The 48313-nt window shown below is 72.0% G+C and carries 44 protein-coding genes and 1 pseudogene; 26 read left to right on the forward strand and 19 right to left on the reverse strand.

Features of this window, described 5'->3' with window-relative positions:
• Positions 1-336 (reverse strand): hypothetical protein (locus IE278_RS38205; protein WP_246571432.1); only part of this gene is annotated, 336 nt, incomplete at its 3' end.
• Positions 337-457: 121 nt separating this feature from the next.
• Entirely contained in the window at positions 458-970 is a 513-nt protein-coding gene (locus tag IE278_RS38210) for a DinB family protein (protein ID WP_189779607.1), read from the reverse strand.
• 85 nt (positions 971-1055) lie between these two features.
• Between IE278_RS38210 and IE278_RS42680 the strand changes: the two are divergent.
• Together IE278_RS42680 and IE278_RS38215 are read left to right on the forward strand one after the other, a co-directional pair.
• Positions 1056-1175 (forward strand): annotated as a pseudogene (locus IE278_RS42680) (GNAT family N-acetyltransferase); the annotation flags it as partial.
• A gap of 95 nt (positions 1176-1270) precedes the next feature.
• Positions 1271-2185, forward strand: coding sequence for a Gfo/Idh/MocA family protein (locus tag IE278_RS38215; RefSeq protein ID WP_189779643.1), 915 nt, complete (start codon positions 1271-1273; stop codon positions 2183-2185).
• Here IE278_RS38215 and lnt read toward each other — a convergent pair.
• From lnt to IE278_RS38230, 3 genes are all read right to left on the reverse strand, one after another.
• The gene (gene lnt / locus IE278_RS38220) at positions 2100-3734 is read right to left on the reverse strand and encodes an apolipoprotein N-acyltransferase (protein WP_189779608.1); all 1635 of its coding nucleotides are present in this window, start codon (positions 3732-3734) and stop codon (positions 2100-2102) included. The genes IE278_RS38215 and lnt overlap by 86 nt on opposite strands.
• Positions 3735-3868: 134 nt before the next feature.
• The gene (locus IE278_RS38225) at positions 3869-4354 is read right to left on the reverse strand and encodes a nuclear transport factor 2 family protein (RefSeq protein WP_189779609.1); all 486 of its coding nucleotides are present in this window, start codon (positions 4352-4354) and stop codon (positions 3869-3871) included.
• 52 nt (positions 4355-4406) lie between these two features.
• Positions 4407-5018, reverse strand: a complete 612-nt coding sequence (locus tag IE278_RS38230) for a TetR/AcrR family transcriptional regulator (RefSeq protein ID WP_189779610.1) — start codon at positions 5016-5018, stop codon at positions 4407-4409.
• A gap of 121 nt (positions 5019-5139) precedes the next feature.
• Here IE278_RS38230 and IE278_RS38235 point away from each other — a divergent pair, with 121 nt between their 5' ends.
• Positions 5140-5658 carry a nuclear transport factor 2 family protein gene (locus tag IE278_RS38235; RefSeq protein WP_189779611.1) on the forward strand — a complete coding sequence of 173 codons (519 nt, stop codon included), beginning with the start codon at positions 5140-5142 and terminating at the stop codon, positions 5656-5658.
• Entirely contained in the window at positions 5655-6557 is a 903-nt protein-coding gene (locus tag IE278_RS38240; RefSeq protein WP_246571435.1) for an NAD(P)H-binding protein, read from the forward strand. Before IE278_RS38235 ends, IE278_RS38240 begins: the two co-directional genes overlap by 4 nt.
• Before the next feature lie 350 nt (positions 6558-6907).
• Here the strand turns inward: IE278_RS38240 and IE278_RS38245 are convergent, their stop codons facing one another.
• Complete coding sequence (locus IE278_RS38245) at positions 6908-7087, reverse strand: hypothetical protein (RefSeq protein ID WP_189779612.1); 180 nt, start codon at positions 7085-7087, stop codon at positions 6908-6910.
• 124 nt (positions 7088-7211) lie between these two features.
• Positions 7212-7487 (reverse strand): winged helix-turn-helix transcriptional regulator, encoded by a 276-nt coding sequence (locus tag IE278_RS38250; RefSeq protein WP_189779645.1) that lies wholly within the window; start codon positions 7485-7487, stop codon positions 7212-7214.
• A 167-nt stretch (positions 7488-7654) separates the two neighbouring features.
• Between IE278_RS38250 and IE278_RS38255 the strand changes: the two genes are divergently transcribed.
• Positions 7655-8215, forward strand: coding sequence for a carboxymuconolactone decarboxylase family protein (locus IE278_RS38255; protein WP_189779613.1), 561 nt, complete (start codon positions 7655-7657; stop codon positions 8213-8215).
• Between the two features lie 365 nt (positions 8216-8580).
• Here the strand turns inward: IE278_RS38255 and IE278_RS38260 are convergent, their stop codons facing one another.
• Entirely contained in the window at positions 8581-9456 is an 876-nt protein-coding gene (locus IE278_RS38260) for an undecaprenyl-diphosphate phosphatase (RefSeq protein ID WP_189779614.1), read from the reverse strand.
• Positions 9457-9761: 305 nt separating this feature from the next.
• Between IE278_RS38260 and IE278_RS38265 the strand changes: the two genes are divergently transcribed.
• From IE278_RS38265 to IE278_RS38275, 3 genes are read left to right on the forward strand one after another with little or no spacing between them, the layout of a single operon-like run.
• Positions 9762-11039, forward strand: coding sequence for a Gfo/Idh/MocA family protein (locus IE278_RS38265; protein ID WP_189779615.1), 1278 nt, complete (start codon positions 9762-9764; stop codon positions 11037-11039).
• Positions 11036-12064 (forward strand): DUF6807 domain-containing protein, encoded by a 1029-nt coding sequence (locus IE278_RS38270; RefSeq protein ID WP_189779616.1) that lies wholly within the window; start codon positions 11036-11038, stop codon positions 12062-12064. The genes IE278_RS38265 and IE278_RS38270 overlap by 4 nt, the downstream gene beginning before the upstream one ends.
• Positions 12061-12819 (forward strand): cupin domain-containing protein, encoded by a 759-nt coding sequence (locus IE278_RS38275; RefSeq protein ID WP_373312211.1) that lies wholly within the window; start codon positions 12061-12063, stop codon positions 12817-12819. The genes IE278_RS38270 and IE278_RS38275 overlap by 4 nt, the downstream gene beginning before the upstream one ends.
• A gap of 134 nt (positions 12820-12953) precedes the next feature.
• Here IE278_RS38275 and IE278_RS38280 read toward each other — a convergent pair whose 3' ends face one another.
• Positions 12954-13454, reverse strand: a complete 501-nt coding sequence (locus IE278_RS38280; RefSeq protein ID WP_189779617.1) for a winged helix-turn-helix transcriptional regulator — start codon at positions 13452-13454, stop codon at positions 12954-12956.
• Positions 13455-13575: 121 nt separating this feature from the next.
• Between IE278_RS38280 and IE278_RS38285 the strand changes: the two genes are divergently transcribed.
• A complete protein-coding gene (locus IE278_RS38285; RefSeq protein ID WP_189779618.1) occupies positions 13576-14745 on the forward strand; it encodes a thiolase family protein in 1170 nt (389 codons plus the stop codon).
• Positions 14746-14898: 153 nt separating this feature from the next.
• Here the strand turns inward: IE278_RS38285 and IE278_RS38290 are convergent, their stop codons facing one another.
• A complete protein-coding gene (locus IE278_RS38290) occupies positions 14899-15672 on the reverse strand; it encodes a TVP38/TMEM64 family protein (RefSeq protein ID WP_189779619.1) in 774 nt (257 codons plus the stop codon).
• A 49-nt stretch (positions 15673-15721) separates the two neighbouring features.
• Here IE278_RS38290 and IE278_RS38295 point away from each other — a divergent pair, with 49 nt between their 5' ends.
• The 3 genes from IE278_RS38295 (at position 15722) to IE278_RS38305 (ending at position 18906) form a co-directional block, all read left to right on the forward strand.
• Positions 15722-16456 (forward strand): DNA alkylation repair protein, encoded by a 735-nt coding sequence (locus IE278_RS38295; protein WP_189779620.1) that lies wholly within the window; start codon positions 15722-15724, stop codon positions 16454-16456.
• 343 nt (positions 16457-16799) lie between these two features.
• Positions 16800-17969, forward strand: a complete 1170-nt coding sequence (gene tuf, locus IE278_RS38300) for an elongation factor Tu (RefSeq protein WP_189779621.1) — start codon at positions 16800-16802, stop codon at positions 17967-17969.
• Between the two features lie 91 nt (positions 17970-18060).
• Entirely contained in the window at positions 18061-18906 is an 846-nt protein-coding gene (locus IE278_RS38305) for a spermidine synthase (RefSeq protein ID WP_189779622.1), read from the forward strand.
• A 15-nt stretch (positions 18907-18921) separates the two neighbouring features.
• On the opposite strand, the gene IE278_RS38310 is transcribed toward IE278_RS38305, so the two are convergent.
• Both IE278_RS38310 and IE278_RS38315 read right to left on the reverse strand, forming a co-directional pair.
• On the reverse strand, positions 18922-20214 hold the full coding sequence (locus IE278_RS38310; RefSeq protein WP_246571439.1) for an MFS transporter: 1293 nt from the start codon (positions 20212-20214) through the stop codon (positions 18922-18924).
• 253 nt (positions 20215-20467) lie between these two features.
• Positions 20468-21505, reverse strand: a complete 1038-nt coding sequence (locus tag IE278_RS38315; protein ID WP_189779624.1) for a DUF8017 domain-containing protein — start codon at positions 21503-21505, stop codon at positions 20468-20470.
• A gap of 165 nt (positions 21506-21670) precedes the next feature.
• Between IE278_RS38315 and IE278_RS38320 the strand changes: the two genes are divergently transcribed.
• Together IE278_RS38320 and IE278_RS38325 are read left to right on the forward strand one after the other, a co-directional pair.
• Entirely contained in the window at positions 21671-22108 is a 438-nt protein-coding gene (locus IE278_RS38320; RefSeq protein WP_189779647.1) for a DUF4442 domain-containing protein, read from the forward strand.
• Between the two features lie 212 nt (positions 22109-22320).
• Positions 22321-23505 (forward strand): phytanoyl-CoA dioxygenase family protein, encoded by a 1185-nt coding sequence (locus tag IE278_RS38325; protein WP_189779625.1) that lies wholly within the window; start codon positions 22321-22323, stop codon positions 23503-23505.
• Positions 23506-23754: 249 nt separating this feature from the next.
• On the opposite strand, the gene IE278_RS38330 is transcribed toward IE278_RS38325, so the two are convergent.
• Genes IE278_RS38330 through IE278_RS38345 form a run of 4 tightly spaced genes read right to left on the reverse strand, consistent with a single transcriptional unit; the run spans position 23755 to position 27814 of the window.
• Positions 23755-24768, reverse strand: a complete 1014-nt coding sequence (locus IE278_RS38330; RefSeq protein ID WP_189779626.1) for a Gfo/Idh/MocA family protein — start codon at positions 24766-24768, stop codon at positions 23755-23757.
• Positions 24768-25715 (reverse strand): ATP-binding cassette domain-containing protein, encoded by a 948-nt coding sequence (locus IE278_RS38335; protein ID WP_189779627.1) that lies wholly within the window; start codon positions 25713-25715, stop codon positions 24768-24770. Before IE278_RS38335 ends, IE278_RS38330 begins: the two co-directional genes overlap by 1 nt.
• 3 nt (positions 25716-25718) lie before the next feature.
• Complete coding sequence (locus IE278_RS38340; RefSeq protein WP_189779628.1) at positions 25719-26792, reverse strand: ABC transporter permease; 1074 nt, start codon at positions 26790-26792, stop codon at positions 25719-25721.
• A 5-nt stretch (positions 26793-26797) separates the two neighbouring features.
• Entirely contained in the window at positions 26798-27814 is a 1017-nt protein-coding gene (locus tag IE278_RS38345) for a sugar ABC transporter substrate-binding protein (RefSeq protein ID WP_189779629.1), read from the reverse strand.
• 245 nt (positions 27815-28059) lie between these two features.
• Between IE278_RS38345 and iolC the strand changes: the two genes are divergently transcribed.
• From iolC to IE278_RS38390, 9 genes are all read left to right on the forward strand, one after another.
• Entirely contained in the window at positions 28060-29010 is a 951-nt protein-coding gene (gene iolC, locus IE278_RS38350; protein ID WP_189779630.1) for a 5-dehydro-2-deoxygluconokinase, read from the forward strand.
• A gap of 44 nt (positions 29011-29054) precedes the next feature.
• Positions 29055-29933 (forward strand): Cgl0159 family (beta/alpha)8-fold protein, encoded by an 879-nt coding sequence (locus IE278_RS38355; protein ID WP_189779631.1) that lies wholly within the window; start codon positions 29055-29057, stop codon positions 29931-29933.
• A 43-nt stretch (positions 29934-29976) separates the two neighbouring features.
• The gene (gene iolB, locus IE278_RS38360; protein ID WP_189779632.1) at positions 29977-30852 is read left to right on the forward strand and encodes a 5-deoxy-glucuronate isomerase; all 876 of its coding nucleotides are present in this window, start codon (positions 29977-29979) and stop codon (positions 30850-30852) included.
• Positions 30853-30898: 46 nt separating this feature from the next.
• The gene (iolD, locus tag IE278_RS38365) at positions 30899-32797 is read left to right on the forward strand and encodes a 3D-(3,5/4)-trihydroxycyclohexane-1,2-dione acylhydrolase (decyclizing) (RefSeq protein ID WP_189779633.1); all 1899 of its coding nucleotides are present in this window, start codon (positions 30899-30901) and stop codon (positions 32795-32797) included.
• Positions 32798-32856: 59 nt separating this feature from the next.
• Positions 32857-34353 carry a CoA-acylating methylmalonate-semialdehyde dehydrogenase gene (locus IE278_RS38370; RefSeq protein ID WP_189779634.1) on the forward strand — a complete coding sequence of 499 codons (1497 nt, stop codon included), beginning with the start codon at positions 32857-32859 and terminating at the stop codon, positions 34351-34353.
• Positions 34354-34410: 57 nt separating this feature from the next.
• Positions 34411-35193 carry a GntR family transcriptional regulator gene (locus IE278_RS38375; RefSeq protein ID WP_281403208.1) on the forward strand — a complete coding sequence of 261 codons (783 nt, stop codon included), beginning with the start codon at positions 34411-34413 and terminating at the stop codon, positions 35191-35193.
• A 116-nt stretch (positions 35194-35309) separates the two neighbouring features.
• The gene (locus IE278_RS38380) at positions 35310-37790 is read left to right on the forward strand and encodes a SpoIIE family protein phosphatase (protein WP_189779635.1); all 2481 of its coding nucleotides are present in this window, start codon (positions 35310-35312) and stop codon (positions 37788-37790) included.
• Positions 37791-37937: 147 nt separating this feature from the next.
• Complete coding sequence (locus IE278_RS38385) at positions 37938-40415, forward strand: beta-glucosidase family protein (RefSeq protein ID WP_189779636.1); 2478 nt, start codon at positions 37938-37940, stop codon at positions 40413-40415.
• A gap of 112 nt (positions 40416-40527) precedes the next feature.
• On the forward strand, positions 40528-41184 hold the full coding sequence (locus tag IE278_RS38390) for a DedA family protein (RefSeq protein ID WP_189779637.1): 657 nt from the start codon (positions 40528-40530) through the stop codon (positions 41182-41184).
• 287 nt (positions 41185-41471) lie between these two features.
• Here IE278_RS38390 and IE278_RS38395 read toward each other — a convergent pair whose 3' ends face one another.
• Entirely contained in the window at positions 41472-42002 is a 531-nt protein-coding gene (locus tag IE278_RS38395) for a gamma carbonic anhydrase family protein (RefSeq protein ID WP_189779638.1), read from the reverse strand.
• Positions 42003-43050: 1048 nt separating this feature from the next.
• Between IE278_RS38395 and IE278_RS41905 the strand changes: the two genes are divergently transcribed.
• Positions 43051-44367: a diacylglycerol/lipid kinase family protein gene (locus IE278_RS41905; protein ID WP_213089779.1), complete on the forward strand. Its 1317-nt coding sequence runs from the start codon at positions 43051-43053 to the stop codon at positions 44365-44367.
• Positions 44368-44393: 26 nt separating this feature from the next.
• Here the strand turns inward: IE278_RS41905 and IE278_RS38405 are convergent, their stop codons facing one another.
• Complete coding sequence (locus tag IE278_RS38405) at positions 44394-44855, reverse strand: DUF7144 family membrane protein (RefSeq protein ID WP_189779640.1); 462 nt, start codon at positions 44853-44855, stop codon at positions 44394-44396.
• 194 nt (positions 44856-45049) lie between these two features.
• Here IE278_RS38405 and IE278_RS38410 point away from each other — a divergent pair, with 194 nt between their 5' ends.
• Both IE278_RS38410 and IE278_RS38415 read left to right on the forward strand, forming a co-directional pair.
• Positions 45050-45346 (forward strand): DUF8691 family protein, encoded by a 297-nt coding sequence (locus IE278_RS38410; RefSeq protein WP_189779641.1) that lies wholly within the window; start codon positions 45050-45052, stop codon positions 45344-45346.
• 111 nt (positions 45347-45457) lie between these two features.
• Complete coding sequence (locus IE278_RS38415; protein ID WP_213089778.1) at positions 45458-45940, forward strand: helix-turn-helix transcriptional regulator; 483 nt, start codon at positions 45458-45460, stop codon at positions 45938-45940.
• Positions 45941-46056: 116 nt separating this feature from the next.
• Here the strand turns inward: IE278_RS38415 and IE278_RS38420 are convergent.
• The coding region (locus tag IE278_RS38420) for a winged helix-turn-helix domain-containing protein (protein ID WP_189779642.1) at positions 46057-48313 on the reverse strand (2257 nt) is incomplete at its 5' end.

Genomic DNA, 48313 nt, shown 5'->3' on the forward strand with positions numbered 1-48313 from the left:
CTCCGGGCGCCGAGGCGGTTCGGCGGGGGCGTGCCGGGGGCGGTCCGCCGGGGCGGCGCCGGGACCGGCGGCGTTCGCGGGAGTGGTGCGGGCCGGTGCGGACGCGGGCACCGAAGGGCGGCGGGACGGCCCGATGAGTTCCAGGGCCTCGCGGGCCGGGGCCTGTACGACCCGTTCCTCGGCCCTGCCGTCCGGGCGCGGCTCCGACACCGGGGGCGGGACGGACGGCGGGGCGGGCGAAGGCGTTCGCTGGACGGTCACACAGCCGGAGACGGCTGAGACCGCCGAGACGGCCACGGTGACCAGGAGCGTTGCGGTGGTCGCGGTTCGATGCACCCGCGCAACTCTGCTGTCTCCGCCACGATTTGGGGAGCTGACGAGCGGAGGATGCCCCGCACGGGTGAAAGCCCACGTGGCGTTGCTGGCCGCCGGACGCCCCTCAGCCGCCGGTCGACCCTCAGTCGCCGGTCGCCCCGTCGACGCGCTCGCGGATCAGGTCGGCGTGGCCGTTGTGGCGCGCGTACTCCTCGATCATGTGGGTGTAGATCCACCGCAGGTTGAAGGGCTTGTCGGTGAACCTGCTCCTGCCCTCGGACAGGTCGTCCAGGCCGAGACGCGCCGCGTTGCGGCGGGCGACCTCGATCTCGCCCTGCCAGGTGGCGTACGCCTCCTCCCAGGTGTCCGCCTCGGTGAGATGGAACTCGCCGTCCCGGTCCTCGTCGCTGTAGTAGAGCGGCCCGGGGTCGTCGCCCACCAAGACCTTGCGGAACCAGCTGCGTTCCACGTCCGCCATGTGCCGGACGAGACCGAGAAGGGACAGTTCGGAGGGCGGTACCGCGGCCGTCCTGAGCTGGGCGTCGTCCAGGCCCTCGCACTTCCAGGCGAGGGTCTGGCGGTGGTAGTCCAGCCAGCCCTCCAGCATGGCGCGCTCGCCGGCGTCCGTCGCGGGTCCCTTGCGTTCGATCGTCATGACCGCATCATCGCGGACGACCCACGCCCCGGCCCACCCGATTTCGCACCCACCCGATTTCGCACCCACCCGATTTCGTGCCGTCGAGCACCCCCGCGTCCAGGCACTGTAAGAGGACTGGAGTTTCCGGAAGGCCGGGGAGCGCCGGCCCTTCCCGGACTCCCCGCTGCACGCCGTGCTGCTCGCCGAGCTGCCCCTGGTGTAAACGTCCTGGCCATGGGGCCGCCGCCGTCGCCGTATGCTTCCGACGACGTGGGCGTGAGCGTGCGCCGGACCCGTGTTCCCCTGGAGGAGATCCCCGTGAAGGTCGGCTGCATCGGACTCGGCGACATCGCGCTGAAGGCGTACCTGCCGGTGCTCGCCACCCGCCCGGGGCTCGAACTGCACCTGCACACGCGGACGCCCGCGACCCTCACCCGGGTCGGCGACAGCCTGCACGTGCCGGCCGGACGGCTCCACACGGACCTCGACGGACTGCTCGCGCAGGGCCTCGACGCGGCGTTCGTGCACGCCCCCACGCACGCCCACCCCGAGATCGTGGGCCGGCTGCTCGAAGCGGGCGTCCCGACGTACGTCGACAAGCCGATCGCGTACGATTTCGCCGACTCCGAGCGCCTGGTACGGCTCGCGGAGGAGCGGAACACCAGCCTGGCCGTCGGCTTCAACCGCCGTCACGCACCTGCGTACGCGCAGTGCGTCGAGCACCCGCGTGAGCTGATCCTGATGCAGAAGAACCGCGTCGGCCTGCCGGAACAGCCCCGCACGATGATCCTCGACGACTTCATCCACGTCGTGGACACCCTGCGGTTCCTGGTGCCCGGCCCGGTCGACGACGTCACCGTGCGGGCCCGCGTCGAGGAAGGGCTCCTGCACCACGTCGTACTCCAGCTGGCCGGGGACGGGTTCACGGCCCTCGGCGTGATGAACAGGCTGAGCGGTTCCGCCGAGGAGATCCTGGAGGTGTCCGGGCAGGACACCAAGCGTCAGGTGGTCAACCTCTCCGAGATCGTCGACCACAAGGGCCAGCCGTCGGTCCGGCGGCGCGGCGACTGGGTGCCGGTGGCACGGCAGCGCGGCATCGAGCAGGCCGTGCTCGCCTTCCTCGACGCCGTCCGCGCGGGCAAGGTCCTCAGCGCCCGGGACGCGCTGGCGACTCACGAACTGTGCGAGCGTGTGGTGCACGCGGTGACGGAGCGCTCCGGCCGGTCCGCCTGAGCCGCAGCGCCCGTACGCCCTCGGTGACGCCCAGCGCGCCCAGGATCAGCAGGGCCGCGTACACGGGCCACTCGCCGAACCGCGCGTACGGGGTGACGCCGTGCGCCAGCGGTACCTCGTACACGGCGGACGTGCTCGCGTCGGTGCCGAGCCAGGAGCCGACGCGCCCGCCGTCCGGGCCGTAGACCGCCGAGACTCCGGTGAGCGTCGCGTGGACCATCGGCCGGCCCGTCTCGGCGGCCCGCAGCGCCGCCAGCGAGGCGTGCTGCTCGGGGGCCCAGCTGCTCTGGAACGACGACGTCGAAGACTGCGCGAGCAGCACGTCGGCGCCGTCGCGCGCGAGATGCCGGCTGATGTCGGGGAACGCCGACTCGAAGCAGACCATCGGGCCCACCTTGAGCCCGTCGCCGACGGTCATCACGACCTGCTCGGTGCCGCGCATACGGTCCTCGCCCGCCGCCTTGCCCACGGAGGTCGCCCAGCCGAGGAGCGAGCGCGCCGGAACGTACTCGCCGAAGGGCACGAGCCGCATCTTGTCGTAGCGGTCACCGGTCGGGCCCTGCGGACCCACGAGTACGGAACTCTTGTAGATGCCCGGCCGGTCCGACCGGCGCGCGTCGACGTTGACGACGATGTCGGCGCCGACCTCGCGGGAGAGAGCGGCGAGCCGGTCCGCGAGGTCGGGACGGTCGGCGAGGTCGAAACCGACACTGCTCTCGCCCCACACGACCAGGTCGACACCCTGCCCGGCCAGCTTCCTGGTGAGCGCCTCCTCGCGCGCGAACCGCTTCTCCGGACCGCCGATGCCGTTGATCACACCGGGCTGCACGACGGCGATCCTGGCCCGCTCGCCGTCCTCCTGAGGCCGGGGCGACCAGACCCAGACCGCCGAGGTGGCCGCGGCCGTCGCGACGAGCCCGGCGAGAGCCGGGACACGGGAGGAGCGCACGGCGACGAGGACGGCGACCGCCACGTTCACGGCGACGAGCAGGAAGCTCAGCAGCCACACCCCGCCGACCGAGGCGAGCCGCAGCGCGGGCGCCACCTCCCACTGGCTCGACCCGAGCAGACCCCAGGGACCGCCCAACCCCTCCCAGGAGCGTACGAGTTCGACCATCAGCCAGCCGGAGGGCAGCACGAACAGGGCGGCCAGCACACGGCCCGGCGAGGGCGCACCGGCCAGGAACCTGCGTACCAGCCAGCCCCAGGGAGCCCACAGCGCGCCCAGCAGCGCCGCTATCACGAGCGTGAAGACATGCAGGCTCGGCAGCAGCCAGTGGTGCACGGCCAGCATGAAACCGAGCCCGCCGAGCCAGCCGTCGTACGCCGCGCGCCGCCCCGTCGGAGCCGAGCGCACGAGCAGGATCCACGGCACCAGCGCCACGTAGGCGAACCACCACAGGGACGGCGCGGGGAAGCTCAGCATCGGCAGCGCGCCGGCGAGCGCGGCCGTCGCGCCGCGCCACCACGGAGAGTCGAGACGGGAGCCGAAACGCGGGCCGAGGCGTGAGCCGAGACCTTCGCCCCGGTCCGTGGCGGACAGGTTCATCCAGCGCCTCCCGCGGCCCCTCGACGTACGGTGCGTGACTCAGCGAGCCAACGGCTTCAGTGACTCCAGTGTGTCCCGTGTGCGGGCGCCGAAACGATCAACATACCGGGCTGCGCCCGGACGGCCGTCCCGCGTCAAGGAGCGGCCGGCTCCTGGTGCCGTGGCGCGGTCCTGCGCCACTTCTCGCGCACGACCACCTCACGCAGCCGCCAGCCGTCGGCCGTCCGCAGCAGCCCGAAGTCGTACCGGCCGCCGCACACGAAGTCGGGCTCGGTGGCGGCGCCGTCCTGTCCCGCGAAGCGCATCGGGTTGACGTAGTCGGCCTGGACCCGGGCGGTGTCACCGCTGTCCTGCTCCAGCAGGCCGAAGCGCACCCGCCGGTTGACGATCAGATGCTGCCGCATCGGGAACAGTTCCATGGTCTTCGAGAGCCATGCGGCGATCTCCCCGGCGTCCCCCTCGACACCGCCCGCGGACCGGTAGTCCGCCCGTCCGTCCGGCGCGAACAGCCGCCGGTACGCCTCCCAGTCCCCGTCGTCGACCGCCACCGCGTATTCGGTGACCACCTCGTCGACCGCGAGCCGGTCCATCACCGTCGCCAGTTCCACACGCTGCGTCATCGGCTCAGTGTTGGCCACGGGGAGGAGCGCGCCAAGGGGCGTGCAGGGATATTCACCCGGCGTGCGCTGTACGGACGTCCTGGTACGAGCCGTGCAGGAGCTTCGCGGTGTAAGCGGCCAGTTCCGCCCGGAGCCGTTCGCGGGAGGCGCCGTGGCGGTCCACCAGATGGTCGACGAGGTCGGCGCGGACCGCGGCGAGCAGCGCGTGGGCGGCGAAGTCGCCGTCGCCGAACCCGGGAAGGTCCTCCAGGACGCCACGGAGGGTGTCGTGCCACCAGTCGTAGTGCCCGGCGCCGTAGGGGCTGCCGCTGCCCGCCTCCTCCAGGGCCAGCGAGAGGTGGCGATGGTCGAGCTTGAAGCACAGGAGGGCGTCCAGCAGCGCGGGCGCGCGCTCGGCCGGCGGGGTGCCGGGTCCGAGGGGGCGCGGGCCGTCCACGACCGCCTGGCGGATCGGTTCCAGCCGGGTCTCGTGGAGCGCCCGGATCAGACCGGTGCGGTCGCCGAAGCCGCGGAAGAGCGTGCCCTTGCCGACGCCCGCCTCGGCCGCGATGTCGGCCATGGACACGTGCTCGGGGCTGTCGCTGCGGGCGAAGAGCCGGTCGGCCGCAGCGAGGACGGCTTCCCGGTTGCGTACGGCGTCCGCGCGGGGCTTGCGTTCGGGCACGGGTTCCTCCGGGGGCCGTGGGTCGCGTGGGATCCATGGGTTGGTTGCATAAGCGGACCGCGGGTCCGTATAGTCGAACTCAAGCGGACCGCCGGTCCGCATCGTATCGGAGGAAACCCTCATGACCACGACCGGGACCCCAACGACGAGTGCGACCACGGCTACGGATACCCCTGCGGAGACGGCTGCGGGGGCGGCTATCGAGACGGCTACGGAGGCGGCTGCGGGGCCGTCAGGCCTGTTCCGCCGGGGGTTGCGGATGCTGCTCGACAAGGACATTCCCGCCTGGGTCGGTCTCTGGGACGAGCAAGGCGTCCTGGAGTTCCCCTTCGCGCCCGACGGGTGGCCGAAGCGGCTGGAGGGCAAGGCGGCCGTCGCCGACTACATGCGCCACTATCCCGACCACATCGACCTGCGCGAGTTCCCCGACGTGAAGATCCACCGGACCGACGCCCCGGGGACGATCGTGGTGGAGATGCGCGGGATCGGGCGGGTGGTGGAGTCGGGGAAGCCGTTCGACATGACCTACATCGCCGTGGTCACGGTCTCCGGCGGACTCATCACGCACTACCGCGACTACTGGAACCCCCTCGCCGTCTCCCAGGACAACGCGATCGACTTCACGCGGAGCGACCGATGAGCGCCACGACTGCCATGACCGACCCCGCCTCCGCCTCCGCGGCGGTCCTCGTTCTCGGGGCCACCGGCACGACCGGCAGTCGCGTGGTCTCCCGCCTCACTGCGAGGGGCCACCGGGTCAAGGCCGCGGGCCGGCGTGCCACGCCCGTCGAGGGCGCGGAGGCCGTCCGCTTCGACTGGCACGACCCGGCGACGTACGAGGGGGCGCTCGACGGCGCGGACCGCGTGTACCTCGTCGCGCCGCTGGACTCCGCCACCCCGGCCGACGTCATGCTGCCCTTCCTGGAGCGGGCGCGTGCGTCCGGGGTGCGCCGAGCGGTGCTCCTCAGCTCCTCCGCGATCCCCGCGGGCGGCCCCGCCGTCGGGCAGGTGCACCAGGCTCTGCCCGGCCTGTTCGACGAGTGGGCGGTGCTGCGGCCCTCCTGGTTCATGCAGAACTTCACCGGCGACCACATGCACGCGCGGAGTATCCGTGCCGAGGGGGTCATCCTGACCGCGGCGGGCGAGGGCCGGGTGGCCTTCGTCGACGCCGACGACATCGCGGCCGTCGCCGTGCACGCGCTGACGGATGTACGGGCGCCCGGCACCGACCTGGTCATCACCGGTCCGGAGGCGCTGAGTCACACCGAAGTCGCGGCCGTTCTCGCCGAGGTGACCGGGCGCGCGGTCGCCCACCGGCCGCTGAGCTACGAGGAGATGCGGGATCACCTGGCCGCTTCGATGCCGCTGGAGAACGCCGCGATGCTCGCCGGCATGGACCGCGCGAACGCGCGAGGGGCCGAGGACCGCATCACCGACACGGTCCGCCGCCTCACCGGCCATGGGCCGCGCAGCTTCCGCGACCACGTGCTCGCCGCAGCCGGCGGCACGGAGCCGACGCTGTCGGCGCGAGTGCTGTAACGCCCCCTCGTCCTGGCCGACTTGGTGCTCCTGGTCGTCCTGGTCGTCCTGGTCGTCCTGGTCGTCCTGGCCATCACGCCTATCACGCCCGTCGCGCCCGTTCGGCGGATCGAGAGGCTGAGAGGCGAGGGCGCTGCGGCCGACTGGGGGCGCCGGGCCGCGAAGGGGCCGTGTGGCCGGGAAGATGAGCTGAGCAGGGGCCGCCGTGCGGACGCGCCCGGAGCGCTGAGCCGGAGGGAGCCGTGCGGTCGGCCGGGGCGCCACCGGACGGGGAACGGGCCGTAGCCGGCAGAGGCGGGGAGGGGCAGGGGGCGCGGGGGTGTCTCAACGGGCGGCGCGCGCCCCGGAGTTCACGCCGCTTCGACGATCTCTTCGCGTACCGCCGCGGCCCACTGCACGACCAGCAGCTCGTACTCGACGCGCTCCTGGGGCGAGAGGTAACCGCCCGCACGTATCCATAACGCTCGGATCTGCTCATTCAGTGCGGCCGCTGACCGCACGGAACCAGGGGTCGGAGTATTGGTGGACATGCGCATCAGCGTAAGGCCAATGACTGACGGTGCGCTACCAGATGACTACCCATGCCGTATGTGCTTGGTCACGCATAAACGTTTCAGGGCCGCCGGGTTGGGGAAGCGGGGCGGCGGGCACGCCTCACTGCCGCTCCGCCCACGCGTGTGACCAGTCCAGCAGAGGGCCCATCGCCGTCACCAGGTCGTCGCCCAGCGGGGTGAGGTGCCAGGTCGCCCCGTCCGTCGGTGCGGCGATCCCCGCCTCGCGGAGTTCGGCGAGACGGGTGGACAGCACGCTGGAGGACATGGCGTCGCAGCGCCGCTGGAGATCGCGGAAACCGACCGGTGCGCCGCCCTGGTGAAGCTCCCAGATCACCCGGAGCGTCCAGCGGCGGCCGAGGAGGTCCAGCGCGGCCATCACGGGACGACCGGTGTCCGAACCGCGCACCGGCCGGCCGGGACGGGGTGTCGTGCCCAAACCCTCTCCTCCCCGAACGGTTGACTCACCGATCCGACAACTCGCCGTGCCGTCCTGTGCGTTCCGACTCTTGCGCTTCTAATTCAGAAGCGCAAGAGTCGGGAGGCATGAAGCAACGCATCGACGGCATCACGCCGCCCTACGATCCCGAGTCCGAACGCGCCTTACGCCGCTGGATGCCACCCGGCGTCACCGTGGAACCCCTGATGCTCTTCAAGGTCCTGCAGCGCCACCCGGACCTCGCCTCCCGTATGCGGGAGCTCGGCGCGGGCCTGCTCGTCCACGGCCTGCTCCCCGACGCGGACCGCGAACTGGTCACCGTCCGGGTGGCGGCCCGCTGCGACTGCGCCTACGAGTGGGGTGCCCATATGACGGCGTACGCCGAGGCCGCGGACCTGACTCCCGAGCAGGTCTCCCTGACCGTGACCGGCACCCCGGACGACTCGGCCTGGACGCCGCGTCAGAGCGCGCTCCTGGAAGCCGTCGACCAGCTCCACGACACGTCCCGCCTCGGCGACGAGGCCTGGGCCGCGCTGCGCGACCACCTCGGCGAACAGGAGGCCTTGGAGTTCCTGGTCCTGGCGGGCTGGTACCGCACCATCGCGTACGTGCTCAACGGGCTGCGGATCGAGCGCGAACCCTGGGCGAAGCCCTTCCCGACCGAGTGACCGAGTGATCGAGAGGCCGGCCGACCGAGGAGCCGAGTGGCCGGGAGCGCGGGGCCGGGATTTATTCAGGTGCCCGCGAGAGCCGCGCCCGCTACCGTCGTGCACGTTCGGGTGCGAAGGCAGCGGCTCCTTCTCCTGCAAAGAGGGAAACGCGGGTTCGAATCCCGTCGCCGGCTCAGGCCGGTGTCGTCCAGCGGCCCAGGACACTTACGTTGCCGCCGCCGCGTCGGATCTCCGGACACCGAGCACGAAGCCGCCCGCCACGGGGGAATCAGGCGGGCGGCTTCGTTCTGTCCGGAACCTCTGTACCTACGTACCTACGTACCTCTGGTGCCTCTACGTACCTACGTACGCGGCCGTGGGCGTCAGCCCGACGACTCCGCCGCGTGCGGGCTCAGCGCACCCGTGCTGACGAGCACGATGATCAGGATGCCGAGCAGGATGCGGTAGTAGACGAACGGCATGAAGCTCTTGGTCGAGATGAACTTCATGAACCAGGCGATGACCACGTAACCGACCACGAAGGCGATGACCGTCGCGAAGATCGTGGGGCCCCAGGAGACATGGCCGCCCTCACTGGCGTCCTTCAGCTCGAACACGCCGGAGGCGAGCACCGCGGGGACGGCCAGCAGGAACGAGTAACGCGCCGCGGCCTCGCGGGTGTACCCCATGAGGAGGCCGCCGCTGATGGTGGCGCCGGAGCGGGACACACCGGGGACGAGGGCCATCGCCTGGCAGAAGCCGTAGATCAGGCCGTCCTTCACGCTCAGGTCCTTGAGCGTCTTGCGCTCGACCGCGGCCCGGTGCTTGCCGCCCGACTCGTCGCGTGCCGCGAGCCGGTCGGCCACGCCCAGGATGATGCCCATCACGATCAGCGTGGTCGCGGTGATGCGCAGATCGCGGAACGGCCCCTCGATCTGGTCCTTGAGGGTGACGCCCAGCACGCCGATCGGAATCGAGCCGACGATCACGAGCCAGCCCATCTGGGCGTCGTGGTCGCTCCGCATCGCCTTGTTCACGAGCGAGCGGGACCAGGCCGAGATGATCCGTGCGATGTCCTTGCGGAAATAGATCAGCACCGCGATCTCCGTGCCGATCTGCGTGATCGCCGTGAAGGCCGCTCCCGGGTCCTTCCAGCCCGCGAACGCCGCGGTGAGCCGCAGGTGCGCGCTGGAGGAGATGGGCAGGAACTCGGTCAGCCCCTGGACGAGTCCGAGGATGAGGGATTCAAACCAAGACATGAAGTTACGTGATCCAAGTGCTGATGGCGGGAGCGCAGCGAATGGGCGGACGGACGTGCCCTGTTGTGGTCTGCGGTGATCAGGCGCGTCCGGGGCAGCGTAGCGCCCCCGGATGACAGTGCGACCACAGGGCCTCCCCAGAGGCGGTCGTACGAGGTGACGAGGGTGTTGACCCGCGACGATGCGCCGCTTACGTTTCCGCGAGGAGTGAAAGCGCTTGCTGTCGCGGGACCGTCTCGTGGTCACCGTGACGGCAGGCGTCTGCCAGATCCGCTGTCACGTCCGATGGAGTGCTGATCCCGTCCATGCGTACTGCCCGCGACGCCACCACCAGCAAGACGACCGAGCACACCGAGCACGACGAGCACGAGGACATCGCCCACGAGAGCACGGAGTGCCGGAGCAGCGCCCCGTACGAGAGGCGGGCCGCGGTCCCGCTCGACGGCCGCCGCATCAAGGCCGCCGTCATCGGCACCGGAGCCATCGCCTCCGGCAGCCATCTGCCCGCGCTCGCCGCGCTCGCCGCCGAGGGCGAGGTGGAGATCGTCGCCGCGGTCGACATCGACGCCGACGCGGTCGGGCGCTTCTGCGCGGACGGCGGTGTCCCGCACGGCTACACCGATCTCGACCGGATGCTGGCGGAACAGCGCCCGGACCTCGTCTCCATCTGCACCCCGCCGACCCTGCACCGCGAGCAGACCGTCGCCGCGCTGCGCGCCGGTGCCTGGGTGTGGTGCGAGAAACCGCCCGTGCCGAGCCTCGCCGACTTCGACGCCGTGGAGGCTCAGGAGGGCGCCGACGGCGGCCCGTACGCCTCCATCGTCTTCCAGCACCGCTTCGGCTCCGGCGCGCGGCACGTACGCCGTCTGATCGCCGACCGGGCCATGGGGCGGCCCCTCGTGGCGCACTGCCAGACCACCTGGTACCGGGACACCGCCTACTACGCCGTCCCCTGGCGCGGTAAGTGGGAGACCGAGGGCGGCGGTCCCGCCATGGGCCACGGCATCCACCAGATGGATCTCCTGCTCGATCTGCTCGGACCGTGGAGCGAGGTGCGGGCCATGGCCGGACGCCTGGTGCACGACGTGCAGACGGAGGACGTCTCCACCGCCCTCGTGCGCTTCGAGAGCGGCGCCCTCGCGACCGTGGTGAACAGCGTCCTCAGCCCGGACGAGGTCAGCCGTATCCGGATCGACTGCGAGCGCGCGACGGTCGAGCTGACCCATCTCTACGGGCACAGCAACGACAACTGGCGGATCACCCCGGCGCCCGACGCGCGGTCCGAGGACGTGGCGGCGTGGCGGGACTTCGGTGCGGACGTGCCCAGTTCGCACCTGGCCCAGCTGCGTGACCTCGTCGGGAGCATGCGCGCGGGGGAGCGACCGCGCAGCAGCGGAGCCGACGGGCGCACCAGCCTCGAACTGATCACCGCGCTCTACAAGTCGGCGTTCACGGACACGACCGTCCGCGCCGACGAGATCGGCCCCGGCGACCCCTACTACACGGCCCTGCACGGGGGCGCGCCCGGCTGGGCACCCGCGACACCGGCGACACCCGCCACGCACGAGGAGGTATCGGCATGACCGCACAAGGCGGCCCGGGCGAAGGCAAATCCGACGGCAAACCTCACGGCGCACCCGGCGGCAAGTCCCACGCCGAGCGCGACGACCTGCGCGACGGACTGCGTATCGCCCACGCCCACGGTGACCGCGTCACGGTCACCGAACCCACCTCCGGTGTGGAGCTGTTCAGCTATGTGTACGGTCCGGAGGCGCCCTGGGAGGCCCCGAAGCCGTATCTGCATCCGCTCAGGACGCTCGCGGGCAACGTTGTCACGGACTACCGGCCCAACGACCACCGCTGGCACAAGGGCCTGCAGATGACCGCCTCGCATCTGTCGGGGGCGAACCTGTGGGGCGGCAACACATACGTTCACGGGGAGGGGTATCTCGAACTCCCCGAGCGCGTCGGGTCGATGCGGCACGTCGCGTTCGACCAGGTCGAGGCGGACGGTACGGGATCGGGTGGCGCGGTCATCGCCGAGCGGCTCACCTGGCATCCGTACGACGGCTCGCTCTGGGCGGAGGAGGAGCGCCGGGTCGAGGTGCGCGACGTGGACCCGGCGTCCGGTTCATGGGCGCTGACCTGGACGACCTCCGTCACCAACCGCCGGGACGAGCCCCTGCGGTTCGGCAGTCCCACGACGGCCGGGCGCGAGATGGCCGGCTACACCGGTCTGTTCTGGCGCGGTCCGCGCGGCTTCCGGGACGGGCGGATCATCGGCCCCGACGCGGAGGGCCCCGGCCTGATGGGGCGGCAGGCCCCGTGGCTCGCGTACTCCGCCGAGCACGACGTCGCCGACGGGCACGCCACGCTCGTCTTCGCGCACGCCCCGGAGAACGACCACACGGGCGAGGGCGGCGCCCACCCGGCCCACTGGTTCGTCCGCAACGAACCCTTCGCGGCCGTCGCGCCCTCCTTCGCCTTCTTCGACGAGCTGGAACTCGCGCCGGGAGACACGCTCACCCGCCGTTACCGCGTCGTCGTCGCCGACGGCGTCTGGGAGCGCGAGGAGATCGCCAAGTACCTGGCGGAGCACCCGTGGTGAGCGCGGCCGGGGGCTCCGAGGGCTCTGAGGGCCCCGCGGGGCCGTCGGAGGGGTTCGCGGGTCTGCCCGGTGGGGTCGCCGTCTCCCATCTCTCGGTCTACGACTGGCCCGCCGACGACGGAGTGTGCGGTGGCACCCCCCACCTCCACCTGACCTGTTCGGAGGCGTACGTCGTCACCGGCGGCCGGGGCGCGGTGCAGACCCTGACGGCCTCCGGGTACGACGTCACGCCGCTCACGCCGGGCACGGTCGCCTGGTTCACGCCCGGCACGATCCACCGGCTCGTCAACGAGGACGACCTGCGCATCACCGTCCTCATGCAGAACAGCGGGCTCCCGGAGGCGGGGGACGCGGTGCTCACGCTGCCGCCCGAGTACCTGACCGACCCCCGGACGTACGCCGCCGCGACCGTCATCCCGGTGGACGCGCCCGAGGCGGAGAAGGAGCGGATCGCCCGGGCCCGGCGCGACCTCGCCCTGAAGGGCTACCGCGCGCTGCGCGAGGCGGACGGGCCCGAACCGCTCGCCGCGTTCCACCGGGCCGCCGCGGCCCTCGTACAGCCCCGGCTCGCCGAGTGGCGCGAGCGGTGGCGGCGCGGAGCCGAGGCGGCGGCAGCGGCGACGGGCGAGCAGCTCGAACGGCTGGAGCGCGGAGACGTCTCCCACCTGGCCGACGCGGCCGTGCGGGCCGAGCAGCCGTCGGCGCACGGGAAGTTCGGCATGTGCGGGCGGCTGGACGTGTACCGGGGGGTCTAGGCGGCTGCCCGGGGTACGTCACCCCAGGTACGCGGGCCCAGGTGGCGTCGGTCCTGGCACGCGGGCCCAGGTATGCCACCCCACGCCGGTCCTGGCAGGCTGCCCCTGGTGCCTCACCATGGGCGCCGTCCGGGTCAGACCGCCGCCGCGGGCCCCGTGACCGTCCAGCCCGGGGCCAGCGGGTGGGCCGTCAGGTCGTCGTGGCGGACCTCCTCGCCGCACTCCGCGCAGGTGACGACCGGGACCAGTTCGTGGCCGGTGACGTGTCCTCCGGCGTGTGCGGGGCCGCCGAAGTGTTCCAGCACCATGGGGCGATCGCCGTCGTTGAGATGGCGGTCGCCCCACGCCATGAGCGTGAGCAGCACCGGCTCAAGATCCAGGCCGGCCCGGGTGGGCCGGTACTCGAAGCGCGGCGGCTTGTCGCTGTAGGCGATCTTCTCCAGCAGTCCCGCCTCGACGAGCCGCTTCAGCCGGGTCGTCAGCACGTCGCGCGGAGCGCCGATGTTGCGGACCAGCTGGTCGAACCGGGTGGCGCCCAGAGACACCTCGCGCAGCACGAGCAGGGAGTACTTCTCGCCGACGAGAGCGAGCGTGCCGGCGATCGAACAGGGGCGGGCGTCCTTCATGCGATCCATTCTACGGGGTGGGTTGGTTCCTCCAACTTACTCGGTTACTGTGGAGTCACTTAGCGAGTTCGGAAACCAAACCCACTGACGTCGAAACAGTCTCCGAAACTGTCTCCTAGGGGGCCAGACCATGCGTGACGCAGTCATCGTCGAAGCCGTACGCACCCCGATCGGCAAAGGCAAGCCGAACGGTTCGCTCGCCCACGTCCATCCCGTGGAACTCCTCGCCCACACCCTCCGTACGCTCGTCGAGCGGTCCGGTGTCGACCCCGCGCTCATCGACGACGTGATCGGCGGGACCGTCGACCAGGTCGGCGAGCAGGCCATGAACACCACCCGGTACGCCGCCCTGTCCGCGGGCTTCCCCGAGTCGGTGCCCGCGACGACGGTGGACCGCCAGTGCGGGTCCTCCCAGCAGGCCGTGCACTTCGCGGCGCAGGGCGTCATCTCGGGGGCGTACGACCTGGTCGTGGCCTGCGGGGTGGAGTCGATGAGCCGGGTACCGATGTGGTCGAACGTGCCGGAGGGCAAGGACCCCTTCGGGCCCGGGGTCGCCGAGCGGTACCCCGAGGGCCTCGTCCCGCAGGGCATCAGCGCCGAGCTGATCGCGGCCAAGTGGTCGGTCTCCCGCGAGCAGCTGGACGCCTTCGCGGTGGAGTCCCACCGCAGGGCCGCGGCGGCGTGGGAGGGCGGGCTCTTCGACGCCGAGGTCGCGCCGCTGGACGGGGTGACGCGCGACGAGTGCGTGCGGCCCGGCAGCTCGGTCGAGGTGCTGGCCGGGCTCAAGCCGGCCTACTACGACCCGAACTTCGCGGAGCGCTTTCCGCAGATCGACTGGAACGTCACCGCGGGGAACGCCAGCCCGGTCAACGACGGCGCCTCGGCCGTGCTGATCACGTCCAGCGAGACCGCGGCGCGGCTGGGGCTTCGGCCGCTGGCCCGGCTGCACAGCTTCGCCGTCACCGGGTCCGATCCGCTGCTGATGCTGACCGGTGTCATACCCGCCACGGAGAAGGTGCTGCGCAAGGCGTCGCTGACGCTCGACGACATCGACCTCTTCGAGGTCAACGAGGCGTTCTCCAGCGTTGTCCTCGCCTGGGGGCAGGAGACGGGGGCCGACCTTTCCAAGGTCAACGTCCATGGGGGTGCGATCGCGATCGGGCATCCGCTCGGGGCGAGTGGTACGCGGCTGACGACCACGCTCGTGCATGCGATGCGGGTTCGTGGGGCTCGGTATGCGCTTCAGACGATGTGCGAGGCGGGGGGTCTCGCTAACGCGATGGTGCTTGAAGGGGTGTAGCCCTCGGTGCGCGGTGTGCTGTCGGGTGCGGGTCGGTCGGTGCTGGCCGCGCCGTTCCCCGCGCCCCTGAAAAGCGGGGCTGCGCCCCTGCTTTTCGTCTTTAGGGGCGCGGGGAACTGCGCACTCAGCACCGACCGACCCGCACCCGATCCTTCAGCGGGCCCGCAAGTGGTGGCGCTTGCGCCAGGCCACGATCGCTCCCGCCAGTGCCGGGAGCGCGATGCAGGCCATGGCGATCAAGAAGGCCGGCGAGGTCGGCGCGGAGGCGCGGGAGCCCGCGACGGCGTACGCGGCGGTGTTGGGGATCGAGCCGAGACCCGTTGCGAGCAGGAAGGGGAACCAGCCCATCCGCGACACGGAAGCACAGTAGTTCGCGGCCCAGAACGGCACCCCGGGAAACAGCCGCGCGGCCATCATCGAGCGGAACCCGTGCCGGCTGAGCTGCCCGTCCGCGGCCTTCAGCCAGCGCCCGCGCAGCAGGGGACGCAGCGCGTCCTGCCCGAGCATCCGGCCGAGCCCGAAGGCGAGCCCGGCCCCGAGGACCGTACCGGCGAGCGCCGCCCCGAGCCCCAGCTGCGAGCCGAAGAGGGCACCCGCGCCGAGGTTGAGGATCGGCCGGGGCACGAACGCCACCGTGCACAGCCCGTACGCGACCGCGAAGACGAGGGCCGCCGCGGCGCCGGTCAGCTGGGGCGGCCAGCCGTCGGCGAGCAGTCTCTGTGGCTCGAACAGCAGCACCGTCCCGGCGGCCGACAGCAGCAGCGCCACCAGCAGGGAGAGCCGGGCCCACGGCGAGAACAGGGCTCTCGTGACGCGGGCGGCCAGGCCTGTCGGCGCGGCGGTGAACTCGACGGGGACGAGTTCGGTTGCGGAAAGCGGGGGAGAGACCGTGGCGGTGCCCCCAGAGCGGGTGGTGGCATCGAGCATCCGGTGACACTAACTGACCCATGTGTGTGTTCGCCGTATGGTTCGTCTCATGGGCGTCACAGCTGCCGGAACGTCGGATGGCCGTTCGGGGCCGCCGCACAGCGTTCTCGCGGACACCTTGCTGGAGCGGCTGACCGTCTCCTACCCCGCAGCGGCCGATCCGGAACGGGCCGCGACGGCCCGCGCGTACATGAAGGACATCGCCCCTTTCCTCGGCCTGACCACGCCTGATCGCCGCGCGCTGTCCCGGACGGTGCTGCGCGGCACGCCCCCGCCGGACGAGGCCGACTGCACGGCGGTGGCGCTGCGCTGCTGGCGTCTGCCGGAGCGCGAGTACCAGTACTTCGCCGTCGACTATCTGCGCCGGCATGTGAGGCGTCTCTCGTCCGGATTCCTGCCCGTGACACGTCAACTCGTTTCGACGGCCCCTTGGTGGGACACCGTCGACCTGCTCGCCGCGCACGTGGTCGGCGGGCTCGTGACGGCCGATCCGAAACTGCGGACCGACATGGACCGATGGATCGAGGACGACGACCTGTGGGTCGTGCGTACCGCGCTCCTCCACCAGCTCCGCCACAAGGACGCCACCGACGCCGAACGGCTCTTCGCCTACTGCGCCCGGCAGTCGGGACACCCCGACTTCTTCGTCCGCAAGGCGATCGGCTGGAGCCTGCGCGAGTACGCCAAGACGGATCCGGACGCCGTACGGGAGTTCGTGGCCCGTGAGAGGGACCGGCTCTCGCCGCTCTCCGTGCGCGAGGCGCTCAAGAACATCGGCCCCTGACCGGACGGCGACCCGCGCTATGCCGTCAGCCGTCAGCCGTCACGGGTCGCGGGTCGCGGGTCGCGGAAAACCATTCGACGCGGACCCGGCCGTCAGCGATGATCGGCTCATGTTCCGGTACGCCTTCCCTCACGCAGCATCCGCAGTCGCGGATGCCACGAAGGCTGCCGTCCTCATCACCGTGGCCGCCGCGGCAGGCGCCCGAAGCTGACCCTTCCCGGATCGTCCGGCGGACCCCGCAGGGGGAGGGTCGGCAGGACCTCGGGGTCCCCGTCCCGGCTGTTCCCACGCCGGGGCCATCTCTCAGCTCCGCGCTGAAACCAAGAGGCTTCGAGGTACAGCCATGCCCAAGACGGCTTACGTGCGCACCAAACCGCATCTGAACATCGGCACCATGGGTCACGTCGACCACGGCAAGACCACCCTGACCGCCGCCATCACCAAGGTCCTCGCCGAGCGCGGCTCCGGCACCTACGTACCGTTCGACCGGATCGACCGGGCGCCGGAGGAGGCCGCGCGCGGCATCACCATCAACATCGCGCACGTCGAGTACGAGACCGACACCCGGCACTACGCGCACGTGGACATGCCGGGCCACGCCGACTACGTCAAGAACATGGTCACGGGCGCCGCCCAGCTCGACGGGGCGATCCTCGTGGTCTCCGCGCTCGACGGGATCATGCCCCAGACCGCCGAACACGTGCTGCTCGCCCGGCAGGTGGGCGTCGACCACATCGTCGTCGCCCTCAACAAGGCGGACGCGGGCGACGAGGAGCTGACCGACCTCGTGGAGCTGGAGGTCCGCGAACTGCTCACCTCGCACGGCTACGGGGGCGACTCCGTACCGGTCGTACGGGTCTCCGGGCTGAAGGCGCTGGAGGGCGACCCCCGGTGGACCGAGGCGATCGGCGCGCTGCTCGACGCCGTGGACACGTATGTGCCCATGCCCGAGCGGTACGTGGACGCGCCGTTCCTGTTGCCGGTGGAGAACGTGCTCACCATCACCGGCCGCGGCACGGTCGTCACGGGGGCCGTCGAACGCGGCACGATCCGGGTGGGGGACCGCGTCGAAGTGCTCGGGGCCGCCGTGGACACGGTGGTCACCGGTCTGGAGACGTTCGGCAAGCCCATGGACGAGGCGCAGGCCGGCGACAGCGTGGCGCTGCTGTTGCGCGGCGTCCCGCGTGACGCCGTACGCCGCGGGCACATCGTCGCGGCGCCCGGCAGTGTCGTCCCCAGCCGTCGCTTCTCCGCGCAGGTCTACGTCCTGTCGGCGCGCGAGGGCGGGCGGACGACACCGGTGTCCACCGGCTACCGGCCGCAGTTCTACATCCGCACCGCGGACGTCGTCGGCGACGTCGACCTCGGTGGCGGCGCGGTCGCGCGGCCCGGTGACACCGTCACCATGACGGTCGAGCTGGGGCGTGACGTGCCGCTGGAGCCGGGCCTCGGCTTCGCGATCCGTGAGGGCGGCCGCACGGTCGGCGCCGGCACGGTGACCGCCGTCGGCTGAACCGGCACCGCCCGGCGGGTGCCCGCCGTCCCTGTGGACTTCCGTCCGCAACGGACGGCGGGCACCCGCGCGTCCCGGGCACAATGGGTGCGTGGACGAGCTGATACCCGTGACCAGGACCGTGGATCACGGGACCGCCAAGCTGATGCCGGACATCGACCGGAAGCGGGCCTGGCTGCTGACGGTCGACGGGGCGCCCCAGTCGTACGTCGACCTCGACGAGCCGACGTACCTGGAGTTCGAGTACGCGCGTCGGCTCGGGCACGTCCTCGACACGGTCGCGCGGCCGGGGCTGCCCTTGGACGCGCTGCACCTGGGCGGCGGCGCGCTCACCCTGCCCCGCTATCTCGCCGCGACCCGGCCGGGGTCCCGACAGGACGTGGTGGAGGCCGACAGCGGGCTCCTGGACCTCGTCGTGGAGCATCTGCCCGTCCCCGCGGACGCGGGGATCGCGCTGCACGCCGCGGACGCCCGCGCCTGGCTGGAAACCGCCCCAGCGGCCTCCGCCGACGTCCTGATCGCCGATGTCTTCGGCGGCTCCCGGGTACCGGCGCACCTGACCTCGGTGGCGTACGCGCGTCAGACGGCACGTGTGCTGCGGGGCGACGGCGTGTACCTGGCCAACCTCGCCGACGCCTCGCCCTTCGCCTTCCTGCGCTCCCAGCTCGCCACGTTCTCCACCGTGTTCGAGGAGCTGGCCCTGATCGCCGAGCCGGGTGTGCTGCGCGGCCGCCGCTTCGGGAACGCGGTGCTCGTCGCCTCGCACCGGCCGCTGGACACCGCCACCCTCACGCGCCGTACGGCCTCCGACGCCTTTCCGGCGCGCGTCGAGCACGGGGACACGCTGCGGGTCTTCACCGGGGACGCGAAGCCCGTACGGGACGAGGACGCGGTGCCGTCGCCGGAGCCGCCGGCCGGGGCGTTCAGCATCGGCTGACAGCCCGCGCCGGGCTCAGTTCTCGGAGTGGGCCGGCTCGCCCCTCGCCGCCGGCATCCCCTGCGTCACTTCCTTCGTGCGCCGCGTCAGATTGCGTACGTCGGGGACGAACAGCACCGCCGCCGTCACCACGACGACCAGGACCGCGCAGCCCCACAGGGCCGCCGGACGTCCGAAGGCGGACTCGGCCGGGCCCGCCAGGGCGGTGGCCAGCGGGACCATGGCGATCGAGCCGAACCAGTCGTACGCCGAGACGCGGGAGAGCTTGTCCTCCGGGATCTCCTGGTGCAGCGCGGTCATCCAGGAGACACCGAACACCTCGATGGCGACTCCGGTCACGAACATCACCGCACACAGGCCGCCGACCGGGAACGGGACGGCGAGCGCGGCGGACGGCAGGGCGAGCGGGAACACGCAGAGCGTGCCGGCCAGGAGCAGCCTGCGGGGTTTCCAGCGCATCATCAGCAGCGCGCCCCCGACGGTGCCCAGGCCGAACGCGGCGAGGGCCAGACCCCAGGGACCGGCGCCGCCGAGGCTGTCCCGGGCGACCAGGGGGCCGTACACCGCCTCGGCGGCGCCGACGACGGCGACCACGACCGAGAACTGCGCGACGATCGCCCACAGCCAGGGCCGCCCGACGACCTCCCGCCAGCCGTCGCGCAGGTCGGTGAGCAGACCGGTGCCCGGCACCCGGGGCGGTATGTGCCCGACATCGAGGAAGGCGCGCAGGGAGCCCGCGACGGCGAAGGCCAGCGCGTCCACCGCGAGGACCCAGCCCGGCCCGACGACCGCGACCATCGCGCCGCCGAGCGCGGCGCCGCCGAGGCCCGCGCCGTGCATCGCGAGGCGGAACACGGCGAAGGCGCGGCCCGCCTGCTTGCCGCTCACGGAGGAGAGCAGCATGCCCTCGGCGGCCGGGTTGAAGAACGCCTGGCCGGTGCCGCCGAGCGCGGTGAGGAGCATCATCTGCCACAGCTGCGGCTCACCGGCGATCACGAGGGCCGCGAAGGCCGCCTGGGAGAGGCAGTTGAGGGTGTTGGCCGCGACCATCACGCGGTGCCGGGGCAGGCGATCCGCGACCGCGCCGCCGATCAGCAGGAAGAGCACGAGGGGCAGGGTGCGGGCCGCCGCCACCAGGCCCACGTCGCCGCCGTCGCCGCCGTCGTCCAGGACGGCGAACGCCGCCGCGATCAACGCACCCTGGCTGCCCAGGTTCGTCACGACCGCGGCGGCGGTCAGCAGGGTGTAGTTGCGGCCCGCCCAGGAGGGGCGGCGCAGTCGGGCGGAAGAGTCGGCGGCGGGTTTCACCTGGCGACTATCTCCGCCGACGGGCCGACTTGCCAAACGTATTGTCGGCCTGATCCATGCCGCTTCCGGTCCGGCCCCGCTCGGTCCGGTCCGGTTCGGTTCCGCTCGGTTCCGCTCCGCCCCGCCATGCGCTGCGGCAGGCGGGGCGAATGGTTCCTGCGGTGGGACGGGCCGGCCCATCGCCGCCTCAGCTGTCCGTCGGAGCGTCCTCAGCTGTCCGTCGGAGCGTCCTCAGCCGTCCGTCGAGGCGTCCTCAGCTGTCCGTCGGGGCGTCCTTGGTGAGGCGCACCGTGCTCAGGATCTTCTGGACGGTCGCCTCGGGGATCTCGTCGTCCACGCCCTTGGCGCCGAACAGGTTCCAGGTGACGTAGTCGCCCGCGCCGTTCTTGAACGCGAAGGTGATGGCCTTGCCCTCGCTGTCACACTTCCCGTTCTGCGGCGTGTTGCTGGAGTGGGCGTTGGCGACACTGCCCTTGAGGCCCGACTTCGTCGTGTAGTCCTTCGCCTTGTCCCACTTCACGCTCTTCTTGTCGGGCTGCGTGTAGCCACCGAAGATCCACCACGGCACGCGGGTCTCGGCCGCCTCGGCCGCGTCCTTGGCGCCGTTCTCGCCGCGCGTTCCGGCGGTGACCAGCGCCGTGTCCTCCTCGCGGCCGTCCTTGTCGCTGTCGCTCGTGCACCACTTGGACTTGAGGTAGGCGGGGGCGGTGACCGTCGTGCGGTCGGTCTTGCCCTTCTCCTCCCACTCGAAGCCGACGCTCGTGTCGGTGCTCTCGATCTCCCACTCGGCGGGCACGTCGAACATCGTGCCGAAGCGCGGGTTGATGACGACCTTCCAGCCCGCGACCGTCGGCTTCTCGGCGTCCGTGCCGCGCGGGTTGTCCTCACCGGTGGACGCGGACGCGCTCGGGTCCTTTGTCGCGCTGGACGAAGGCCGCTTCGCCTTGCCGTCCTTGTCGCCACCGGCCTCGTCGTCCTTGTCGCCGCCCAGGACCAGCACGCCCGTGACACCGGCCGCGACGACGACGGCCGCGGCGGCCACGATCGCGACGAGCTTCGTCCTGTTCCCGCCGCCGCCCTCGGGAGGCTGCGGCGCACCGGGCGCGGTCCAGCCGGGCTGCCCCGGCTGCGTGTACGGGCTCTGCGGCTGAGGTCCCGTCTGGTACCCGGACTGCTGATATCCGGGCTGCTGGTACGGGTTCGGCTGCTGGTACCCCGGCTGCTGGTACGGGTTCTGGTTCTGGTCCTGCGGGTTCTGCTCGCCCCCGGGCGGCTGATTTCCTGGCCACATGGCCAGTAACCCTAGTGCCGCACGGGACACGGTGGGGTCACCGCCCCTCATCAGGCATGTACCGGATCACCCGTGAGTGCGGACGTCATGTGTTCGAGATCCCGTCCAGGAACCTGTTCAAGATTCGCTACTCGCGGGTAACGTGCGGCCATGAGCGCAGATCAGATGTCTATCGGCGAGATGCTCGCCGCCACGGTGCCGATGGTCCGGACCCTGAAACTGGAGTATCTGGAAACCACTCCGGACAGGGCCGTGCTCGCGCTGCCCGACCAGAGCGAGTACCACAATCACGTGGGCGGGCCCCACGCCGGGGCGATGTTCACCCTGGGGGAGTCGGCGAGCGGGGCGGTCGTGCTGGCCGCGTTCGGGGACCAGCTCGCGCGTGCCGTGCCGCTGCCCGTGACCGCCGAGATCGCGTTCAAGAAGCTGGCCAGGGGGCCTGTCACGGCCACCGCCACCCTGGGACGGCCCGCCGCCGACGTCGTCGCCGAACTCGACGCCGGTCTGCGCCCGGAGTTCCCGGTCGCCGTCGCCATCCAGCGGGAGGACGGCGCCGTCACCGGCGAGATGACGGTCGTCTGGACGCTGCGCCCCAACGGCTGAGGCGCCCCACGGCCCGCCTAACCTGCCTGGCGGGCCCACTTCCCCGCTCGGGTGAGGGCGGCCCGTGCGGCCGTTCTCTGAGGGGTTTTTGATGGGTCGGTGACGATTGCTTGAGGGGTGCGGCGTCATGAGAATGACAGCACCGGGTCGCGGCGACACCGAACCGAACGGTCCGCCGCGATCTCCGCAAGGACCACCCCGAAAGGACGACGATGTCCAGCACCCTTTCAGGACCCCGCACCTGGCTGTCCGTGGACGACTGCGACCTCGACGGATTCCGCGAACTGGTCGAGCGGGGCACCGACCCGGCCGACCACCCGTACGCCGCCGCCGTCGAGCACAACGTCCCGCTGTACGACAGCGAGAGCCTGCGCGCCGAGGTACGGACGCCCGAGGGCCGCCGGAACGTACAGGCGGAGCTGGTCCGGGCGCTCGCCGACGGGCCCGGCATCGTGGTGTTCAAGGGCGCCTTCCCCGACCGCGGGGTCCTCGACCGGGCGACCGGGGTCTTCGACGCCCTGATCGCCGAGCAGCGCGCCTCGGGGGCCGTCGCGGGCGACCACTTCGCGAAGCCGGGCGCGAACGACCGGGTCTGGAACGCGCTGGAGAAGGCGGCCCTGCTCGACCCGGAGGCGTTCGCCGACTACTACGCCAACGACATCCTCGCGCTGGTCTCCCACGCCTGGCTCGGCCCCGGCTACCAGGTCACCTCACAGATCAACGTCGTCAACCCGGGCGGCGCCGCGCAGACCGTGCACCGCGACTACCACCTGGGCTTCCTGAGCAACGAGGTCGCCGCCGCGTACCCGGCGCACGTCCACCGTCTCTCGCCGGTGCTGACACTCCAGGGCGCGGTCGCCCACTGCGACATGCCCGTCGAGTCCGGCCCGACGATGTACCTGCCGCACTCGCAGAAGTACGAGCCCGGGTATCTGGCCTGGCGACTGCCGGAGTTCCACGCGTACTTCGAGGCGCACCACGTGCAACTGCCGCTCGCCGCGGGGGACGCGGTGTTCTTCAACCCCGCGCTCTTCCACGCCGCCGGACACAACACGTCGGCGGACATCCGGCGCATGGCCAATCTGCTGCAGGTGTCCTCCGCGTTCGGCCGGGCCATGGAGAGTGTCGACCGCGAGGCGGTGTCGAACGCGGTCTATCCGGTGCTGCTCGCGCGTGCGGGGGAGGGGGCGGGGCGGGAGTGGCTGGACGCGGTGATCGCGTCCAGTGCGGAGGGGTACGCCTTTCCGACCAACCTGGATTCCGATCCGCCCGTCGGGGGGTTGGCGCTGGCTTCTCAGGCGGATCTTGTGCGGACCGCGCTCAGCGAGGGGTGGGGCGCGGGGCGGTTGCGGGAGGTTTTGCGGGGGGCCGCGGGGCGCCGCGCCAGCTCGCCTTGAGGGCGGAAGACTGCGCCGTTCCCCGCGCCCCTCGCAGGCAAAGGATTGCGCCGTTCCCCGCGCCCCTAAAAAGCCAAAGACTGCGCCGTTCCCCGCGCCCCCAAAAGGCAAAAGACCAAAGACTGCGCCGTTCCCCGCGCCCCTGGGTGGGACGGGGCGCAACCCCTCCCCGAGGGGTGCGGGGAACTGCGCGAGCGGACCCCGCCGGGCCGCACGGGGATTTCTGCCGGAGGGAGGGGCCGGGCGGGGTCAGGCGTAGAACGGGGGGCGGTCTGCGAGGTGTACTTCTACTCGGCCGCCCTCCTTCTGGGCGCGAACCCCCGCTTCGCAGACCGCTGCCGTGGCGTAGCCGTCCCAGGCGGTGGGGCCTGTGACCTCGCCGCGGCGGGTGGCGTCCACCCAGGCCTGCATCTGGCGGTCGTACGCGTCCTCGAAGCGCTCCGTGAAGTCCTGGGCGATGGTGCCGCCCCAGCGGCCCGCCATGTTGGTGACCAGGGAGTGCCCGTCACCGATACGGGCCGTGCCGCGCTCGCAGACCACCTCGGCCTGCACCTGGTAGCCGAAGCCGCAGTTGACGTTGATCTCGACGTCCACGATCGCGCCGCCCGCGGTCTCGAAGAGGACCAGCTGCGGGTCCTGGAGGCCCTCGGGCGCGTTGCCCGACGGCGTCGGCTTCAGCACGGTGACCGCGGTGATCTCCTGGCCGAGCAGCCAGCGGGTGATGTCCATCTCGTGCACGACGGAGTCGTTGATGAGCATCTCGGTGGTGAAGCCGGGCGGGGTCGCCACATTGCGGTGCCGGTTGTGCAGCATCAGCGGACGGCCCAACTGACCGGTTTCCAGCAGCGACTTGAGCTTCACGTACTCGTCGTCGTACCGGCGCATGAAGCCCACCTGCACCCTGCGGTGCCCGAGCCGCTGCTCGGCTTCGAGGACGCGCAGCGCCGAGGCCGAGCCGGGGGTGAGGGGCTTCTCGCACAAAACCGGCAGGTCGTACTCGAACGCGGTGAGCAGGGCCGCCTCGTGGGCGGGGCCCGGGGAGGCGATCAGTACGGCGTCGACGCCGTCCGCGGCCATCGCGGCGGCCGGGTCGGTGTACGCGGAGCACCCGTCGATGCCGTCGGCGATCCGTTTGACCCGTTCCGCGTCGACGTCCACGACCGCGGCCACGCGGGCCCCGCTGGTCACCTCGTGGAGCCGGCGTACGTGGTCGGCCCCCATCCTGCCGGTGCCGATGACGGCCACGCCGAGCGCGCCCGCCATCAGGACTTCCCCTTCGATGCCGCGAGGGGTGCCTGGAGGTCGTGCTCCTCGGGGAGGCCTGCCACGTCCACGCCGCGAACCTGGGCCAGCTCGTGCTTGAGGGCGGCGAGTTCGGCGCCTCCGGCCATGTGGTTGGTCAGCTCTTCGAGGGTGACGTCGGCGCGGGAGGCGGAGAGCTCCATGGTGCCCAGACGCAGCACGCTGAAGTGGTCGCCGACCATATAGGCGTGGTGCGGGTTGTGGGTGATGAAGATGACACCCAGACCGCGGTCGCGGGCGGCGGCGATGTACTTGAGCACCACTCCGGACTGCTTGACGCCCAGGGCGGCGGTGGGCTCGTCCAGGATGAGGACGCGGGCACCGAAGTACACGGCGCGGGCGATGGCCACGGACTGCCGCTGGCCGCCGGAGAGGGTGCCGATCGGCTGGTCGAGGTCGTCCAGGACGATGCCCATGGCCCGCAGTTCGGTGTCCGCGGTCTGCTTCATCGCCGCGATGTCCAGGCGGCGGACCGGCCAGGGGCTCTTGGTCATCTCGGAGCCGAGGAAGAAGTTCCGCCACACCGGCATCAACGGCACGGTGGCCAGGTCCTGGTAGACGGTGGCGATGCCCTTGTCGAGGGCCTCGCGCGGGGTGCTCAGCTGCACCGCCTCGCCGTCGATGAGGAACTCGCCCTCGGTGTGCTGGTGCAGGCCGGAGATGATTTTGATGAGCGTCGACTTGCCGGCGCCGTTGTCACCGAGGACGCAGGTGACCTGGCCGGGGTGGACGGACAGGTCCACGCCGTGCAGGGCGCGGACATTGCCGTACGCCTTGCCGGCCCCGCGCAGCTGCACGATGGGCTGCCCGGCCTCGGGCTCGGCGTCGGACCTGGCCTCGGTCCCGGCCTCGGCCTGGGCCTCGGGCTCGCGACCGGCGTCGTCGGGGGAGGTGGTGCGGTCGGTCATGGGTTACCTCCGGGTTGCCTGGCGGCGGACCCACAGATTGACGAGGGCGGCGAGCAGGAGCATGACGCCGAGGAAGGCCTTGAACCAGTCGGGGTTCCAGTTGGCGTAGACGATGCCCTGGGAGACCATGCCGAAGATGAAGGCACCGATCACGGCGCCGATCGCGGAGCCGTAGCCGCCGGTGAGCAGGCAGCCGCCGATGACCGCGGCGATGATGTACAGGAACTCGTTGCCGACGCCCTCGCCGGACTGGACGGTGTTGAACGAGAACAGGATGTGCATGCCGACGAACCAGGCACCGGCGCCGACCCCCATGAACAGGGCGATCTTCGTGAAGGTGACCGGCACGCCGACCGCGCGGGCGCTCTCCTGGCTGCCGCCGGTGGCGAAGATCCAGTTGCCGAACTTGGTGCGCAGCAGCAGCCAGGTCGCGGCGGCGGCGAGGATCAGCCAGTAGAAGACGGTTATCTTCACGTCGACCCCGCCGATGCCTATCTCCGAGGCGAAGATGCTCTTGGCCTGGTCGAAGCCGTCCATGTCGCTGATGGAGTCGGTGGCGACGTTGCCGGTGAAGAGCTTGGTGATGGCGAGGTTGGCGCCCTGGAGGATCAGGAACGAGCCGAGGGTGATGAGGAACGACGGCAGTCCGGTGCGGACCAGCATGTAGCCGTTGAACGCGCCGATCGCCAGCGACACCACCAGGGCGACGATGACGCCGGTCCATACGTTCATGGACAGCTGGAAGCTCCACATGCTCGCCGTGAGCGCGGCGGTGGTCACGGCCACACCGGCGGAGAGGTCGAACTCGCCGCCGATCATCAGCAGGGCCACCGGCAGGGCCATGATGCCCATCACGGAGGCCTCGTAGAGCACGTTGGCCAGCGAACTCGCCTCACGGAACGGGGAGGCGACCACGAAGAAGAAGATGTAGACGGCGATCGCCGCGATGAGGGCGCCGATCTCCGGGCGGGCCGCCAGACGGCGGGCCAGGGACCGCTCCGAGGTCCGGCCGTCCTTGGGGGCGGCCGGCGAAGCCGGCGGCGAGGAACTCGCCGCCGGTGCCGTTGCCTGGGTCATGGGTGTCACCGAGTACCCTTCGAGGCGAACTTGGCTATGTCGTCCACGTTGTCCTTGTCGACGAACGCCGGGCCGGTGAGCACGGGCTCCTGGCCGCCGCCGCTGAAGTTGCCGTTGGTCTTGTACAGCCACAGGGAGTCCACCGACAGGTAGCCCTGGAGGTACGGCTGCTGGTCAACCGCGAACTCGATGTCGCCGCCCTTGACGGCGTCGACCATCTCCTTGTTGAGGTCGAACGTCGCCACCTTCGCCTTGCTGCCCGCGTCGTCCACGGACTGCACGGCGGTCAGGGCGAACGGGGCGCCGAGCGTGACCACGTAGTCGATCGACGTGTCCTGCTTGAGCTTGGCGTTGATCGTCGACTTCACGGCCGGCATGTTGGTGCCGTTCACGTTCAGGGTCGTGGTCTTGCCCTTGAACGTCTTCTTCACGCCGGAGCAGCGGGCCTCCAGGGAGACGCTGCCCTGCTCGTGGATGACGCAGATGTTGTTCTTGGCGCCGAGTGCGTTGAGCTTCTCGCCGAAGGCCTCACCGGCGACGAACTCGTCCTGTCCGAAGTAGGACAGGAGCCCTTGCTCCTTCCAGTCGTCGATGCCTCCGTTGAGGCCCACGACGGGGATGCCGGCCTTCTCGGCCTTGGCGACGACGTCCTTCATGGCGTCGGGCTTGGCGAGGGTGACCGCGATGCCGTCGACCTTCTGGTCGATCGCGTTCTGGACGAGGTTGGCCTGCTTGGCCGAGTCCGGGTTGTTGGAGTAGACCAGCTCGACGTTGTCCTTGGCGGCGGCGGTCTCCGCTCCCTTGCGGACGAGGTCCCAGAAGGTGTCACCCGCGGCTGCGTGGGTGATCATCGCGATCTTCATACGGGGGGTGTCGGCCTTGCCGGCCGACGCGTTGCCCGAGTCCTCCTCGGCCTTCTTGCCACCGGAGTCGCTGGAGCAACCGGTGACCATCAGGGCCGCCGCGGCGGCCGCGGCGACGAGGGCGATTCTGCGGGAACGGGGGCGAGACGTGCGGTCCATCTTTCCGGCACCTCACTGTGCGACAAGGGGAGAAGGAGCTAAAACGCGGCTGTGCTGTTGGGAGGGGATGTAAGTCCCTCATATGCCCCGCTGTCAATACTTTGTTAAGACATCATTTCACGATCACGTGAGAATGTAAGTACAAAGTCTTGACATGGCTCGGCCCCCGGTCTTACACCTAGGACACACCGGTCCCCCGCATCCCGCACCCCCACAAGCCCGCATCCACACGAGGAGCGACGCGTATGAGCGAGTCCTTCGACCTGATCACCATGGGTCGCATCGGGGTCGACCTCTACCCTCTGCAGACCGGCGTACCGCTCGCACGCGTCGAGACCTTCGGCAAGTTCCTCGGCGGTTCGGCGGCCAACGTGGCGGTCGCCGCGGCACGCCTCGGGCGCGCGACAGCGATCGTCAGCCGTACCGGCGATGATCCGTTCGGAGCCTATCTCCACCAGGCTCTCAAGGAATTCGGGGTCGACGACCGCTGGGTCACCCCGGTCGAGGAGTACCCGACACCGGTCACGTTCTGTGAGATCTTCCCGCCCGACGACTTCCCGTTGTACTTCTACCGGCAGCCCAAGGCGCCGGATCTGGTGATCCGCACCGACGAACTGGACTTCTTCGCGCTCCGGGCGGCGAAGATCTTCTGGATCACCGGCACCGGACTGAGCGAGGAGCCCAGCCGCTCGGCCACCCTCGCCGCCCTCAAGGCCCGCGACAAGGCCGGCACCACCGTCTTCGACCTCGACTGGCGTCCGATGTTCTGGAAGGACCCCGCCGAGGCCCGCCCGTACTACACCGAGGCCCTGCGGCACGCCACGGTCGCCGTCGGCAACCTCGACGAGTGCGAGATCGCCACCGGCGTCCGCGAACCGCGGGCCTGCGCCGACGCCCTCCTCGAAGCAGGCGTGGAGCTGGCCGTCGTCAAGCAGGGCCCCAAGGGCGTCCTCGCCGTCCACCGCGACGGCACCACCGCCGAGGTGCCGCCCGTACCCGTCGAGGTGGTCAACGGCCTCGGCGCGGGCGACGCGTTCGGCGGCTCGCTCTGCCACGGCCTGCTGGCCGGCTGGGAACTGGAGAAGACGATGCGGTACGCCAACGCGGCGGGCGCCCTGGTCGCCTCCCGCCTCGCCTGCTCCTCCGCGATGCCGACCGCCGCCGAGGTCGAGGACCTCGTCGCGTCGCGCGGCTGAAAACCCCGCGGCCGACACCGCACCACCCCGAACGGAGCCAGACCTTGAGCATCACCATCCCCGACCTCGTCAGGGTGCGTGTCCAGCACCCCGAGGCCGTGGCCGAAGCGGCCGCCCGCCGCAGCCGGCGACCCCTCGTCGGCGACAGCGGCCGCCTCATGATCGTGGCCGCCGACCACCCGGCCCGCGGTGCGCTCGGCGTCGGCGACCACAAGCTGGCCATGGCCAACCGCGCCGACCTGCTGGAGCGCCTGTGCGCCGCGCTGGCCCGGCCGGGCGTGGACGGGGTGCTCGCCACCGCCGACATCCTGGACGACCTCCTGCTGCTCGGCGCGCTGGAGAACAAGGTCGTCATGGGCTCCATGAACCGCGGCGGCCTGGCCGGCGCCGCCTTCGAGATGGACGACCGCTTCACCGGCCACCGCGCCGAGGACATCGAGCGGCTGAACTTCGACGCGGGCAAGCTGCTGCTGCGCATCGACTACGACGACCCGGGCTCGCTGACCACGCTGGAGTCCACCGCCCGCGCCATCGACGACATGGCCGCGCGCCGACTGCCGGTGTTCGTCGAGCCGTTCATCTCCCGCCGCGTCGAGGGAAGGGTCAAGAACGACCTCTCCGCCGAGGCCGTCACCCGCTCCATCGCCATCGCCTCCGGCCTCGGCGGCACCTCCGCCTACACCTGGCTGAAACTGCCCGTCACCAGCGACCCGGACGACATGGCCGCGGCACTGGAGACCTCCACGCTGCCCGCCGTCCTGCTCGGCGGCGAGGTCGGAGGGGACCAGGAGGGCGCGTACGAGAAGTGGCGCAAGTGCCTGCGGCTGCCCACCGTCCAGGGCCTGGTCGTCGGCCGTTCCCTGCTCTACCCCGCCGAGGGCACCGTGGAGACCGCGGTGGACACCGCGGTCGGCCTGCTCTGAGCGCGAATCGGCCCGTCGTGACCTGAGACCGGAAGGACCACGCATGACCAGCGCACACCACCTGCCCGCGGGCAAGGCCGCGAGCGGCCCCTACGCCGTGGACGTCACCCCGGAGAGCGCGGGCTGGGCCCACTCCAGTCTCCGCGTCCTCGAACTTCCCCCGGGCGGTACGCACCTGTTCACCGCCGGGGACAGCGAGTGGATCGTCACCTCGCTCGGCGGCGCCTGCACGGTCTCCGTCACCGACGACTACGGCCAGGACGAGTTCGACGTGCACGGCCGCCCGGACGTGTTCAGCGGCGTCAGCGACTTCGTCTACGTGCCCAGGGACGCGACCGCCGCCCTCACCTCCGACGAGGGCGGCCGCTTCGCCCTCACCGGGGCCCGCTGCGAGCGCCGCCTGCCGGCCCGCTACGGACCCGCCGACTCCGTGCCCGTCGAACTGCGCGGCAGCGGCAACTGCTCCCGCCGGGTCCACAACTTCGGCGCGGCCGGCGTCTTCGAGTGCGACAAGCTCATCGCGGTCGAGGTCATCACCCCGGGCGGCAACTGGTCCTCGTACCCGCCGCACAAGCACGACGAGAACCGGCCGGGGGAGGAGTCGGAGCTGGAGGAGATCTACTACTTCGAGATCGCCGACCACGAGGGCACCCCGGGCCTCGGCTACCAGCGCGTCTCACCGTCCGGCAACGGCAGCGGCACCGACGTGCTCGCCGAGGTGCGCGGCGGGGACGTCGTCCTCATCCCGGACGGCTGGCACGGCCCCTCCATCGCCTCGCCCGGCCACGACATGTACTACCTCAACGTCATGGCGGGCCCCGGCGCCGACCGGGCCTGGCTGATCTGCGACCACCCGGACCACGCCTGGATCCGCGACACCTGGCCGGACCAGCCCGTCGACCCCCGGCTGACCTCCTGACCTCCGCGCCCCGCCCCCGTCACCTCCGCATCCCAGTGAGGAACCGATGAGCCGCTCCACCCTCCGTCTGACCGTCGCCCAGGCACTGGTGCGTTTCCTGGCCGTCCAGTACACCGAACGCGACGGCGTACGGCACCGGCTGATCGCCGGTACCTGGGGGATCTTCGGCCACGGCAACGTGGCAGGCCTCGGCCAGGCACTCCTGGAGGCCGGCGAGGAGACCATGCCCTTCCACCAGGGCCGCAACGAACAGGCCATGGTGCACGCCGCCGTCGGGTACGCCCGCCAGCTCGACCGGCTCTCCGCCCAGGCCGTCACCACCTCCATCGGCCCCGGCGCCACCAACCTCGTCACCGGTGCCGCCCTGGCCACGATCAACCGCATCCCCGTGCTGCTGCTGCCCGGCGACTACTTCGCGACCCGCGCCGCCGACCCGCTGCTCCAGCAACTGGAGCACCCCGTCGAGGCCGACGTGTCCGTCAACGACACCCTGCGCCCGGTCTCCCGCTACTTCGACCGCATCCACCGCCCCGAGGCGCTGATCCCCTCCGCCCTCAACGCGATGCGGGTGCTCGCCGACCCCGTCGACACCGGCGCCGTCACCCTCGCCCTGCCGCAGGACGTGCAGGCCGAGGCGTACGACTGGCCCGAGGAGTTCTTCGCCGAGCGGATCTGGCACGTGCGCCGCCCGGCGCCCGAACAGGCCGAGCTGGCCGCCGCCGTGGAGGCCGTACGCGGCTCCCGGCGCCCTCTGATCGTCGCGGGCGGCGGCGTCCACCACAGCGAGGCCGAGCAGGCGCTGAAGGCGTTCGTGGACGCCACCGGCATCCCGGTCGCGTCCACCCAGGCCGGCAAGGGCTCGCTGCGCCACGACCACCCGGCGGACGTCGGAGGCATCGGCCACACCGGCACCGCCGTCGCCGACGACCTGGCCCGCACCGCCGACCTGGTCATCGGTGTCGGCACCCGCTACTCGGACTTCACCACCGCCTCCGGCACGCTCTTCCAGGAGCCGGGCGTCCGGTTCGTGAATCTCAACGTGGCCGCCTTCGACGCCCACAAGCTGAGCGCCCGGACGCTGGTGGCCGACGCCCGCGCCGGTCTCGAAGCCCTCACGGAGGCGCTCTCCGGCCACCGCGTGGACGAGGCGTACGAGGCCGAGTACCGCGCGGGCAAGGAGCGCTGGGAGCAGATCGTCGACTCGGTCTACCGGGCCGACGACGAGCACGCCGTCCCCACCCAGACACAGGTCCTCGGCGCCCTGGACGCCGTGGTCGGCGACGACGACGTGGTGATCAACGCGGCCGGCTCGCTCCCCGGCGACCTCCACAAGCTCTGGCGCGCCCGCAGCCCGCGCCAGTACCACCTGGAGTACGGCTACTCCTGCATGGGCTACGAGATCCCGGCCGGCATCGGCGTCCAGCAGGCCGCCCCCGGCACGCCCGTCTGGTCGCTGGTCGGCGACGGCACGTACCTCATGATGCCGACCGAGATCGTCACGGCTGTCCAGGAGGGGCTGCCCGTCAACCTGGTCCTCATCCAGAACCACGGGTACGCGTCCATCGGAGGCCTCTCCGAGTCGGTCGGCGCCGAACGCTTCGGCACCGCCTACCGCTACCGCGTCTGGGGGTCCCCCCGGACGAAGTCTGGGGGAGGCAGCTTCACCGGGGACCCGCTGCCGGTCGACCTGGCCGCCAACGCCGCCAGCCTCGGCATGGACGTCCTGCGCGCCAAGACCGTCGGCGAACTGCGGCACGCGCTGGCCACCGCCCGCGCCTCCGACCGGCCCACCTGCGTGTACGTCGAGACCGACCCGACGCCCAGCTCGCCGGGCGCCGAGGCCTGGTGGGACGTACCGGTCGCCGAGGTCTCCTCCCGTGAGGCCGCGACCAGTGCCCGTACGACGTACGAGCAGCAGGTCGCCGACCGCCGCCGCCACCTCTGATCCCGCCCGTTCCCCCTGCTCGCCCCGCTCGACCCGCTCATGAAAAGGACCGGCACCGTATGAAGAACATCGACCACTGGATCGGCGGAAAGCCCGTCGCGGGTGCCTCCGACCGCTTCGGCCCCGTCTACAACCCCGCCACCGGCGCCCAGGAGAAGCAGGTGCCCTTCGCCTCCGTGGACGAGGTGGACGCCGCCGTCGCCTCCGCGAAGGCCGCCTTCGAGAGCTGGGGCACCGCCTCCCTCGCCAAGCGCACCTCGGTCCTCTTCAAGTACCGCGAACTGCTCGACGCGCACCGCGACGAGATCGCCGAGCTGATCACCGCCGAGCACGGCAAGGTGCACTCCGACGCGCTCGGCGAGGTCGCCCGGGGCATGGAGATCGTCGAACTCGCCTGTTCCGTCCCGCAGTTGCTGAAGGGCGAGCTGTCGACCCAGGTCTCCACCCGGGTCGACGTGGCCGCGATCCGCCAGCCGCTCGGTGTCGTCGCGGGCATCACACCGTTCAACTTCCCGGCCATGGTGCCGATGTGGATGTTCCCCCTCGCCATCGCGTGCGGCAACACGTTCGTGCTCAAGCCGAGCGAGAAGGACCCCTCCGCCTCCTACCGGCTGGCCGAGCTGGCCTCCGAGGCCGGACTTCCCGACGGCGTGCTCAACGTCGTCCACGGCGACAAGGCGGCCGTCGACCGGCTCCTGGAGCACCCGGACATCACGGCCGTCTCCTTCGTCGGCTCCACGCCCATCGCCAAGTACATCCAGATCAAGGGCATCGAGCACGGCAAGCGCGTCCAGGCCCTCGGCGGCGCCAAGAACCACATGCTCGTCCTGCCCGACGCCGACCTGGACTTCGCCGCCGACCAGGCCATCAGCGCCGCGTACGGCTCGGCAGGCGAGCGCTGCATGGCCGTCTCGGTCGTCGTCGCGGTCGGCGGCACCGGCGACGAACTGGTCGAGAAGATCGCCGAGCGCGCCAAGGGCCTGAAGATCGGCCCCGGCAGCGACCCGGCCTCCGAGATGGGCCCGCTCATCACCCGCGAGCACCGCGACAAGGTCGCCTCGTACGTCGCGGGCGCCGCCGCCCAGGGCGCCGAGGTCGTCGTCGACGGCACCGGCTTCACCGTGCCCGGCCACGAGGACGGCTTCTTCCTCGGCGTCTCGCTCCTCGACAAGGTCCCGGTCACCGCCGACGCCTACCGGGACGAGATCTTCGGCCCGGTGCTGTGCGTCGTCCGCGCCGAGACGTACGACGAGGGCATCGCGCTGATCAACGCCTCCCGCTGGGGCAACGGCACCGCGATTTTCACCCGCGACGGCGGCGCCGCCCGCCGCTTCCAGCTGGAGGTCCAGGCCGGCATGGTCGGCGTGAACGTGCCGATCCCCGTCCCCGTCGGCTACCACTCCTTCGGCGGCTGGAAGGACTCCCTCTTCGGCGGCCACCACGTCTACGGCAACGACGGCGTCGCCTTCTACACCCAGGGCAAGGTCATCACCACCCGCTGGCCCGACCCGGCCGACGGTGGTGGCATCAACCTCGGCTTCCCCAGCAACTCCTGACGCGTCGGCGGAGCCACCCGCGCACGTACGTCCGTACATCCGAAGGAAGGGGCACGAGTGGCAGGGACCGGAACCACACGTCCGGCCACCGCCGGGGCCTTCGACCGGCTGGAGGTCGCCCTGGACCGGGGCAGCCCGATCCCGCTCTACTACCAGCTCGCCCAGCAGCTGGAGTCGGCGATCGAGCACGGGGCGCTCGCCCCGGGCAACCTGCTGGGCAACGAGGTGGACATCGCCGCGCGGCTCGGCCTGTCGCGGCCCACCGTCCGCCAGGCCATCCAGTCCCTGGTGGAGAAGGGCCTGCTGGTACGCCGCAGGGGCATTGGCACCCAGGTGGTGCACAGCCAGGTCCGGCGCTCGCTGGAACTGAGCAGCCTGTACGACGACCTCGCCGCCGCCGGGCAGAGCCCCGCCACCCGGGTGCTGCGCAACGACATCGAGTCGGCCTCCGCGGAGGTCGCCGCGGCCCTCGGCATCCCCGAGGGCCGGGACGTCATCGTGCTCGAACGGCTGCGCACCACCCACGGCGAACCCGTGGCGCACCTGCGCAACCACCTGCCCGCCACGCTCCTCGACCTGGACACCGGGAGACTTGAGGCGACCGGCCTGTACCGGCTGATGAAGGCCGCCGGCATCACCCTGCACAGCGCCCACCAGACCGTCGGCGCCCGCAGCGCCACCGCGGCGGAGGGCGTCCTGCTCGACGAGCCCGCGGGAGCGGCGCTGCTCACCATGCGACGCACGGCCTACGACGACACCGGGCGGGCCGTGGAGTACGGGACCCATGTCTACCGGGCGGCCCGCTACACCTTCGACTTCCAGTTGCTCGTCCGTCCCTGATCGGGTGCGTTTGCCGGGCTCACCGGCCCTCCGCGGCGGTACGTTGGGCCCGTGCGGTGCACGTGCACGGGACGCGGCGCACGGGAAGACCACTCCCAGCGACGGAGAGGGTCAGGGTGTCGACGAGCGAGGAGAGCGGCGTGGCGGCGCGTCGGTTCGACGTGCCGGACGCCGCGGTGGTGCTGCTGGACGCCCACGCGGCGGTGTCCGGCTGGACATCGGACGCCGAACGGCTGTTCGGCCACCGCGGTGCCGAGGCCGTGGGCCGTTCCGTGGCGGACCTGCTGATGCCCGAGGACGCCGCGCGCCTGCCCGACCTGGCCCGCCGCTGCGTGCGGGACGGCCACTGGACCGGGCTTCTCGCGGTACGCCACCGTGACGGCCACCCGGTCGTCGCCACCGTGCGGGTGCTGGCCGCCACGGAGGTCGCGGACGGCCCGCCCCGCTGGGTGGCCCTGGCCGCCGACACCGCGGGCACCCCGGGCTGGGGCATGAGCCGCGGGGTACTGGAACGGATGGCCGCCCTCTCGCCGATCGGCATCGCCGTCGTCGACACCGACCTGCGGTTCGTCTGGTCGAACGCCGCCCTGGAACAGTTCGGCGGCGGGCCCGGACGCGAGCGCATCGGCAAACGGCTCGGCGACATACAGCCCGGCCTCGACGCCGCCGCCCTGGAAGCGGTGATGCGCCAGGTGATGGAGACCGGCGAGACCGTGGCGGGCTACGAACACGTCGGCACTGTCCGCTCGGCACCGCACCGGCAGACCGCCCACGCCATGTCCTTCACCCGGCTCGACGACGACCAGGGCACCCCGCTCGGCGTGTACTACACCGTCGTCGACGTCACCGAGCGCTACCGGGCCCGCGAACGCCTCACCCTCCTGGACCGGGCGGGCAAGAGCATCGGCCGCACCCTGGACGTCACTCGCACCGCCCAGGAACTGGCCGACATCGCGGTACCGGGACTCGCCGACCTCGTCACCGTGGACCTGCTGGAGACCGTCCTCGAAGGCGGTGAACCGGCGCCAGGACCCACCGGCCGGCCCCTGGGCGGGCCGGACGCCGTGCCACTGCGCAGGGCCGGCCACCGGTCGGTCGACGCCGGGATCCCCGAGGACTCCGTGGAGATCGGCCAGGTGGCCCGGTACCGCGCCGACGCACCCCCGGTCACCGCCCTGACCGGCGGCAGGTCCTGGATCGAGACGCGCCTCGACCCACGGGCCGGGACATGGACCGCCGACCCGCCCCAGGGTGAGGGCACCGCCCTCCCCGGCCCGGTACCGCACACCGCGATGATCGTGCCCATCCGGGCCCGCGGCACCACGCTCGGCATCACCACGTTCTTCCGGAGCCGCCGCGAGGAGCCCTTCGACCACGACGACCTGGGCCTCGCCGAGGAGTTCGTGGCCCGCGCCGCCCTCTGCCTCGACAACGCCCGCCGCTACACCCGCGAACGCGACGCGGCACTGGTCCTGCAACGTCATCTGCTCCCGCACCGGCTGCCCGAACAGGACGCGATGGAGGTCGCCGCCCGCTACCGGCCCGCCGACGAGCTGACGGGCCTCGGCGGGGACTGGTTCGACGTCATCCCGCTGTCCGGCGCCAGGGTCGCCCTCGTGGTCGGTGACGTCGTCGGGCACGGCATCGAGGCCGCCGCCGCCATGGGCCGGCTGCGCGCCGCCGTACAGACCCTCGCCGACCTGGACCTGCCGCCCGAGGAGGTGCTGGCCCACCTCGACGACCTGGTCGACCGGGCCGGACAGGAGGACGAACCCGGGACGGTGCCCCGCGCCGACGGCGTCCGCGCGCGGGGCGCCAGCTGCCTCTACGCCGTGTACGACCCGGTCGGCGGCCGGCTGTCGATGGCCGCCGCGGGCCACGGTCTGCCCGCCGTCGTCACCCCGGACGGCACGGTGGACTTCCCCGCACTGCCGCCGGGGCCCCAGCTCGGCGTCGGCGGACCGCCCTTCGAGTCGGTCGAGCTGTGGCTCGCGGAAGGCAGCGTGCTCGCCCTGGGCACCAACGGCCTGCTCGCCGCCGAGGGCCCCGCGGACCGGCGGGACGCCGCCGCCGACCGGGAACGGCTGCGCCAGGTGCTCGAACGGCGGGCCCCCGGCCTGGACGACCACTGCCGGGACGTGGTCGACGCCCTCGTCCCCGCGCGTCCGCCGGACGACGTCGTCCTGCTGATGGCCCGCGCCCGTCGGCTGCCGGCGGACCGGGTGGTGTCCTGGGAGCTGCCCGCCGACCGCTCCTCGGTCGCCGAGGTCCGCAAGCGCACCTCGCGCCAGTTGTGCGAATGGGGCCTCGACGAGCTGACCTTCACCACCGAACTCGTCGTCAGCGAGCTCTTCACCAACGCGATCCGGCACGCCGACGGCCCGATCAGGCTGCGCCTGATCATGTCGAGGACCCTGGTCTGCGAGGTGTGGGACGCCAGCCCCACGGCCCCGCACCTGCGCCATCCGAAGACGACCGACGAGGGGGGCCGCGGTCTCTTCCTGGTCTCCCAGTGCACCCAGCGCTGGGGGACCCGCTACACCCAGGACGGCAAGATCATCTGGACCGAACAGTCCCTGGCGGGCCCTTCGTTCTGAGTCATATTTTCCGCCGCCCCAGTGGCGCCTAACGGCCCCTCAAGTCCTTTTTGTCGCATAGTGCGTCCGGAGGGCGAACCAGGACGGCCGCCCGCGCGCCCCGCGGTTCACCTCCTCGTGCCCGCACCCAACGAGGAGTGACGCCTCATGTCCGACCCTGTCCCCCCGCGCTCCGTGTCCCGGCGGTCCGTCCTGCGTTTGCTGGGCGGCGCGACCGCCGTGGCCCTCGCCGTGACCACCGGCACCGCCGCCTCCGCCCGGGCCGCCGCACGGGAGCCGGCCGCGGGCCCCCGCGTCGAGGGACTGCTCGCCCAGCTCACCCTGGACGAGAAGATCTCCCTGCTGCACGGCGCCACCGACCCGAAGTCCCTGGGCCAGGCCGGTTACGTACCCGGCGTGGCACGGCTCGGCATCCCGCCCCTGCGCCTCGCCGACGGCCCCGCCGGAGTCCGCGTCAAACAGCGCGCCACCGCCCTGCCCGCGCCCGTCCTGCTCGCCTCCGCCTTCGACCCCGAACTGGCCCGCCGCTACGGCCGGGTCATCGGCCACGAGGGCCGCGCGCTCGGCCAGGACGTGCTGCTCTCCCCGATGGTCAACCTCGTCCGCACCCCGTACGCGGGCCGCAACTTCGAGACCTTCAGCGAGGATCCGCTGCTCTCCGCCGACCTCGTCGCCGAGGAGATCAAGGGCATCCAGGGCGCGGGACTCATCGCGACCGTCAAGCACTACGCGATGAACAACCAGGAGAAGGACCGCGAGACCGTCGACGTCCGGGTCGACGAACAGACCCTCAACGAGGTCGAACTGCGCGGCTTCGAGGCCGCCGTCGGCGCGGGAGCCCGCGCCGCCATGGGCGCCTACAACAAGGTCAACGGCGTCTACGCCTGCGAGAACAAGGAACTCCTCACCGACATCCTGCGCGACCGCTGGGGCTTCGAGGGCTGGGTGATGACCGACTGGTACGCCGCCCACAGCACCGTCGCCTCGCTCACCGCGGGCCTTGACATGGAGATGCCGAACAGCAGGTACTTCGGGGCCGCCCTCAAGAAGGCGGTCCAGGACGGCGGCGTCTCCGAGGAGTACGTCGACCGGTCCGTACGCCGCGTCCTCACCGCGATGGACGACTTCGGCCTGCTCGACGGCAGCGCCCCGCCCCGCCCGCGCCGGGACCCGGCGGCGGGCGCCGCCGTCGCCCTGGAGGTCGCCAAGGCGGGCGCCACCCTCCTGCACAACAAGAACGCCGCCCTGCCCCTCACCGGCGAGGCCGCCCGCAGCATCGCCGTCGTCGGCCCCACCGGCTCCCTGCCCTTCGTCAGCGGCGGCGGCAGCGCCCACGTGATCCCCGACCACGCCGACAGCCCGCTCGACGCCATCAGGTCCCGCGCGGGCCGGGGCGCCCGGATCTCGTACGCGCTCGGCGAGGACCTGTACGGCAGACCCCTGCCGAAGAACGCCCTCTCGGCGGGTATCGCCCCCGAGGCCCAGCGGGTCGCCGCCGGGAAGACCTGGACGTACGACGGCACCCTCACCGTCGACGACGCCGACGAGTGGACCTTCGTCATCCACTACTCCGGTACGCGGCCCAAGGTGCTCCTCGACGGAACGGAACTCTTCCCCGTGGTGGCCGGGCTCGCCGAGCAGTTCGCCGGCGGACTGGTGTCGGCCGCCCCCGACGGCCTTGCGGTACGGCGCAAGACACTCCACCTCAGCCCCGGCGGGCACCGGATCGAGATCACCGCGAAGGGCGGCGACACGGGGCAGACGTTCCGGCTGCGGCGCGTCACCGGCGCGACCCGCGCCCAGGACGTGGCCGAGGCCGTGCGGGCCGCGTCCGCCGCGCACAGCGTGATCCTCTTCGCCTACGAGGACGCCACCGAGAACCAGGACCGCACGACCCTCGCGCTCCCCGGCCACCAGCCGCACCTGATCGAGGCGGTGACCGCGGCGAACCCGCGCACCACCGTCGTCCTCAACACCTCCTCGTCGACCGCGATGCCGTGGCTGGAGCGCACCGCCGCCGTGCTGCAGATGTACTACCCGGGCCAGGAGGGCGCGGCGGCCACCGCGGCCGTCCTGTTCGGCGACTGCGACCCCGGCGGACGCCTCACCCAGTCCTTCCCGGCCGACGACGACAGCCACCCGGTCGCCGGCGAACCACGCCGCTACCCGGGCGTGAGCGGCGTCGAGGAGTACTCCGAGGGCATCCACGCCGGTTACCGCTGGTACGACGCCAAGAACGTACGGCCGCTGTTCCCGTTCGGGCACGGACTCTCGTACACCTCCTTCGCCTACGACGACCTGGCCGTCGAACGGACCGGGGACGGGCTGGACGTCGCCTTCACCGTCCGGAACACGGGCCGGCGGGCCGGCGTCGACATCCCGCAGGTCTACGTGGGCCCCTCCCCGGACCTCCGTCTCGAACGGGCCGTCCGTGTGCTGAGCGGCTACCGGCGGCTCGCCCTCAAGGCGGGGGAGTCACGCAGGATCACCGTGCGCGTCGACGCGCGCACGCTGTCCTCGTGGGACCCGCGCCGGCCCGGCTGGGTGCTCGGCACCGGGCGGCGGACCGTGTGGATCGGGGCCTCGTCGCGCGACCTGCGGCTCCGTACGACGGTGGCCGTCTGAGAGCCCCACGGGCCGTCGGGCAAGGAGCGTGAACCGGTAGGCTTCCCGGCGTGCGCGCGAGAGAGCGCACGCCGGGCCCGGCCCGGACCGCGGTGATGGGAAGGAACCGGCGTTGCACGTCCAGGAATGGCTAGAGACCGTGCCCGCGGTCAGCATCTACGCGCTGGTCGGTCTGGTCATCGGCCTGGAGAGTCTGGGTATCCCGCTGCCGGGCGAGATCATCCTCGTCTCCTCGGCGCTGCTCGCCTCCCAGCACGGTGACATCAACCCCGTCATCCTCGGCGCCTGCGCGACCGCCAGCGCGATCATCGGGGACTCCATCGGCTACGCCATCGGCCGCAAGGGCGGGCGCCCGCTGCTGGCCTGGCTCGGCGCGAAATTCCCCAAGCACTTCGGTGAGGGCCATATCGCCACCGCCGAGCGGTCCTTCGAGAAGTGGGGCATGTGGGCCGTCTTCTTCGGCCGCTTCATCGCCCTGCTGCGGATCTTCGCGGGCCCGCTCGCGGGTGTGCTGCGCATGCCGTACTGGAAGTTCCTGATCGCCAACGTCCTCGGCGGAATCGTCTGGGCGGGCGGCACCACGGCGGTCATCTACTACGTCGGCGTGGTCGCGGAATCCTGGCTCAAACGCTTCTCCTGGCTGGGCCTGGTCCTCGCCGTCGTCATCGGCGTCGCCTCAATGCTGATCATGAAGCGCAAGGCCCAGAAGATGACAACGGCCCCCGAAGCCAAGGCCGCTACGCCGGAGCCGGTCCCGGCAACGGACTGAGCCCCCTGGGGCGGGCGCAGCCCCGCCCCGCAGGGACGCGGGGAACGGCGCGGTCAGCGCCGACGGACCCGCGCCCGCCGTGCGACTCCCGCTTTTCAGGGGCGCGGGGAACGGCGCGGTCAGCGCCGACGGGCCCGCACCTGCCGTGCGACTCCCGCTTTTCAGGGGCGCGGGGAACGGCGCGGCCAGCGACAACGGCCCGCACCCGACGTGCGGCCTCCGAGGCTTCGCTGTCGCCTGCGGGTCGGTGGGCGCGGGCCGCGCAGTTCCCCGCGCCCCTTGAGGGGCTACCCCTCGTGGGCCGCCCGATGGGCCTTCGCCAGTTCGACGTAGAAGACCCCGTTGAGCGAAACCCCCTCCCGCTCCTCGGCGCTCAGCTCCCGCTTCACCTTGGCGGGAACACCGGCGACCAGTGACCCGGGCGGCACCCGCAGACCCTGCGGCACCAACGCCTGCGCGGCGACGAGCGACCCCGCCCCGATCACCGCCCCGTTGAGGATCGTCGCCCCCATCCCCACCAGACAGTCGTCCTCGACGACAGCCCCGTGCACCACGGCGTTGTGCCCGATGGACACCCGCTCCCCGATGCTGATCGGAAACCCCGGGTCGACATGGAGCGTGCAGTTGTCCTGGACGTTGCTGTCGGCGCCGATCACGATCGGACCGCAGTCCGCACGCAGCACCGCGCCGTACCAGACGCTCGCGCCCGGCCGCAGGGTGACGTCCCCGATGACCACGGACGTGGGCGCCACGAACGCCTCCGGGTCCACCCGCGGATCCTTGCCGCCGATCCCCATGACCAGCGCCTCGTGCGTCATCACTGTCTCCTCGTCGTCGGTACACCGGCACGGTAGGCGACGGTAGGCGATGGACCACCGGCCGGGCCCTGCGGGTCAGTGTCACCCGCCCCGGGCGAGGCGCGGCGGCCCGGCGGGGGAGAGGGTGACGTGCCGACAGGTTTCCGCGGGCCAGGAGGGCACGGTCATGGTCTTCACTGGGCTCGCCCGGACGTTGACGGGCCGCATCGGGGGCCCCGTCGGCCGGCAGCTCGTGAGCGTGAGCATCCTGGACATGGCGACCCGGCTCGCCGCACAGGCCTTCCTGGCCGCGCTGCCGCTGCTCTTCGCCATCGCGTCCTTCACCCCGCCCGCGGTCCGCCGGGAACTGGTGGTGACGCTGCGCGACCAGCTGGGCACCGACGGGCCGGTCCTGACCCAGGTCGACGCGGTCTACACCGGCGCCGCCGAGTCCCTGGAGACCTGGGGCGCGATCGGGGTGCTGGTGGCGCTCCTGTCCGCGACCGCCTTCAGCCGGGCGCTGCAGAGGCTGTGCGAACGCTCCTGGCACCTGCCGCGCTCCGGACTGCGGACCGTGGTGTGGCGCTGGGGCGTATGGCTCCTCGTCTGGGTCACCGTGCTGGTGTCCCAGGGCACCGTGCGCGACGGGTTCGGCGCGGGGGCCGCCCTGGGGTTCCCGCTGCAGGTCGTCTCCGCGGTCCTCATGTGGTGGTGGACGCAGCACCTGCTGCTCGCCGGGAGGGTGGCGTGGCTGCCGCTGCTGCCGGGCGCCCTGCTCACCGGCATCGGGGTCGTCCTGTACTCCGCCGTGTCCGGGCTCTGGCTGCCGCGTTCCCTGGAGCTGAGCGTCGAACGGTACGGGCCGCTCGGCTCAGTCTTCACCGTGCTGTCGTGGCTCATCTTCTTCTTCGCGATCGTCGCGGGCGGGATCGCCATCGGCTTCGTACTCGCCCACGACGACCTCCTCAGGCCCTGGCTCGGCCTGCCGGGGCCGGGCAGGGACGGAACCCGGCCGGGATCCCCTGCCAGGGGTGAGGCGCCCCGGGGGACCACGAACGATCATCACGTCATGGAACCCACTACGCGGGGACAGCGGTGGTCGGCGCGCGGCGCGCTGGCGGCGGCCGCGGCGGCGGTACTGGTGCTGGGCGTGTTCGCGGGACTGCGGACCTTCGCCCTGCTGGCGGTGGGACTCGCCGGTCTGGCGGTCACGGCGGCGGCACTCTGGTGGGTGCTCACCCGGCGGAGCGTGTGGCGTCTGCTCGCCGCCGCGCTGGCCGTCGCCGCACCCGTGTGGATCGTCGTCGCGTACACCCGGGCACACCTGGCCTGGGTCGTCGCCGTGGCCGGCGCGCTGTTCATGGTCGCGGTCGGCGCGGGCCGCAGAGCCCTCGCCGGACCCGACGGGCAGGGCCGGACGCCGGAACATCCCGCCCCGCGGGTACGGCACCCCGTGCTGATCATGAATCCGCGCTCGGGCGGCGGCAAGGTGGAGCGGTTCGGGCTGCGGGAGAAGGCCGAGGCACTGGGCGCGCAGGTCCTCCTCCTGGAAGGACCGGGCGAGACCGACGTGGCCGAACTGGCGCGCAAGGCCGCGACCGAGGGCGCCGATCTGCTCGGCGTCGCGGGCGGGGACGGCACCCAGGCACTGGTGGCCGACGTCGCCGCCTCGCTCGACCTCCCCTTCCTGGTGGTGCCGGCCGGCACCCGCAACCACTTCGCCCTCGACCTCGGGCTGGACCGCGAGGATCCGGCGAAGGCGCTCGACGCCCTGACCGACGGGGTGCTGCTCCGCGTCGACCTGGGCCGCGCGGCCGACCACCCCTTCGTCAACAACGTGTCCTTCGGGGCGTACGCCGAGGTGGTGCAGAGCCCGGCCTACCGCGACGGCAAGACCCGTACGACCCTGGAACTCCTTCCCGACCTGCTCGTGGGCCATCGCGGTGCGCGTCTCGCCGCCCGGGCGGGCGAGGTGGACTTCGAGGCACCGCAGGCGCTGCTGGTGAGCAACAACCCCTACGGCACGGGCGACATCGCCGGTCTCGGCCGCCGGGCCCGCCTGGACGGCGGCGAGTTGGGGGTCGTCGGGGTCGACGTGGCCAGCGCGGCCCAGGCCGCCGGACTCCTGCGCGGACGCCGTGCCACCGGTCTGACCCGGGTCACGGCGCGGGAGGTGGTCGTCGACGCCGACCAGGAGCGGATCCCGGTCGGCGTCGACGGCGAGGCGCTGAACCTCAGTGTTCCCGTGCGCTGCGAGGCGCTGCCGGGTGCGCTGCGCGTGCTGGTGCCGCGCGAACGTCCGGGTATGCGCCGGCCGCTGCCGCGGCTCGACTGGCTCCGGGTCGCCCGGCTGGCCCTGCCGACGGCCCGCCACCGCACACGGTGAGCGGACCCCGGGCACACGAACCGGGACTACCGCGGCGCCCCGTACACCTTGTGGGCCTGTGCGTGGCCGTAGGAGGCCAGGGACCAGATCACCAGCACGTCGAACGCGATGATCAGGATCGACCAGATCGGGTAGTACGGCGTGAAGAAGAAGTTCTCCAGCGCGCTCAGCGCGGCGACCGTGATCCCGACGACACGCGCCCACGTCTTGCCCTTGAACACAGTGAAGGCGGCGGCCACGATGACGATCCCGGAGATCAGGTGGACCCAGCCCCACACATTGATGTCGAGGTCGTACGGGTAGGTGTTCGACCGGGTGTAGAAGTTGTCCTCCATCAACGCGCCCATGCCGACGAACACCTGGTATGCGCCCACGATGGCCATCATGCAGACGGCGAAGACGACCCCGCCGACCATCAGCGGTTTGACCCGGGGTTCCTGCGGGGGCGCGCCCTGCCGGGTCCGCCCTGTCGAAGTCTGCTCGGCCATGTCGGGTACCTCCTTCTCGGGAGGAGGAGCATCCCGCTGCTTCAGGGGAGGGAGCTTCACCCGCTGTGGATGAGTGTCGTAGCCGTGCGCGGACCGGACCGGCCGTCGCCGTCACCCCCGCTGTGTGATGCGCCCTCCGCACGGCCGGTGAGAATGGTGACGTGACCCGGCCCCGGCAGCGGAGGTGACGCGCCATGGGAACGGCGGAGGAACGCCCTGGACCCGAGCGGGACGAGGCGCGGCCTGTGGGCGGCGACTTCGAGATCCGCATCAAGGGCCGGGTCTCGCAGGCATTCCGGTCCGCCTTCGCCGAGTTGACGGTCACGGTCAGTCCGCCGGAGACCGTCCTGCACGGCGCCAGGCTCGACCAGGCGGCGTTGTACGGGATCCTGGACCGCATCCAGGCCCTCGGACTGGAACTGGTGGAAGTGCGCCGATTGCCCGAGGGGCGCGGCCCCGGTACGGACCCGGCGTTCCCCAACCCGCCGTAGACGGCGTCCGACATCGGGGTGAAATGGCCCTAAGTCCTCTATCCGTTCCAAGATTCAGCTCGCACGGTTGCTGTGTACCGCCCTCCGCTCTCTGTCGAGGAGGTGAGTCACATGCCTACCGTGCTGAACGCCGAACGGACAGGAAGGCAAGCGCACTCCGACGGGCCGGAATTCGAGCGGGTGTCCGTGTTGCAGGGGCAGTTGCGGGCTCTGGACCGGGCCGCCGAGGACGCGGACACCGTGGTGGCGGCCTGTCTGGTGTGGGTCGCCGACGCGCTCATGGACATCGCCGCCGAGTCGGACGACCCGGGTAGTACGCACATGCTGCTGGACGAGGCGTCGGCCGCGTTGGCCGCCGTGCCTCCCGGCGACGCCGGCCGCCGGGACCTCGCGGCGCCGGCCGCCCTGCTGACGGAACGCGAGCACGCGGTGCTCGTCAGGCTCCAGGAGGACGTGCCCCTGCGGCAGATCGGCTCGGAACTCTACATCTCGCACAACACGGTGAAGAGTCATGTGCGGGCCGTCTACCGCAAGCTCAGGGTGTCGTCGCGTACGGGCGCCGTCGCCCGCGCGAGGCACCTGGGTCTTCTCTGAAGCGGGCTCTCCGAAGCGGATTCCCCGGAGCTGAGGCGACCCCTCGAAGGCTCAGAGCCCTCCGCGGCCCTCCGCGGCCCTCCGCGGCCGTGCGTGGCTGTGCGCGGCCGTGCGCGTCACAGGAGTTCGAGTTCACGGGCCCGCCGTACCGCGGCCGACCGCCGGGTCACGGCGAGCTTGCGGTAGACGCTCTTGAGGTGCGTCTTCACCGTGTTGACCGACACGTACAACTCGTCAGCGATCTCCTCCGTCGTCATCATCTGCGCCAGATGACGCAGCACATCGCGTTCGCGCGCGCTGAGCGACTCAACCGGGGCCCGGTCGTCCCGCGGCCCGGGCTCCGGAGCGCCGCGCGGGCCGGGCACCGCCCGTGCCGGGAGCCGGCGGGCGCGTGCCTCGCCGAGCGACGCGGCGCACGCGTGCCGCACCGACTGCCGCAGCCCCTCGGCCAGCCAGCCGTCCGCCGCGATGTCGGGGATCGTGTCCAGGGCCTCGGGACGCGCGGTGCCGCTCTCCACCACGACCACGAGTTTGGCGACCAGGGAGCCGACACCCGTGACGAAGGGGTCGGGCACCTGGCGCAGGGCGGCTCGGGACCGGGAGAGTTCGCTCCGTGCCCGCGGCACGTCGAAGCGTGCCAGACCGATCCAGGCGCGTACGACGTGCAGCGCGGCCAGGGAGGGGTCCGGCTGCGAGGTGGCCTGGAGCGCGGGGTGCCGGGCGTGCCCGGCGAACTGGTCCGCGGCCCGGAACCGTCCGCGCAGCACCTCCAGCAGCGCCAGTTCGGAGAGGCAGTCCCGCCGTAGGACGCCGTTCTCGGCGGCGCACGCGGCCTTGAGGGCCGCGGTGAGGGACGCCTCGGCCGCCTTGAGGTCGCCGTCCCGCAGCTCGGCGCGGCCACGGACCGACAGGGTCAGCGCGACCAGTTCGGGCCGGTCCTCCAGCAGGCCGCGCGGCAGCCGCGTGAACAGCCGCTCGGCGTCCGCCGCGGCTGCCCTGGCCGCCGAGAGGTGCCGGGGCCGGTCCCTCGTCATACGGATCACGGAGTGCGCCAGCCGGCACCGGGCGATCCGGTCGGTGCCGCCCCCGGGCAGCTCCTCGATCAGCCGGTCGGCGAGGGCCAGGGCCTGTGTGCAGGCCGGTCCGTCGCCCCGGGCGATCGCGGCCGCCGAGGTGACGAGCGCGGACTCCGGTTCGAGGGCCGGTCCGGAGGCCGCCGTGGGGCCGGCGGGCGGTGTCCGTGTCAGCAGTTCGCCGGGCAGCCGGGTGCTCGTCAGGGCGAGAACCTGTCCGATCGCCAGCTGATGCACGACGAGACGGTCGGCGTAGCAGCGGTCGTCGGCGGCCAGGGCGTGGCGTACGGCCTCGGCGAGGAGCCCGTGCTCGCCCAGCCACTCGGCCGCCCGCCCGTGCAGATCGGGCACGAGGTCCGGGGCCTCGTGGCGCAGCCGCACCCGCAGCACGTCGCCGAACATCCGGTGGCAGCGGTACCACCCGTGACCGATGTGCTGGAGGAAGGAGCTCTGCGCGACGAGCGCCGCGAAGTGCCGGCCGGCCTCCTGCCCCGCGACCTGGGTGGCCAGCTCGGCGTTGAGAGGGTCCAGCACGCTGGTCGTCAGCAGGAGCCTTCTCATCGCCGGGGGCTGGCCGTCCAGGACCTCCTCGACGAGGTAGCTGACGATCGCCTCGTCCTCGCCCGCGAACCGGGCCACGAACCGTTCCGGATGGGGGTGCCCCTGCATGGACATGGCGGCCAGCCGCAGGCCCGCCGCCCAGCCGTCCGCCCGCTCGCGCAGGGTCTTCACGACGGCCCGGGGCACCTCGACACCGTGCTGTGCCAGCAGCGCCGCGGTCTCGCGGTCGTCGAAGGCGAGGTCCCCGGTACGCAGTTCGGTGAGGTCGCCTGCCAGCCGGTACCGGTGGAGGTGCAGCGGTGGGTCCCTGCGCGAGACCACGACCAGCCGTAGCGCGGGGGTCGCGTGCCGGAGCAGGCGGACCATGCCCTCGGCGACCGGGGAGCCGCTCTCCGGCTGGAAGTCGTCCAGCACGAGGACGACGGGCTCGTCGCGCGCGGCGAGCCCGGCCGCGAGGGCGGCCACGAGCAGCGCCTGTCCGGCCGCCACCGCCACGGCCGGAAAGCCGAGCGGTTCGATCCCGTCGGCGGTCGCGCCGGTCGGCGGCGGGCCGTCGAGCGGGACACCGGTGAGGCCGGTGCGCCGGGCCGAGCCACCGCCCGGAACCGCCGCCTCGGACGCCAGACCGCCCGCGCCGGTCCGGTCGCACGACTCGTCCCCGGGCGCGCTCCCCACGGACGGCACGCCACGGCCGGCGCCGCCGTGGAGCCCCACGCCGTGCGCTGTGCCGCGCGGGCCG

The organism is Streptomyces tauricus (assembly GCF_014650955.1).
Taxonomy (GTDB): domain Bacteria; phylum Actinomycetota; class Actinomycetes; order Streptomycetales; family Streptomycetaceae; genus Streptomyces; species Streptomyces tauricus.

Excerpts from the sequence above, each read along its gene's own strand:
- IE278_RS38410 (WP_189779641.1), top strand. The coding sequence starts at position 45,050 with ATGGGAACGGCGGAGGAACGCCCTGGACCCGAGCGGGACGAGGCGCGG.
- IE278_RS38265 (WP_189779615.1), top strand. The coding sequence starts at position 9,762 with ATGCGTACTGCCCGCGACGCCACCACCAGCAAGACGACCGAGCACACC.
- IE278_RS38240 (WP_246571435.1), top strand. The coding sequence starts at position 5,655 with ATGAGCGCCACGACTGCCATGACCGACCCCGCCTCCGCCTCCGCGGCG.
- tuf (WP_189779621.1), top strand. The coding sequence starts at position 16,800 with ATGCCCAAGACGGCTTACGTGCGCACCAAACCGCATCTGAACATCGGC.
- IE278_RS38325 (WP_189779625.1), top strand. The coding sequence starts at position 22,321 with ATGTCCAGCACCCTTTCAGGACCCCGCACCTGGCTGTCCGTGGACGAC.
- iolC (WP_189779630.1), top strand. The coding sequence starts at position 28,060 with ATGAGCGAGTCCTTCGACCTGATCACCATGGGTCGCATCGGGGTCGAC.
- IE278_RS38255 (WP_189779613.1), top strand. The coding sequence starts at position 7,655 with ATGAAGCAACGCATCGACGGCATCACGCCGCCCTACGATCCCGAGTCC.
- IE278_RS38385 (WP_189779636.1), top strand. The coding sequence starts at position 37,938 with ATGTCCGACCCTGTCCCCCCGCGCTCCGTGTCCCGGCGGTCCGTCCTG.
- IE278_RS38320 (WP_189779647.1), top strand. The coding sequence starts at position 21,671 with ATGTCTATCGGCGAGATGCTCGCCGCCACGGTGCCGATGGTCCGGACC.
- IE278_RS38260 (WP_189779614.1), bottom strand. The coding sequence starts at position 9,456 with ATGTCTTGGTTTGAATCCCTCATCCTCGGACTCGTCCAGGGGCTGACC.
- IE278_RS38280 (WP_189779617.1), bottom strand. The coding sequence starts at position 13,454 with ATGGATCGCATGAAGGACGCCCGCCCCTGTTCGATCGCCGGCACGCTC.
- IE278_RS38405 (WP_189779640.1), bottom strand. The coding sequence starts at position 44,855 with ATGGCCGAGCAGACTTCGACAGGGCGGACCCGGCAGGGCGCGCCCCCG.
- IE278_RS38315 (WP_189779624.1), bottom strand. The coding sequence starts at position 21,505 with ATGTGGCCAGGAAATCAGCCGCCCGGGGGCGAGCAGAACCCGCAGGAC.
- IE278_RS38330 (WP_189779626.1), bottom strand. The coding sequence starts at position 24,768 with ATGGCGGGCGCGCTCGGCGTGGCCGTCATCGGCACCGGCAGGATGGGG.
- IE278_RS38415 (WP_213089778.1), top strand. The coding sequence starts at position 45,458 with ATGCCTACCGTGCTGAACGCCGAACGGACAGGAAGGCAAGCGCACTCC.
- IE278_RS38345 (WP_189779629.1), bottom strand. The coding sequence starts at position 27,814 with ATGGACCGCACGTCTCGCCCCCGTTCCCGCAGAATCGCCCTCGTCGCC.
- IE278_RS38285 (WP_189779618.1), top strand. The coding sequence starts at position 13,576 with ATGCGTGACGCAGTCATCGTCGAAGCCGTACGCACCCCGATCGGCAAA.
- IE278_RS38245 (WP_189779612.1), bottom strand. The coding sequence starts at position 7,087 with ATGTCCACCAATACTCCGACCCCTGGTTCCGTGCGGTCAGCGGCCGCA.
- IE278_RS38250 (WP_189779645.1), bottom strand. The coding sequence starts at position 7,487 with ATGGCCGCGCTGGACCTCCTCGGCCGCCGCTGGACGCTCCGGGTGATC.
- iolB (WP_189779632.1), top strand. The coding sequence starts at position 29,977 with ATGACCAGCGCACACCACCTGCCCGCGGGCAAGGCCGCGAGCGGCCCC.
- IE278_RS38235 (WP_189779611.1), top strand. The coding sequence starts at position 5,140 with ATGACCACGACCGGGACCCCAACGACGAGTGCGACCACGGCTACGGAT.
- IE278_RS38270 (WP_189779616.1), top strand. The coding sequence starts at position 11,036 with ATGACCGCACAAGGCGGCCCGGGCGAAGGCAAATCCGACGGCAAACCT.
- IE278_RS38210 (WP_189779607.1), bottom strand. The coding sequence starts at position 970 with ATGACGATCGAACGCAAGGGACCCGCGACGGACGCCGGCGAGCGCGCC.
- IE278_RS38340 (WP_189779628.1), bottom strand. The coding sequence starts at position 26,792 with ATGACCCAGGCAACGGCACCGGCGGCGAGTTCCTCGCCGCCGGCTTCG.
- IE278_RS38395 (WP_189779638.1), bottom strand. The coding sequence starts at position 42,002 with ATGACGCACGAGGCGCTGGTCATGGGGATCGGCGGCAAGGATCCGCGG.
- IE278_RS41905 (WP_213089779.1), top strand. The coding sequence starts at position 43,051 with ATGGAACCCACTACGCGGGGACAGCGGTGGTCGGCGCGCGGCGCGCTG.
- IE278_RS38225 (WP_189779609.1), bottom strand. The coding sequence starts at position 4,354 with ATGACGCAGCGTGTGGAACTGGCGACGGTGATGGACCGGCTCGCGGTC.
- IE278_RS38370 (WP_189779634.1), top strand. The coding sequence starts at position 32,857 with ATGAAGAACATCGACCACTGGATCGGCGGAAAGCCCGTCGCGGGTGCC.
- lnt (WP_189779608.1), bottom strand. The coding sequence starts at position 3,734 with ATGAACCTGTCCGCCACGGACCGGGGCGAAGGTCTCGGCTCACGCCTC.
- IE278_RS38335 (WP_189779627.1), bottom strand. The coding sequence starts at position 25,715 with ATGACCGACCGCACCACCTCCCCCGACGACGCCGGTCGCGAGCCCGAG.
- IE278_RS38295 (WP_189779620.1), top strand. The coding sequence starts at position 15,722 with ATGGGCGTCACAGCTGCCGGAACGTCGGATGGCCGTTCGGGGCCGCCG.
- IE278_RS38290 (WP_189779619.1), bottom strand. The coding sequence starts at position 15,672 with ATGCTCGATGCCACCACCCGCTCTGGGGGCACCGCCACGGTCTCTCCC.
- iolD (WP_189779633.1), top strand. The coding sequence starts at position 30,899 with ATGAGCCGCTCCACCCTCCGTCTGACCGTCGCCCAGGCACTGGTGCGT.